This window comes from Eubacterium callanderi (assembly GCF_900142645.1).
GTDB classification, from domain to species: domain Bacteria; phylum Bacillota; class Clostridia; order Eubacteriales; family Eubacteriaceae; genus Eubacterium; species Eubacterium callanderi.
Map to the genome: position 1 here is coordinate 57,672 of NZ_FRBP01000014.1, position 57,671 is coordinate 115,342.

The window sequence follows — 57,671 nt, forward strand, 5'->3', positions numbered from 1 at the left end:
GTTTGATGTTTTCGTACTCCAGCCACTTGGTCTTAAAGCCCACCCAGCCAAAAATGCCCTTTGAGAAACGGTTGTACTCGGTCACGCTGAGGATCGCCTCGACTACCTGCCGGGTCATCATCCGGTAATCCCGGGCGCCGTCCACAATGTCGGCATTGGATATCCGGCGCATGATCCGATAAAACCGTCTGGCCAGAAAGGAGCGGATTCTGGGCTCGCCCCTGCGGCTTACCCGCCGGGCTGCCGCACAGTCATAGCCCTCCTCGGTAATGGCGTCGTACATCCGCTTCAGATAGTCTGGCGGGTCCTGCAGATCGGCGTCCATCAAAGCGACCAGCCCGCCTCTGGCGTGCTTGAGGCCTGCATAGATGGCAGCCTCTTTACCGAAATTGCGCGAGAAAGACAGGTACCGCACACGGCGGTCACGTTCTGCAAACCTCTGGATCACGGCAAGGGTGCTGTCAGCGGAGCCATCGTCCACAAACAGAAACTCGAAGGCTTCGGACTTCTTAAAGGATGCGGCCACCTCACAGACAGCCTCATAAAAGGCTGGAAGCACTGCTTCCTCATTATAACAGGGAACCACAATGGTGATTAAGTCCATAACATTCTTCCTTTCCAAGTTACTTTTCATTCATTATAACATGACCAGGACGGGAATTGGCTTTAATTTTTCTGACAAAACTTTGAAATTTTACAGGTTCGGCCAATACATCAGAATTGTTCTCATAGTGATAAAAATAAACCAGAAGAACAGCGGACTGGAAAACCTGGTATTCTGATTGTGCATAACGCTGGATAATTATAAGTAGTTTGAAAGGAAGAAGTTTAATGGCAAAAAAATACGGAAAAGTCCAAAAATAAGACTTTTCCGCATTCATTGTACTGTCTATTTCAACAAAACACTGCCGCAGTAAGGGCAGATGCTCCGCCGGCAGCTGGCCCGCTCGCCGCACACAATACACACCACCTCTGAATCGCCGGATTTATCATACTTTTCCGGAATCTCATGGCCGTAATGGTGCCGTACCCGGTCACCTTCCTTAAAATAACCGGTCAAATCGATCTCCTTCACACCTTTAAAGACATAGGTCCGGATTTTTGCGCCCTTTTGGATCACAAAGGTATGAAAGCTGTAAAGCCGTTTAGAGTCTGGCGCACGGGGATCACGGGCCACATGGCGCTCAACGCGCATCAGCCTGCCGTCAAAGGTTTTATCCTCGTCAAAAAAGCTTCCCTTTGCATAGTATTTCTTCCCCTTCTGGGAAAACCCCAGGGAGCATTCTTTTTTCATTTTCCTGCACCTCCCATTCTTATATTCCGTTTCCGTGAATAAGCAGACAGCGGAAAAGGCCTGCCTCCCCGCTGTCCTGAGAAAGTCCAAATAAAAAAGCTGTGCAGGGCAGACATCCCCCATACACAGCTAAAAAGATTCTTCTTCTTAAAAATGCTAACACAAACAAAAGCCTACTTAAATAGTTAAACGAATCCCTTGTTTTTGGAACCCAAATCATCTATAATAAGTAATGCGGTACGTGCCTCCTGAGGCCGTTGTGTACGGTGGGTCTACACCTTGCGCAAGCCGGATTAGTGGTGCGAACACTTTTCCGGATGCCGCATTTTTTATTCAGTTTTCTACCCTTTATTATAAACTGCTTTTGCCTTTTGCGCAATCTCTTTATTTAAAATCCTAAATTTTGTTCAATCCTCAAAATCTCCCTGCAAACCTCATCTACTCCGTGCGCCTGCTCTGGAATTTTCCTGACAGGGTCGCTCTCTGCAGCACATGCCCTGCCATTACCTCGAGCAGCTCTGCCCGGTGGCTTTCTGGCGGAAGACTGATCTCACAGTCCAGCACGTAAGCGGTAAAGGTATAGGTATGAACGGCTTTAAACGGCGGTTTCGGACCTTTGTAGGCATGTCTTCCATAGGCCATGCCCTGCACCGCGCCGTCCAGGCTGTCCACGATTTTACCCGGCGGTATACTGCCCGGAATCTCTGCCTGCACGGGCAGGTTCCAGATAACCCAGTGGTTATAATTTTTAAATAAGGGGTGGGAAGCGTCGTCCATCGTGATGGCCAGTGACCTGGCCTCTGGGGCGATTCCTTCCAGTGTCAGAGCTGGTGAACGGTTTTCACCTCTGGCCGAATTTTTCCTGGAAATCCACCCCCCTGCCTCAAAATCTCTGCTGCTCAATTTTAATGCTTCCATCAGTAATCCTCCAATCATCTTACTGACCCCATTATACGCTGTTTTACTTTTTATTTTCTTTTATAAACCTGAAGCCCCTTTTCTTTCCTCCACTTCTGGGGTACACTAATAATAATCCAAAGGAGGCCATCATGAAAAAGAAACCACCCATACCCGATAATTTCACTGAAGAATACATTGCTGTCGGCGGCATTGAGGAGTATACCCTTCACTACACGGCCGCGCCCGAGCTGCCTGTCCTGCTCTTTATCCACGGCGGGCCTGGCTCCTCCGAGGCTTATTTCGCCTATGTGATGGAGGAAATTTTCGCCGACCTGTGCACTGTAGTCTACTACGACCAGCGCGGAACCGGCAAGACCTTTATGCGCAATCCCGGCGCGTCCCCTGATCTTCAAAATCTCATGAGTGACCTGCACGAGACCGTCGAAACGCTGAAGGCGCATTATCAAAAGGACAGGCTCTTTATCCTCGGACATTCCTGGGGAACGGTGCTGGGGGCGCTCTATGCCCTGGAGCATCCTGAAAATGTGGCGGCCTATATCGGCGTGGGCCAGCTGGTGGACGTGGTCGAAAACGAGCAGGCTGGTTATGACGCGCTTAAGCGCGCAGTGATCCGCTCCGGCAACAGCCGTGACATCCAAAAGCTCCGCCATATTGGCCCATACCCAGAGCGTCCCTTTGATGAGGTCATGCTCCGCAAAATGACCAAGATCAACGCCCTGAAGCAGAAATACTTTCCGGATGGCAAAACCGGGGCGATCATTAAATCCGCCCTCAAAAGCCCTATTTTTAAGCCATCGGATGTTCTCGGACTGTTCCAGAGCAATAAGCTCAACGCTGCGCTGCTGGTTTCTGTGAGCAATTTCACCCTTTACGACTACAGCCATGACTACAAGGTGCCCGTCTACTTCATCTCCGGCGACCGTGATATGACCACCCCAGCCAGCGAGGCACAGAAATACCTGAAACGCCTCACGGCCCCGGCCAAAAAAGAATTCCGGATCAAAAATGCGGGCCACACCCCCATGTTCGACGATCCCAAGGCCTTTAAAGAGGCCATGTCCGCCATCCTTAAAAATTAAACAAACGCTGATCTCACATACAAAAAAACCGAAGGACGGAGCCTTTTACCTAAGGAAGTGTCTTATGATACAAAAAATGCCGAAAAGTCAAAACATCCGACTTTTCGGCATTTTTTGTATCCTGCATCACAGCCAGCCTACACTGGCGCAATGACCTTGTTCTTAATGGCGAGCTCACGGCCCAGCACACGCTTGAATTTTTTGCCGCATTCGCTGATAATCATATCCGCAAATACGGAGTGGGTGGTGGTCAGCACCATCATCTCAACCACATCGTCCTTAATGTTACAGTCAATGTCCTTCACGATGCCGTCCATGCTGCGGTCCAGATACTCGGCGATCTGGAGGAAAAGACTGAGCTTGTCGATGAGGCGCTTATCCTCCTCGCACAGCAGCGTCATGTATTCTGCCTCGACCTTGACCTTTTTGTTGGTCCGGTGGTTCAGGGCAATAAAAGCGCTCATGAGCAGTTCCTTTTGCAGCAGCCCCTCAAGTCCGGAGTTCAGAATCAGGTAAAAGCTGTGCTCGTGGTGGTTGCTGTACTGGATTTTGATGCCCACATCGTGAAGCATAGCGCTGGTCTTCATCATCCGGCTCACATCCTCTTTAATGCCGTGCAGCGGCGCAAGCTGTTCAAACAGCTTTACGGACAGCCCGTACACGTGGTAAGCATGGGGAATGTTGACATCGTAGTTGAGCATGGTGTTGACAAGAGAATTGTCAAAAATGTTATGGACAAGATCCTCTGGTCCATTGCCGAAATGCTTGAAAATCAGGCCATCCCGCAGACCGGCGTCTGAGATGATCAGCTCCGGTGAGAAAATGGTCTGCATGACCTTATAAACCGCCTGGCTGGCGCCCACAAAAATATCGGTCCGGCCCTTGGACAGCCCCTTGAGATTTTTGCGTTCCTCCAGGTTCATCTTCGCGGTCATATGACAGATTCTGGCGACCTCGTCCTCGCACATACGGTAATTATGGGCGATTTCCAGAGGATAGTCGACCACCCGGCGATGGATACGCCCGATATTCCGAATGGTGCCGCCCACGCCCAGCACTGGCAGTCCTCTGGCCTTTTCAAACAGATCGACCTTAGAAAAAGCGTCCTCTAAAAAGGCGTGGAGGCTCTTAAGCCTGCCCGGCGTGGCCACATCCTCCAGCTCAAATTTTTCCGTCAGGTCAATGGAGCCAAAGGGCAGGCTCACCGCGTCTGCCATTTTGCGGTCACGGATGAGAACAAACTCGACGCTGCCGCCGCCGATATCCATGAGCAGCGCGTCGCGGATGTCGATGGTGTTCACAGCGCCTAAATAATCCATGGCGGCCTCGGTCTCACCCGGTATAATCTCAATCTCAATGCCGGTTGTTTTCCGGATCAGGTCGACAAAAACCTGGCCGTTCTTCGCCTTGCGCACTGCCGCTGTGGCGACGGCGATCACCTTGTCCAGCCTGTAGGTATCACACATGTTTTTAAACATCATGAGGGTCTGTTCCCCCAGCGCCATGCGGTCCTCCCGCAGGCAGCCGGTTTCAGACAGCCCCTCGCACAGGCGCACGTTTACCTTGACATCGTCAATGATGTGAAAATATTCGTTGTTGTGGTATTCCCCCACCACCAGATGCACACTGTTTGAGCCAATATCAATGACTCCAATACTTTTATCCATAGTAAAGCAATGGAGAATTGAGAATGCAGAATGGAGAATTAAAAGAACAAATTTGCAAAGCAAATTTGATTTAAATCAAACCGGCAAAGCCGGTTTGATCCTTTAATTCTCCATTCTCAATTCTTCATTCTCCATTCTCCCCCTTTCTCTACTTAACTCTTTATATCAAAATTTTAAAGCGCCGCTACTCTGCCTTCAGACGCAATCTGCGCTTCGCTTCCTCAAACTGCTGTTCGGCCTCCTCGCAGAAGTACTGCTGACAGCTTAACAGTTCCTTGCCCCGCTTGTCAACTCGGATATACTCGCCGGTCTCGGTCATCACACGGGTTTTGATGGTATCGCGCAGCGTGATGTCCAGTATATGCTTCAGCTCGGCCTTTAAGTCCGGGTCCTCCACGGGAAACAGGGTCTCGATACGACGGTTCAGGTTCCGCTGCATCCAGTCTGCGCTGGAAAGATAAATATCCTCCTTGCCCTGATTATAAAAATAGTAGATACGGCTGTGTTCCAGGAAGGTGCCCACAATGCTGTGGACCGTGATGTTTTCACTCACGCCCGGTATGCCCGGGATCAGGGAGCACATGCCCCGGACCACGAGGCGTATCTCGACGCCGGCCTGGGAGGCCTCGTACAGCTTTTCCACAATCTGGTCATCAATCAGCGAGTTCATTTTGGCGATAATCCGGCCGCGCACGCCCAGCTTCACGTTCTCGATCTCTCTGTCAATGTGGCGGTTAAAGGCTTCACGCATGGTGGTGGGCGCTACCTCCAGCTTTTTCCAGAGCGTGTAATGGCTGTAGCCGGACAGCACGTTAAACAGAGTGGAGACATCCGAGCCGTAGCTCTCCTTGGCGGTAAACATCCCGATGTCGGTGTAGAGCCGGGCGGTCACGTCATTGTAATTGCCAGTGCCCAGATGCACGTAGCGGCGGATACCATCCTCCTCCTTGCGCACCACCAGAATCATTTTGCAGTGGATCTTGAGCCCCACCAGGCCGTAGATCACATGGCAGCCCGCGCGCTCCAGCTTCTTCGCCCAGACGATGTTATTGGCCTCGTCGAAACGGGCCTTCAGCTCAACCAGCACGGTGACCTGCTTGCCGTTCTGGGCAGCCTCGATGAGGGCCGCGATGATGGGCGAGTCCCCGCTCACGCGGTAAAGGGTCTGCTTGATGGCCAGCACATCCGGGTCCGCAGCGGCCTTTCTCACAAAATCGACCACGGTGTCAAAAGACTGGTAAGGGTGGTGCAGCAGCCGGTCCTTCTCGCGGATCACCTCAAAGATATCCTCCTGCTCGTAAAAATCTCTGGACGGCAGCGGCTTGTAGATAGGCTCGCGCAGCTCGTCAAATTCCGGCCGCCCCTGGAATTTCATAAAGCAGGTCAAATCCAGCTGTCCCTTGAGCTCATAGACATCCGCTTCTGAGATTTCCAGCTCCTCGATGAGCTTCCGCTTGGCTTTTTTGCTCATGGCCTTTGTGATTTCCAGCTTGATACAGGCGCCCCATTTGCGCTGCTGGATGGATTTTTCAATCTCGATCAGCAGATCCTCGGCCTCATCCTCGTCAATGGCGAGGTCCCCGTTTCGGGTGATACGGAACTCGGAGACATGCTTGACGTCATAGCCGGTAAAAAGCTGTCCGGCGTGGTGGATAATGATGTTCTCGATGAAGATATAGCGAAAGGGCGCCTCACGGTCTGCCCTCGGCAGGGCGATGATCCGGTCCAGCACCTTGGGGATTTCCAGGATCGCCATGTATTCCTCATCCTCTTTGCTGTCCTTCTTCTTTTTCTTTTTGTCTTCCTGGGTGTCCAGAAGCTGGACGCAGAGGTATACCTGGTTGTTCTTGACCAGCGGGAATGGGCGGCTGTTGTCAATGGCCTGGGGCGTGAGCACCGGGTAACAGGTTTCCAGAAAATAGTCGTCCGCATATTCCCGTTCCTCGGGGGTCAGCTCGTCATACTCCACAAAAAAGATATGATTCTGGTTCAGCTCAGGTACCAGAGATTTCAGCAGGCAGTTGTACTGCCTTTTCATCATCTCCTGGGTGATGGTGTTGATCTCTGCCAGCTGCTCAGTGGGCGTTTTGCCGTCCAGTCCTTTCTTGTTATAGCCGACATTTACCTGATCCATGAGGCCGGCGATACGCACCATAAAAAACTCATCCAGGTTGGAGGCTGTGATCGCCAGAAATTTCAGCCGGTCCATGATCATATTGGTCTTGTCATAGGCCTCCTCCAGTACCCGGTAATTAAAATCCAGCCAGCTTCGCTCTCGGTTAATGTATAAATTTTCTTTCATATTTTTTCCCTCTTGATTTTTAACACCGGCTTCAGGCCAAAGACCTTTCGCATGGCCAGCTTGCTGGTACTAAAGAAATAGCTCTCCAGCTGTACGTTTTTGCTGGTAACCGCAGTGATAATGAATTCCCGTTCCTCGATCCGGCACTGTATTTTGCTAATCTTCTGCTTGTGGCTTTTATCCAGGGCTGTGGCCAGCTTTAAAATAGCGGTGAGGCAGGACACTGCCAGCTGTTCCTCAGCCGTCATGGATTTGTCCAGCAGGGACTCGTCAAAGGGGATGGTCCGGACACAGTCCGCCACTGTCCCGATGATGAGGCGTTCCTTTGCGCTCACCCCGATAATGTCCGCATTCTCAATGATCATACGGTTCATGGGCTTGCTGTTCTGCCCGCCCACATAACGCCCCACATCCAGAAGCTGGGCGGTGAGCCTAAGCAGGCGGCGCTCATTTTTATCCAGCTGGTAACGCTTTTTCAGAAAATCAAAAAGCTTGAGCGCCAGCTTTTCAACTGTCTCGGCGTGCTTGCCGTCCACGTGGTATTTTTTCCCAAGCATCCGGGCCGAGCTGTAGCTGCTCTCCTCAATCCACTCCCGCAGGCGCTGGTCCTTGGTCAGGTTGAACTTGAAATCCACCAGCGCATCGCAGAGGCTCAGCTGTACCAGGACGATTTCATCCATTTTGGTATCGTCCAGCAGCTTCAGATAAAACATCAGGGTGTGCCGCATGGTCTCCGCCTCAAACAGGTTAAGCTCAGGGTATTTCCTCTGAAGCTGTCCGGAGGTCAGGCCCTTGAGGCTTCCGTGCAGCTCCACAAAGCGCTCCCGGCTGATCCTGTAATAATCGCTCCCGGCTTCCATGCCGCAGAAACGGGCAATGATCTCGGCGTCGTGGGAGGTGACCACCAGATTTTCGATCTTCCGCTTGTGGATATTATCTGTCACAGTATGGAGATTGATGGCGAAAAAATCCGAGAGGAGGTTTTCAAAGTTTTCGGTTTCCTCCTCGATGGCGCGCAGAACCTCGCGGATCTTCAGATACCCCATCTCAAGGGTCTGGTAATAGTCGATGAGGCCGCCGTTCATCAGAGCGAGGGCGATGTTTCCGCTGGAAATGGAGCAGAGCATTGTCTCCTCCTGCACCCGTTCCTCGGTCAGGAAATCTTCGCATTTGAGCAGCATATAGCGGTAGATCAGCTCAATCTCGTCTTCCTTTTCCAGCAGGTGTACCCGGTAGCCGCCAGTGTAAGTTCTTATCTGCTCCAGCAGATAAATCCGGTTTTCTGCCTCGCGCAGCGCGGCGGTGGCTACGATTTCAATCTCTTCGACAGCCGAAGCTCTGGCGATCTCAATATATTCGCCGATAATCCGGCACAGGGCGTAGACCGAGCTGAAGGATATCTTCCCGCTGGCAAAGCTCTGCTCGCCAAAGTCAATGGGATAGACGGCACGGTCCAGGATATTAATGGTTCCTTTGCCGCGCTGGCCTACCACCAGCTCACATTTGCTGGAACCGATATAAATCGCTGCAAATCGTTTAATCAAGGAGGTTTCACCTCTTTCGTTTTTATTTAATATTATAGCATAAGAAGCTTTTTCGAATGTTAAATCTTTGAAAAAATTTCTTTTTTCGCTCCGCCGGTTATGATAGAATTGATGGAACAAACGCTTTAAAGCATTCTCGTAAAGGAGGGCATGTCTGTGCTCGGTACCATCATCAATGTCGCCGCCATCTTAGTGGGCGGTTTTTTAGGACTTATTTTCAGAAAGGGGCTGCCTGAACGCATCAGCACCACCATCACCCACGGGCTCAGCCTTGGCATCATGATGCTGGGGATTTCCATGGGCGTCCAGACGCAGAATTTTCTCATCGTTCTGATTTCACTGGCTCTCGGGGCTGTGATCGGCGAAGCTTTAAATATTGAGGGGCACCTTAACAGCCTTGGCGGACGTCTTGAACGGAAATTTGAGGGCGGCGAGAACAGCAGCTTTGCTCAGGGCTTTGTCACCGCTTCTCTTCTGTACTGTACAGGTTCAATGGCGATCATGGGCGCCATTGAAGGCGGGATTTCCGGCACCTACACCATTCTGGTGACCAAAGCGCTGCTGGACGGCATTTTTGCCATTATCTTTGCTTCCACGATGGGTGTCGGCGTTCTCTTTGCCGCTGTGCCCGTGCTTCTTTATCAGGGCGCCATCACGCTGGCCGCAGGCACAATCAAGGTCTTTTTAACTGATCCGATGATCACAGAGATGAACGCTGTCGGCGGCGTGCTCATCATGGGTATTGGCATCAACCTGCTGGAGATCAAATCACTCCGTCTCGGCAATTTGATCCCTGCTATCTTTATACCCATTTTGCTGCTCTGGCTCATGAGCTGCTTCGGATTTTCTTTATAAAATAAAAAAGCAAAACGGACAGGTCAAATAAGGGGGATTGCCTGTCCGCTTTGCTTTTTAGATATATTTATATGAGGGATGAGGAGTCGCTTTAAGGACTTCTCCTGAGTTTTCACAACTACTTTATTTTCTGTCAGTGTCGCAGCAGAACCCGCAGGGAGCGCCGACACTGTGTTTATTTTCTTTACCAAATACAAACATTATGCTTACCTCCTAATGTCATTTGAAGGAACAGCCGCTGTTATTCAGCTGATTCTTCTAATTCTGAGTATAATTTTCTTAATGGATTGTAGTACATCATTTTAAGTACCTCCCTTTTCTTTTCAAGATTTCGTTATTAAACCGTCTGTCAATTATTTAGCGGATTTTTCTGCTAATTCAATTTCTTCTAATAATTTACGGATTGGATTGTAATACATCATGGTGTTTACCTCTTTCCTGGTCAGTTTATTTTATATAAAGCGAATCGTTCGCCGGTTTATCTTTATTATCTGGATGCTTTTTCTAATAATTTACGGATTGGGTTGTAGTACATCATCTTCGTTACCTCCTTTTTTGTTTACTGTATTTTTTATTCTATTTACTTGGAAGCTTTTGCTCCGCGTTCTAATTTTTCTAGTAATGATTTCATTGGATTATAGTACATCATTGTTTTTACCTCTTTCTTCAATTTTTATTTTTTATATCAATCTAACAAGTTACCAGATACGGATCATTTTGATTCTTCTACAACTTTTTTAAGTTCCAGCAGTGCCGCTCTTCTTGGATTGTAGTACATCATTGTTATGACCTTCTTTCCTGTTTGTCTTGGGTGTTTCCCTTAACTTGGTTATAATTCTAGACCCTAGAGCATACTCTAGGTCAATACCTTTTTGCGGTTTTATTTTTATTTTAGATTTCCCGCGAAACCCTCACAAGTTGTGGTGAATTTAACCAAATCCTGACAGGTCGTTTACATTACCTAAATACAGTGCTTTCCAATGTTCTAATTCCCAAACAATATTTCAAGACTTTAATTTAGAATGATTCTTTTCTATCTAAGAATTTTTTAAGAATTCAGATTGTATTTCCGAAAGGACATTTTTTTAAACGAAAACAATAGAGTCTACTCTAGCTTTTTTTGCCGGAAATGATTGACTTTGATTCCTTTTTGGGGTATACCTATAGAGAGAAAACAGCTGTTTTATGGAAAGGAGAGGCGTCTATGAACATCTACACGATCAAGGAAGTATCTGAAAAGACCGGACTCAGCATCTATACCCTCCGCTATTATGACAAGGAAGGCCTGCTCCCCTTTGTGGAGCGCAGCGAGAGCGGCATCCGCCAGTTTACCGACGCCGACCTGGAATGGCTGTCGACAATCTGCTGTCTGAAGGATACTGGCATGCCGCTGAAGGAAATAAAAGAATACATTGATCTGTTTTTGGAAGGCACCTCCACCCTTGAGACAAGGCGGCAGATTTTTATCGACCACCGGGTCCGCCTGCTTAAAAAGATCGAAGAGCTGGAAAAAAACCTGGAGATGGTTGAGCACCGCATCCAGTTTTACGACGAGGCCTGCGCCATCTACGAGGCGCGGAAGCGCGAAAACGAAACCGATAAAGAGGAAAAGGCCGAAGCTCCTGAGCCTGCGGCAGCCAAAAAAATAAAAAATGCCGGATAACCGGCAAAATTAGTAATCGATATTTGGATTATCGGGCTCTCCAAACAGAGCCCTTTTTCTTTTCCTGCATTCTTCGTATCTACTTTGCCACAGGTTTAAACGCGTCCTTATCCACACCACAGGTGGGACAAAACCAGCCATCCGGCAGATTTTCGAACGGGGTACCCGGAGCAACGCCGTTTTCCGGATCACCTTCCTCCGGATCATAGACATACTCACAAATTTCACATTCATACTTCTGCATGATCGTGCCTCCTTGACGGTCCCTCTTACTTTAACAATCCGTTAACATTCTTAACCAATTATTATATTAATAAGAAGGAAAATTTTAAATTCACTTACCCTATCATAATAAAATACAAAGAATTTTGCAAGCACTTTCTTTAAATGCAGGAAGTTTTCTTAATCGTACAGGTATTCCTTAATGCAGGACGCTCCCACCAGGCCCGCGTCATTCTCAAGCGTCGCCAGAACGATCTCAGGCTTCACCAGGCTCTTATAGGTGATCCTTTCCGCCGTGGACTTCTGTACCGCCTCCAGCAGAAAAGTGCCCGCATGGGCTACTCCGCCGCCCAGAACGCAGATCTCAGGGTCCAGAACGTCCACAAGGTTTGAAATCGCAATGGCCAGATGGTCTGCCATCGACTTAAAGCATTCGAGGCCCACCGCGTCGCCGTTTTTGGCCGCATTGATCACCATCTCAGCGTTGACCGCCTCCAGATCGCCTCCGGCCATAGACAGAATTTCCGTTTCACAGCCCTCCTCAATGCGTTTTTTGGCCAGCCAGATCACAGCCGTAGCTGAGGAATAAGTCTCCAGACAGCCCATTTTACCGCAGTTGCAGCGGTAAAGCCCGTCGCCTACGATCATGTGCCCAAACTCTGAGGCCACGCCGTGCACGCCGTTTACGACCCGGCCGCCCACGATCACACTGCCGCCCACGCCAGTCCCCAGAGTAAACATAACGGCATCCCGGCAGCCCTGGCTGCTGCCAAAACGGTTTTCCGCGAGGCCAGCCACGGTGGCGTCGTTGGCAAGGTAAACCGGGCAGTGAATTTTTCCCTCTAAATCGCGTTTTAAAGGCTTATTTTCCCAGAAAAGGTTCGGGCAGGACACCACGGTTTTCCCGTCCGCTGAGACGATACCAGGCACGCCAATGCCCACGCTTTCAGGGGACTGTCCTCTCATCTCCGCCATCACCTGCTCCACCAGGTCTTCAATTCGTCCAAGGACAGTCTCATAGCCCTCCCTTGCCCTGGTCGGCTGTTTTTTCTTGAAAAACACCTCGCCGCTGTCTCCGATCAGCCCGGCGACCAGATTGGTACCGCCGACATCTATTCCGATATTCATGCTCTGCTGCTCCTCCGTTCTTAATTTTCAATCTTATTATAACATTTTATACCCCTAAGTTCATCATGCTTTACATTCCGCGGTTTCTGCGATATAATTACTTTCGCAATTCATTTATCTTAATGCAACCGGAGGACTTCATGAAGAATCAATTGAATACGAAAACCCTTGTTTTTACCGCGCTGCTGATCGCCTTATCCTATTTAGGCTCCCTTGTTAAAATATTTGGCAGCGTCGCATTGGACGCCCTGCCAGCCTATTTTGGCGCGCTCATGCTCGGCGGCCCCATCGGCGCGCTGATCGGTGCGGTAGGACACCTTTTCTCTGCTGCCCTGTCCGGCTTCCCTATGGGCCTGCCAATGCACATTCTGGTAGCTGCCTGTATGGCCGGCGCCTGCTACGCCTACGCCTGGATCAACAAAAAAACCAACCTGGTCGTCGCTTCAGTCGCCGCCATTCTGATCAATGGCGTCGTCATGACCTTCCTGTCCGGCGTCCTGGCTGTGATCCTGGGTATTTCGCCCTCTGTCATGGGCTTTGTCATCCCCATGCTGGTACCGCTGCTCATCGCTTCCACCGTCAATGTGGTCATCGCTGCGCTTCTGTATCTGGCCTTTGAGAAAGCGCTGAAAGGCAAATTTACACAGGAATAAAAAAATCCCCCAACCGGGGGATTTTTTTATTTCAGCAGAAAGTCTCGGATCACCGCAGCCATTTTCGGGTGGTGCTCCACATAGCTTTCGTGGGTTTCGCCCTCATAAATCTCAAGACTGCTGTCTGGAATGGAATCGGCGATATAACGGGTATGGTCGTCCTCGATCATGTCGTCGCTTCCAGCGGTCACCAGAACCGGGATACGGATACTGGCCAGGTCTGCCTTGGAAATATTGGGCTGCTCCAGCATCATTTTAATGCTGTCTTTTCCGGTGCGTTCGTAGGCCCGGCGGAACTTGTCCAGCCAGATTTCCTTCAGCCCGTCCGGCGTGGTATTGGCGCCGCTGACCACCAGCGCAGAGAGCAGCTCCGGGTATTTGTATGCCAGCATCAGCCCGATGATCCCTCCGTCGCTGAAACCGTAAACCGCTGGCCGCTCAAGCCCCAGGGCTTTGATAAAGCCGCGGACATCCTCAGCCATTTCGCTGTAGTCAAAGGTATCCACCGGCGTGCTGTCCCCGTGGCCTCTGGAATCCAAGGCGTAGACCGTGAAATCCGCGCTCAGTGGCTCCATGATCGCGTCAAAAATCGTGTGATCCTCGCCGTTTCCGTGGATCAGGATCAGGGGCTGCCCCTCTCCCTTTTTTTCATAACAGAGCTCAATCGCCCCAACTTGCTGTTTCATTTTCTACCTCCGGTCATTTTATCCCCTATTTTATCCGATTCCAGGGTAAAAGAAAAGCGCCTGTTCCTTTTTTAAGGAAATCAGGCGCTTTTGCTATTCATCTTCTGTTTTTTCCTGCCCGTAGGGATTGACATGGATCATGCAGTGCTTAAGGGCCGGGTAGGCGGCCTCCAGCACGTCGTGCACATTTTCGGCGATGGCGTGGGCTTCGACCAGCTTCATCTCACCGTCCACAGCGATTTCCAGATCCACATAAAATTTAGACGCGAAGGTCCGGGATTTGAGGTCGTCGATCCGCTTGACGCCTGACTGCTTCATGGTCAGCTCACGGATTTCCTTTTCGGTTTTCTCATCGATGGAGCTGTCCAGCATTTTGCTGATGCTGTCCTTGCCAATGTCATAGGCGGCCTTAATGACCAGCAGCGCAATGACCACAGCCGCGATGGGGTCCAGAATCGGCAGACCCATGCGCGCGCCGGCGATCCCGATCAGGCTGCCGATGGAGGACAGGGCGTCGGAGCGGTGGTGCCAGGCGTCAGCCTTCAGCGCGCTGGAATTGATCTTGTTGGCCGCAGCGCGGGTGAACCAGTACATCCATTCCTTGACTCCAATGGAGACCACAGCCGCTACCAGCGCCAGTATCCCTGGAATTTCCAGAGAATGACTCTCGGCGTCCATGATCTTTTCAATCCCGGTCCAACCGATCCCCACGCCAGTGGCAAACAGGATGACCGCCAGCAGAATGGCCGCCACGCACTCCAGCCGGTCGTGCCCGTACTGATGCTCGTGGTCGGCCTTCTGGCCTGAGATATTGACCCCGATGATGACCACAAAGGTGCTGAGCACATCCGACGCCGAATGCACCGCATCGGAAATCATCGCTCCGGAATTAGCTAAAACCCCGGCGATAAACTTAAAAACCGACAGGGCGATATTGACAAAAATGGATATGATGGACACACGCATGGCGATCTTTTTATTGCTGCTCTCGCTGTACTCTACTTCTTCAATATTTTTCACAGATAACCCTTCTTTCATTTGCATGACAAAGTTAATACCCCTTAACTAATCTAGATTCATTCTATATTACACACTTCCAGTATAAATAAAAAACAGATCTGCGTCAAGGGTGTTTTAAATTTAAGGCAAGAAAAGACCTGAAATACAGGGTTTTGTACTTCAGGACTTTTTTAAGCTTTATACATTCTGGAGCAGTTCAATCTCTTTGGCATAATCGGCAAACTTTTCCTGGGGTGTTTCGAGAAAAAAGGGCTTATCCCGGAGCAGCGGGTGCTTCACAATGGCGATAAAGGTATCCACTCCAATGCTGCCAAAGCCGATTTTTTCATGGCGGTCTTTATGGCTGTTAAAGGGCGTCAGGCTGTCGTTCAGATGCATGGCTCTGAGGTAAGGAAGCCCTACGATCCGGTCAAACTCAGCGATGACGCCGTCCAGGTCATTCACGATATCGTACCCTGCTGAATAAATGTGGCAGGTGTCAATACAGACGCCGATCTTATCCTTGAGCCGGACGCCGTCAATGATGGCACGCAGCTGTTCAAAATCCCGGCCGACCTCACTGCCTTTACCCGACATGGCTTCCAGGAGTACGATGGTTTTCTGGTCTGGCTTCATATTGCGGTTAAGGATATCCAAAATCAGCTCAATGCCTTTTTCCGGTCCCTGGCCGACATGGCTGCCGGGATGAAAATTGTAAAGATGGCAGGGCAGCTGATCCAGCCGCTCCAGATCCTCACGGAACGCCCGCTCCGCGAAATCCCGAGTCGCCTCTGTGGCAGATGCCATGTTGAGCGTATAGGGCGCGTGGGCCAGCAGCGGCCCGAAATCATGGTCCTCCATGATCTGACGCAGACCATCCGCATCCTTGGGATCAATGGCCTTGGCGTTGCCGCCCCTTGGATTTCTGGTAAAGAACTGGAAGGTATTTGCCCCAATGGATACCGCGTCCTTTCCGGCGGCGGTAAAACCCTTGGCAATGGAAATATGTGGTCCTATGTTAATCATATTTGTCCGTCCTTTCTCAGCCCAGCGCTACGTCCATGAGCATCATGACCGCAAAGCCGACCATCACACCAATGGTGGCGATATCGCCCTCGCCGTCATGGCCGAGCTGTGATTCCGGAATCAGCTCTTCTGCCACAACATAGATCATGGCACCGGCGGCAAAAGCCAGCGCGTAAGGCAGAATCGGGTTGATAAAGACAACCGCCGCCGCACCGATGACCGCCGAGATCGGTTCTACCAGCCCAGAAGCCTGGCCGTACATAAACGATTTGACCCGGCTCATATTCTCACGCCGGAGCGGAATGGAGACCGCGGCGCCTTCAGGAAAGTTCTGAAGCCCGATCCCCAGAGCCAGCGAGATGGCGCCGGCCAGCGTCATGTACTCATTGCCTGTGGCCAGCCCGCCAAAGGCGACCCCGACCGCCAGCCCTTCTGGGATATTGTGGAAGGTGATGGCCAGAACCAGCAGCACACTGCGCTGCCACGAGGTATGAATCCCCTCCTCATGGCCTGTTCCCTGATGGATATGCGGCAAAAGCTTATCCACACACCATAAAAACGCGCCGCCGCCCAAAAATCCGACCACAGCCGGCACATACGGCGGTACCGGACCACCCTCCGCCATCTCAATGGACGGCGCCAGAAGCGACCAGAAGCTGGCCGCGATCATAACGCCAGCGGCAAAGCCCAGCATGGCGTTTAATACCTTTTTATTAATCTCTTTAAAGAAAAAGACCATCGCAGCGCCCAGAGCCGTGAGGCCCCAGGTAAAAAGCCCGGCGACCAGAGCCTGGCCCACCGGAGGGATATTGTTTAAAACTTCCATTTTCTCCTCCTGTCTTTCTATTGTTTATAGTCATTATAATTTACTAAATCATAACACATCCCACACACCATTTCAAAGCATTTTAATCATTTATACCCCATTTGCTTTAAATAGCACTGCAAAAAAACAAAAACGGCAGGCAACAACAGCGTTGCCTGCCAATGCAGCGTTTTTTAAATTTACCTTGTCCTGACCCAGACCGATACCGAACCGGGCGCCACGTGAAAAACGCCGTCGCCGTTTTCGTTGACAGTGACCGTGCCCTCCACATTGCCCGTGATGTCATAAAAATCCTTTCCGGCAAACTGATGTCCCATATACATCTGCTTTGAGCCGCCGTCGCCGTTTGTCATCAGTACTGCCAGACCGGATTCCGGCTCTGCCGGGTCACCTTCGCGCACCCATCCGATGATATGGAAATCGTCAAAATAATCCCTCTGGGCGCCGTAGGCCGATTCGCGCCGGGCACAGAGCAGCTTGTCCAAAAGCGCCTGCATGGGCTCGATGTTCTGGGCGGGAATACCATAATAATCGCCGTAAAAAACGCAGGGATAGCCGTCGGCCCGCAGCAAAATAAAAGCGTAGGCCAGCGGCTTAAACCAGGGCTGTACCCAGGATTCCAGCGACTGGCCGGGCTGCGTGTCGTGGTTATCCACAAAGGTGACCGACCCTGTGGGGTCATGGGCTGTCAGGGTATTGCTTAACAGCTGCCGCATATCATAGCCGTCACCGCTGTTCGAGGCGTCAAAAAAATGATAGTGGAGCGGCACATCAAACAGGCACATGGTCCGGCCCGTGGTCTCCATATAGCGCTTGAGATCCTCCAGATCGCCAGACCAGTATTCGCCCACGGCAAACAGCTCCTGGTCCCAGTCACGCCTGACTGCGTCCAGCCACTCATTAAAAAAATTAAAATCAATGTGCTTGACCGCGTCCATACGGAAACCGTTGACCCGGGTTTTATCCAGGTACCATCTGCCCCAGCGGATCAATTCCTCAACCACCTCGCGGTTGTTTAAATCCACGTCCGCGCCCATCAGATAGTCAAAATTGCCATTTTCACGGTCCACGTCACTGGCCCAGCGCTTGCCCTGAAACTGGAAAACCGCGCTGTCCTCTTTCTTCTCATCCCAGTCAATGCCCGCAAAATGCGTCCAGTTCCATTTAAAATCCGAATAGGTATCGCCCCGGCCTGGAAAGTCAAACTGCGTCCACGCCTTAATGGGGCGGATAGGCTCAATCTGCTCATTCCGGTTTTCGTCATTTTCCTTGCAGGCGTAGACATTTTCCGTCCGGTCCGCGCCCAGACGGTGATCCAGCACAATATCCGCGTAAACCTCGATTCCGTTATCCTGAAGGGCGCTGATGGCTTCGCAATATTCACTGACTGTTCCGTATTTTGTGGCGACGCTGCCTTTCTGATCAAATTCACCCAGATCATAAAGGTCATAGGGCGCGTAGCCCACATCGCTTTTACCTGCCGCGCCCTTGTAGGCCGGAGGCAGCCACACCGCCGTGATCCCGAGCGCTTTAAGATGACTGGCATCCTCTGCCACCTGCCGCCACAGGGACTGGTCCTCAGGCAGGTACCATTCAAAATACTGCATCATCGTTCCATTCATAAAAAATCAACTCTTTCTGTTTTAGAATAAGCGTTAATTAAAGCATTACGCCCTTTAATAAATACCCAAAGTTATAAAAAATATCGATTTTCTCTATATTATTTCGCCCAGACTTAAAAAAGCCTGTATCTTTAAAGCGATACAGGCTTTTCATTTATTGTGCCATGGCCTGGTTGACAATGCTTTCCATCATGCTGGACGTCAGCATTCCCGGCACATAGCCTTTCACATAGCCATCTTTGTCAATCATAAAGGTTGTCGGGAAAGAACGGATGCCATAGGCCTGGAACACCGCGCCCGTACGGTCCATGAGTGCCGGATAGGTAAAGCCGTTGTCCGACATGAAATCCGCGATCTTTTCAGGCGACATATCGTTATTGTTCGGCCCTTCCTCTGTATGGGGATTGGCAACGCTCAGCACCACCAGGTCTCCAGAGTTATCGCCGTATTTTTTATAAAGCGTCTCAATATCTGGCATTTCTTTCTGGCATGGGCCGCACCAGGTGGCAAAGAAATTAAGAAAAACCGTCTTTCCACGATATTCCGACAGCGTGTGCGTCACCCCATACTGGTCTGTAAGCGTGAAATCCGGAGCCAGCGTCTTTTTGGCGTTTTCCTCCGGCGTGTTTTCCGGTGTGGGCGACGGCACAGGCTCTGTGGTTACCGTCGGGCTTGGCTGCGGTGCGCTGCTTCCGGCCCCTGCCTGAGAGAGATAGCCTGTGATCCCGTTCATCCATCCTGTAAACATCATGATCCCCATAATGATCATGAGCACACCCCCGGCCTTTACCGTGTAGCGGACCGCCTTCTGGTGCCGCCTGAAAAAATCCAGCAGGGTGCTGGTAAATAACCCCACCGCCATAAACAGCAGGACAAAGCCCAGCGTGTAAACCCCAATGAGGATGAAGCCCGACGCGAAGGATGACGAAGACGACGCCATGAGCAGCACACTGGCTAAAACCGGCCCCACGCAGGGCGTCCAGGCAAAGCTGAAGGTAAAGCCCAACACAAAAGCCAGCAGTGGATTCATAGCCAGCTTGTCCAAATTAAAGGGCAGGCGGTGCTCACGGTTTAAAAAGTCAAAATTAAAGACCCCCAGCTGAACCAGCCCAAATAAAATGATGATGACCCCGCCAATGCGCGCGAACAGCATCCGGTTGCCCGTAAAAAACTGCCCGGCCGCTGTGAAGCCCACGCCCAGAATAAAAAATGTCGCGCTGATGCCAATAACAAAAAAGAGCGTGTTGATGAGAACCGTCCGCTTTTTATAATGAACCGTCCCGTCCGCGTCCACTGTCTTTGTTCCGCCTGCCAGGTAGCCGATGTACAAAGGCACCAGCGGCAGCACACAGGGCGAGAAAAAGCTGAGAATCCCCTGTAAAAATACCATAATGGCCGGAACACCGGCTCCTGTCGCAAATCCCATATGATTACCTCTTTTCTGTCGTGTAATATTTTATTTTCCCACAAAGTGTAATTTTAAACATTACAGTTTCTATTTTGTAATCATAAATGTTACAGATGAATTTGTCAAGAGGTTTAAGGAAAATAATTTAAACTTATTCATCGAAGTATCAGATGGACTGTAAACAAAAAGCCCCGGTCTAAAGATCGGAGTGATATATACCCTCCTTACTGGTTTGTCCAGTAAAGAGGGTATATATCACATGCTGCCGGCATGCAGGGCTTTTATTTTTGTCCGTTACCGCCTTTTGGCTGAATCCCAATGGGCCCTCTTGGTATTCATCCGGCAGCTCCGGCTTCTGTTTTCCCCTTAACAGGCGTTCCAGTATATTTTCAAGCGCGCGCTTTCTTAAAAATACACGGTCTATATTCCAGGGGAGCACAGGTATCCTTTCTTTTAAAGCACAAAAGAAAGGATGGTTTTGAAGATTAATCATTGAAAGATAATGGCTTCAGGCAGCTGCCCTTTCCGGCCTTCTTTTTTCCTTCGTTTCAACGGGTTTGGCTGAAATCAGCGGTTTCGTTTTCGGACTGGATCATAAAGACAGAGCGGTTTTAGGCTGGAATGCCGGATTGATTACTTCTCGTTGATCTGTTTTAATCATACATCGCCTGCGATTTGCCTGCAAGTGCATTAAGAGCGCAATTTTGATGGAAGGCGCGCTGTGGCCGGGCAGGCATTTATTAGAAAAATTCTTAGAAACGGGCAATAAAAAAACGGCCGAAAGCCGTCAAGCGTTTAATTAATGGTGATCCCGATTGGGCTTGAACCAACGACCTCTACCTTTGAAAAAGCAGCATTTTATATATCTTTATTGTTTATTCCGCTGCTTTTTAATCCCTATGATTTTCCCGAAAACCAACTGATTTCAGGGAAAATCACGGGAGAAATCTATGATATTTTATAACTGTGCCTTATTGATATAAATTTTCGCTGATGCTATTTACCCTTGAAAATATCATTTCATTATTTCCAGGGGCTTTAAATTTATCTAACATCTTTAAACAGACCTTGATTTTGTTTAAAAAACAATTTTGGCAGCATTGTATTTTTGAAATTTTCACACTTACGCTGATGAAGGGTGATGAGGCGGTCGAGGTTTCTGAAAAAGCATCCAATTTGGACTTGTTCACTTTTCGTTGGTACTGAAACCATCTTCGCAATAAGTTCGCCTTTTGTAATTCCTTTAATTGATGTTCCTTGAACTGAATTTAATTCCCTTTGCAGTTTTCTATAAAGCAAATAGGCCGTAAACCATATATCAGTTTTAATCCTACTCAAAGACAAAAAATCTTGACTTGTAGTATATGAAAACGGCATAACTGCAAGCTTTCCGACACCTACACGAGTAATTATTGCAATGGAATTTTCGGGAACTAATTTCGTCGCAGAATTCATTAACCCACTTTGAGAAATATGCTTCCGTGGCTTTACTCCAAATATCCGGTGTTCCTTTAAATCAGAAGATTGTATCCAAGGAATTTCACCGTTCCAGTAAGTATCATTTGATGTATTTGGCGTTCCCCCACCATAGGTATTATCAGCCAGTTCCCCCAACTTCCGCTGTTCCCATGCGTTAGTAAACCACACAAAACTTCTTCTCTAGGCAAAGCAATTTCTTGATTTTTCACTAGGTCAGAATTCAAGTTTACTTGGCTTCCAGGCTGTCCGTATTTTTGCCATTTTGGCCTAAACATTTCTAACCATTGGAACATAAACACCCTGTTAAATTTTGGTTCTAAAAAAATTAAAAAGCCATCGTGTACGCCAGTCTTAACGTAGTTCACAACAGGCTTTCCGACCGTTGCGGCGATACTTAGTAACAAGTGTGGTTCAGTAAGTACACGAGTTTTTTCCTGACCTAATTTTGAGATGTGTTGTTCAAGATGATGAATACGTCCATCTTGCTCCGTAACGTCTGCAATACGAAGCCAACCAACATCACTTTCGTCATCAAACCATTTTGGATCTTGGATAGGTCGAGGACTTGCTCCACGTACAATATTAGCTAATTCCCCCAGCTTCCGCTGTTCCCATGCGTTAGTAAATCCTTTGAAGCGAATCTGTGGTTCTTTCGCTTTTTCTTTAGTCATTTTGTTTATTTTCCTCCATATCATTCACTTTTTTTAATGGAATCAGCCATTTCGTAGAAGGCTTGCCGGAAAGCGTTTCGATATTTAATCCACGACAGGGCAGCGACTTCATCGGCGGCAATTTCTTTATAATCTGCTTTCGCGCCGTTCATAATGGCGGTAAGCTCTCCCTGTTTATCCATATCCTGTTCACCAAGGCGGTGAGGACGTATCATGGCTTCCAGGTTTTTGGGATTGGTGCTGTTGTCCAAGCCCCAGGTACGGATAAACTGAGTGACAAGCTTCATATTGCTGTCCTTCTGCGCTCTGTCGATGGCTTCGTTCATCATCTCCACGTTGCGGGGGGCAGGATAGTCATCAAAGACAAAGTCCTTTGCAAATACTTTGTCCACAAAGCTGCGCACCTTGGCTTTTTCCTGATTGTTTTCCGATTTCGCAATTTCCCGTTGGATTTCATCCCGGGTCTTTTCGGCCGCTTCCATTTCATCGGCGTGGACTTCGTCCGCCATCTTGGCGATGAGCTCCACGAGGTAGTCATAATTAATGGTCACATCGTGGATATGCACCATGGCCAGATTGACCTGAGAAATATCAATCTTTTCCCGTTCGGCAAAGAAATCTTTGATTTCACCGGCAATCACCGTGGTCAGTATCACTTCCTGGTCTTCTGTAATGCCGAGTTCTTCATAAAATTTCTCTGGATCCTCATAGGCGGATACCTCGTTGCCTTCATCATCGGTGGTAAATTGCTTCAGCTGGCTCAACAGCTTATTATAGTCTTTGAGTTTTTCAAAGACGGCTTCCCGATCGCTCTCACTAGGCGGCGTGGTCACAAAGTTATCGGTCAAATCGGATAAATCTTTGATGGTGTCCATGAGCTCCCGCTTAACGTCACCATACTTCGGCGCAATGATACCGTCCTCCTGGTTGCCGTCAATAAGGGTCTCTATGTCCACTGTTTGCTGTTCTGCGGCAGAAAGCCGATTGGAGTAAACGGCAAAGGCTTTGTTCATTTCGTATTCGTTTTGCTCTGGCCAACGGTAGTTGACAACATTCCCCCAGGGCTTATGCACCATGTCGTGAAGGCGGTTGGTACGGGAATAGGCTTGAATGAGGTTTCCACCCTTTAAGGTTCGATCAATATATAAGGTGTTCATCTGAGGGGCGTCAAAGCCTGTCAGCAGCTGGTCTACGACAATGGCCAAGTCTAAGAAGTTGCCATCATCGGCGGTTTTATTGAGGCGGCGGGTAAGGTCTTCGGTGTATTGCTTTGTTGTTGTCATGTCGAAGGCAGTGCCAAATTGTTTATTGTACGCTATGATGGCACGGTGCAGGTTTTCATTCGTCGCCAGCTGGTTTTCGCCGTTGGAGTTATCGACCGAAAAGCTGACGGCGACCTTTAGCCTGTCCTCAGGCTCTTTGGCGGCGTTGATTTCGCTAAACTTGTCGAAGTATTCCATGGCTCTCGGTGTGCTGGCACGTCTGCCCCCTACGTGGACGGTAAAGAGGGCGTTGTACTTACGGTCTGCGGAGCGTTTCCGCCAGTTATCAAAGATATCGTTAACCACAAGATCAACGTGCTCGGGGCTGTCATCATAGACGCTGGCTTTGATATTATCGTCAATATCTTCTTCGGTCGGATCTTCTGGCGGCTTGATGGTCTCTTTGAATTCCACATTGAAGCCGAGGACATTTTTATCGGCGATGGCTTCTTTGATGGTGTAGGCGTGGAGAATGCTTCCGAAGATATCTTTTGTTTCCGGGAATTTTGGGGTTCCGGTATAGCCAACCCATGCAGCCGTAGGAATGGCGGTGCGGATGGCTTCAAGCATCCCCTGGTTTTCGGTGCCGTTACCGGTGGAGCGGTGGGCTTCATCCACGATAAAGAGGATGTTCTCGTCAAGGGGTTTAAAACCCTTTCGGGCAACGTAACGGGACATCTTCTGAATACTGGTGACAATAATGTTTTTATCACTTTTCATCGCAAGCTTTTTATGAAGATCTGAAATATTGGCCGTATCACTCACGACTCCGGTCTTCCCTTCAAAGCCTGCCACCGGGTCGTAGGCGCGGTAGGCGTCGGCTGTCTGGTTTGTGAGGGCGATGCGGTCAACAAGAAATACGACTTTGTCCACGTTGGGGAGGCGGCTGGCGAGCCACGCAGTTTTAAAGCTGGTGATGGTCTTGCCGCTGCCCGTGGTGTGCCAGATATAGCCCAACTTGCCATCACTATATTTGAAATCGTGTTTGCGGACTTTTTCAATGACGCGTTTGGTAGCATATACCTGATAAGGCCGCATGACTTTAATGCTTTCTTTATTTTTGGTGCCGTCGAGAATCATATACCGGGTGGCTAAATCGTGAGCCATGGGGATGGAGAGAACCTTATCCGCAAAAACCTTCCACGACCGCACTGGGCGGGCGTCATTTTCATTCTGCCAGCTAAAGGCAAAGGCACGGTTAAAGGATTCCCGGGTGGTGTTGGCCATATAGCGGATATCATACGGAGTCATGGCAATGAGGATCTGAAGGGTTGAGAAGATTCCGCTGTATTGTTTCTCTGCGATGTACTGCTCCATCTGGTTCAGTGCTTCCTGAGTTTCGTGCAGGGCTTTTTTAAGCTCGATTTGGATAATGGGAAGGCCATTGATCAGAAGGGTCACATCAAAGCGGCGATTGGGCTTGCCATCCACGATTTTCGGGCGTTCAATCTGATTGACGACCTGATAAACGGTATTCCCCCCGCCGACCTGCGCCTGGTCGAAAACGGTGAGAAAAACGTGTTTTCCGCAGTCGAGATCAACTTCGATTTCGGAGACCCCATTAACACCATACAGAAATTGTCCTGCGTGATAGGGGCTGTCGATACCTGTAATGATCCGCTTGACCTGATTAAACTCGGTGATGGATAAAGGATTGTCCAGCCGGGCAGCGTTGTTCTGCTCAAGGATGCGCTTGAAGTTGTCCCAGAGCTGTTCAGTGGTTTTAATATCAGCGGCGTATTCCCATTGTTTGACACCACCAATACGGGTTAAGTATTCGATGACTTCCTGTTCAAAAGCAAGTTCTGATTTCTTTTTCATTTCGCTCATTTTATCTTCTCCTTTATGCTTCTCTCCAACACGGCAGTGGTGAATTGTCCAATCTGCTCGGCATATTGATTGATCCGGTTTTGCAATTTGAGTGTTTCACTGTAAATCCTGCCTATTTTCCGTTGCTCTTCGCTAGGAATAATCGGAATTTTTATCTGCTCGAGGGACTTTATCGGAATTCGCTTGATATGGCCTGTCCCTTGAAGCTCCCTTTCCTTCTGACGGGCAACATCGGTATGTGCATTGAATAGATAGATAAAATAACGTTTATCCAGCTCTTCGCTTATAAATTCAGCCTTTGTAAAATTGATCGAGGGGATTTTTCCAATATTTCCTTCCCCAACCATTGCCGCCATTTGTAACGAATTGCTGATGATGATATCCCCCTTGTTCACTGCCAGTGAATTTTGTGCTGGTGTACGGTCGTCTTCTATAATCCCATTATCGTGATTAAAATCCAACTCAAAAGCGGCCTGATCGTAATAGATAAAGTCCTGATGGGGATATTGCTTTTCGGCCCGCGTTGGGTTAATTCCCGGGATAAATTTTATAAACTGCTTTATTATCTGCCTTTCCAAATAATCACCTCCCACTAAATAATATTTTTTGAAATATCTTAATATTTCATTTTATGATTATATTATGCCAACCGTTTTAGCAAATGTCAATAAATTTTTTAGAATATCACGATATTTCAAATCATTATTTTAAAACTATACCAAAATACAAAATAATTTGATATATTTTGCTGTCTATGTTAAAAAGTTTAGAGTATATCAGAAAGTTACCGAAGCGCGGAGGCTGCTTTGACCAACTCATCACCCTTCATCAGTGCGAGTCATATATTGCACCATTACAGGAGATAGATATATGTTAATTTTAAAGAATAAAGACGAATTGTTCCATATTTATTACAAACGCTGGATAACAATATATAAAGAAGGCGCCATCCGTAAAGTTACCATGTCAAAATATTTAATGACCCATCAATGGTTGGTTAAGCTTGTTCCAACCCTTAAGCTGTGTGACCTCTCACGAATCAACTATCAGCAGCTCCTTAACGATTACGCACAGGAGCATGAGCGGCAAACCACCATGGATTTTCACCATCAGCTTAAAGGCGCCATCCTCGACGCCGTAGATGAAGGGTTAATCGACCAGGACCCTACCCGAAAAGCAATCATCAAAGGTAAAACACCCAGAGCAAAAAAACCGAAATACCTCAATCAATTCGAGCTTCATACCATGCTAACAGATTTAAATTTGACTCAGGAGGTTAATTGGGATTGGTTTATCCTGTTGGTCGCCAAAACCGGGATGCGTTTTTCAGAGGCTTTAGCATTGACACCAAAAGACTTTGATTTTGCGCATCAAATGCTCTCTATCAGTAAAACATGGGATTACAAGACCGGAACAGGATTTCAGCCAACGAAAAATCAATCCTCTGTTCGGAAAATACAAATCGATTGGCAAACGGTTATTCAATTTTCAGAACTGCTAAAAGGTCTGCCCGAAGAAAAGCCAATTTTTATTGACGATGGAAAAAAGGTCTATAATTCAACTGTCAACGGCGTATTAGAAAGACATTGTATAAAATCAAACATACCTGTCATTTCCATTCACGGGCTAAGACACACGCATGCATCGCTATTACTCTTCGCCGGGGTATCCATTGCCAGTGTTGCCAGGCGGCTTGGCCATGCCAGCATGACCACCACACAAAAAACATACCTTCATATCATTCAAGAACTTGAAAATAAAGATGTCGACCTCGTTATGCGGTCGCTTTCTGCATTAAATTAATAAGATATGTGACGCGCACTGTTGAAGGGTGATAAGGGCGTCGAAGTAATACCGATCGGTACAGTCGGTCAGTTTTCAAAAACCTTAAAATACTCACAAACGTCTCGAAACTGATCCTGTGCCAGCAAACAGGTATCCCTCAAATATCCTTTTTCTTTTTTATACTCACTCAGCCCACGATAATAAAACAATTTGTATTCATCCAGAATAATAAACGGAAGGATTCCGTTTTTCAGGCACTCTTTAAACAGAATCAGCCGCCCGACTCTGCCATTTCCATCCTGGAACGGGTGGATGGTTTCAAACTGCACGTGGAAGTCAATCAAATCATCTAAGTCTTTTTCGGGAATGGCATCATATTTTTCAAGCAACACTTCCAACGCCGCCTGCACTTTATCCGGCGGCGTTGTCTCTGTGATTCCTCCAATAACGTTGGGATAAATTTTATAGTCACCAGTGGGAAACCCTTCACGCTCGTAGGCGGTGCCGCGCTTTAACAGATAGTGAAGTTTTTTTATGATATCTTCTGTCAGGGGCTCTTTGGCGAGATCAAGGATATAATCGAAGGCCTCGAAATGGTTGGTTGTCTCGACGATGTCATCAATTTTTACAGGGCTGTCCCCTTCTGGTAAAATGGTATTTGTTGAGAAAATACTTCGCGTCTGCTCTTCTGAAAGCATGCTTCCCTCAATTCGGTTGGAATTATAGGCCATTTTAATTTGCGTATAATGATAGATGCCATCAGATAACTTAGCACTTTTTTCTTTCAGTAATCGATCCAATAAAATACCTGTTTTCACTTTATACTCCCTTTTTTACAAGCAGTTAAATTAATCTTCATCGCCGGCGGTATGAATATTATACTCTGGAATTCTCAGCAATAGCTTGATACTCTTAATTGCCTCAAGCTGGCCGGCTGGGGTTAAATCCGAAAAATATCCGAGCATATCTCTTTTATTTTTTTGCAGCTGTTCGTCTTCACTTCTTTGTTTCGGCAAACGGCTTAATCCTGTGGGGTCCATCAAAACATCCATTGTTGTCTCAAGTGCCAACGCTAATTTTTGAATCTCACGATAAGTAGGCTGCGAAATGTCAAGTTCAAACTTTTGAATAGTTTCCAAAGGTAATTCCGTCTCTTTAGCAAGTTCTTCTTGTGTTTTTCCGAGAAGCTGACGATTTGAAATAATCTGATCTCCAGTAGTCGGAAAACGCCACGGTTTGCCCGTCAATTCTTCTGATGTAATTTCCAAAGCATCGGCAATGATATTAGTGGTACTAAGTCCTGGCTCAACAATATCATCTTCGTACATTTGAAGCGCTTCTTCTGGAATTTCAACTTTTTCAGATAATTTTTGAAGTGTAATTTTATCCTGTGTCCTTATCCGTTTTAACCTTTCACCAAACGTTTCGTCCCCTGTCGCCAGTTTTTCTAATGGGACATCAAGTGCCTGGGCCACCTTGCTTAACGTGCCCGTATCCACTCTATCACTATCCCTTTTAATAATTGAGTAAAGTGTATTGTATGAAACGCCAGCTTTTTTAGCTAATTCTTTAAAATTAATTTTCCGTTCTTTGGCAACTTCCCTTATTCGAAAACCAACACCCATAATGAATACCCGCCTTTCAAAAATTATATATGCTACCTTATTATAACACTTTTTCATTCTTAAGTGCAATCGCACTTTTTAAGAATTTTAAAAATAGTTTGACATCAATGCGATAAGATAATATAATTCATTTAAAGGTAGCAATGCACATTATTTATTTTAAGTGCATTACGACCTCTTTAAAAATCGAAAGGAGGTGAAATCCATGACCAAACCCAAATCCACATCTGACCGCCTCGCCAAAGTCGATCAAACCATCGAACGCAATAAAGAGGAACGGAAGCGCTTACTTCAAAAACTGAAGGAAGAAGAAAGCAAAGCCCGGACCCACCGGCTCATCGAATATGGGGCCATTGTCCAGAGCTGCTTTGGCTGGCAGGACCTTGCACTTGATCCGGTTGACTTTCAGTCGGCCATTCAGTCTGTCAAAAATTTTCTGGATGTGACCGGCACAGCTTATGACGTGGAAGCCGGGCAGCTTTCTTATTCGAAAGACTTGCTCTCCCAGTTTGCTGCGTCACTGCCAGATACCAACGCTGTCTGGTAGGGTGTCATTTTTTCTTTTGTACCCACAAACGACGCGCGCGACTTCCTTATAATAAGGCACTACTCCCCGTGCCTTATTCCCGAAGGGCGCACTTACGCGCCACCTGCGGTGTCGCTCCGTGCGCTCTGCGAGGCTTGAATATGAAAAATCACGTTGTGATTTTTCTTTATGGCAGTTACCGCTTTTATGGTTACAAAGAAAAAAGAAAGGAGGTCTGCTTTTGGCAATCTACCATCTCAGTTGTTCGATTGTCCAGAGTTCCAAGGGACAATCGGCAGTTCAGAAGGCTGCTTACTGTTCGGGTGAGCGGCTACAGGCTGTTAAAACTGGACGGTCTTATGATTATTCTAAAAGAAAGGATGTGGTTTTTTCGGAGATCTTACTCTGCAAAAATGCCCCGGGCTTTTTTGCAGACCGCACAACACTTTGGAACAGCGTGGAACTTTTTGAACAGTCTCTGCCTTCCAGAGAAAATGCTCGGCTGGCCCGGCATTTTGATATTGCTTTACCCAAAGAATTGAACCGATCCGCTCAAATTTTTCTGTCGCGTAAATACCTCCAGGAAAATTTTATATCCAAAGGGATGATTGTTGACTGGTCTCTCCACGACAAAGGTGACGGCAACCCGCATCTTCATTGTATGGTGACATTACGGGAGCTGACGCCGTCCGGCGAGTGGAAACGTCACAAAAGCCGCAGTCAATATCTTTGCCGCAATCCGGTTACCGGTGATGAACTCTACCTTTTTCCGGATATTTTAAAGGACTATCCAGCCTATGAGAAGGTCTACCGATTTAAGAATTCATTGGATGAAAAAATAAAAATGACAAAAACGGAGGCCTCGGCTTATCCGGATTTGATTTTATGCAGTAAGACAGCCGTTAAAAACAAGGTTCCAATCAATGACTGGGACGATGTTGAAACATTAAAGGCCTGGCGTAAAGCCTGGGCCAATCTTGCAAACCAGGTATTGATCGAAAATGGATTTTTGGCTGCGGCGACTTTGGATGAACGCACCCTCGAAGCCCAGTCCATCATCCGCATTCCCCAGATTCACGTCGGGGTTTCAGGACAGGACATGACCAATAAGGGACTTTATTCGGAACGCTTTATTCAAAATGAAGGCATTAAGACGGATAATGTCCGGCTCAAAGCGCTCGATCAAACACTTGCCTTGCTGGAACTTGAAAAGAAAAAACTTTTGGATACGGCTATTTTAACACCAATATCCCCCAATACAAATAGAAATGAGGAAAACAATGAACCCAAATTTACCGATTCAAGAACTCAGACAGCGCTGTCAGATGCTGATGGATTTGAATACCTTCTTAGAGAACGACAACGCCGAGCTGACGGACGAAAGAGCGATTTTAATGCACTCACTCAGCGATTCGCTGGAACTGCTCGCGAAATTGAAAGAACACTTAAAAAAAACCGCGAGCGGTAAGCCGGAGATGGAGCGCCTGATCGAACAGACTGGTAACCATCTGGCAAAAACAGCCAAAATGCTTAAGGATTTTAAAATTTCTCAGGAAAAGCGTGACGCAAGGCCGCATTCTATGGAAGCACCGCCCAGCCAGCCGTCTAAAAAGAAAAGGAGCCGTGGTATGGAACGATGAGGTATGCAGAAGAAAAACAAGAAAAAAGAAGCGGCAGCTGCTGATCCACAAACTGCCACTTCCCATAACAACAACACCATTATAAAGGATAGCCCTCCAAAAATCAAGGAGTGGCGGTCCGATACGCTGGACGCCTCCAATTTTGAGCGTCCCGCCTATCTCATTGATCATCTGCTCTTTGACGGCGTCACACTTTTAGTCGGCGGCCCAAAGGTAGGTAAAAGTATTCTGGTGGAACAGATGGCCCACGCCATCGCCACCGGAACCCCTTTGTGGGGCAATTCCGTAAAAACAGGCACTGTACTTTATCTGAACATGGAATCCGACCCTTCAAACGCCAAAAATCGCCGCAGTGCCATGGGACTGGACGCCACAGAAAAACTCTATTATGTCTTTGAAAAAGCCTTGAATTTGACCAATCTGGATGCTTATTTAGGACAGTTCAAAGAGAAGCATCCTGATCTGATACTTGTCATCATTGACACCCTTCACCGCATCCGCGGCATCCACAGCACGACACAGGAATATTCCTATGCTCAGGCTGTCAGCGACATTGATGTACTTCAGAACATCGCCTTAAAACAGGACTTATCCTTTATCGCAGTCCACCATCCCGCTAAAAATTCCAATGATCCTCTGGGTTCTCAGGGAATTTTCGGAACAGTCAGCAGTAAATTGACGCTGACACGCCCGGAAGAATCGGCTTTTGGGCAGCTGACAGTTATCCCACGGTTTCACCCGGAGTGGACCTTACCGCTTAAATTTGTCCAAAATCCTTTAATGTGGGTTATAGATAAAGAAAACGGCGGTAATGAAAACCTGCCTGTCTTTGTGAGCTATATCTTAAAATTTCTGGCAGAATGTGAAGCCCACCAATTTGAAGGCACCTGCAATGCCCTTTGGCTCAAGGCCAATCTGGCAAATCTTTGTAAGAATCCTCAGACCCTCAGCCGTTCCCTCAATGATTATATGGCTGTCTTCCAGGAGAACAATGTGACCATTAAAAAGGGCCGCAGCAATGGCCGCCGGATCATCTGCCTGAAATGGCATGATTTTTAATTCCTTTGTAACCCTAAAAAACTGTTCCTTGCGACCCTGATTCCCTTCTAACCATGATAAACAGGCAATTTTGGCAGAGTCGAATACAGGGTCGCAACAGGGTCACAAAACTAAAATTTAACCAAACATTTAAGAAAGGATTTAATACTATGAAAGAAAAGTCCCCCTCTGTATGGGACATCATTACCCCAATGGAAGCCGCCGAGCTGCTGCATATGAGCCGGAATTCCATCTATAAACTTATTCACTCGGACAATACTTTTCCTGCTGTTCAGGCGGGAAATAAGTGGCTGATCTACAAAGCCAAGATTCCCGATTGGTTTGAACAGAAAATGGCTTGCAAACAGCGGCATGTATAACCTATAATGAATTTATCAATAAGGCATGGTTGGAAAGGTTAAAAACAAACCATGAAAGCACAATATCCCTATCGTACCAAGAATGGAAAAAAGTATTATTACTGGACCTACAAAGATGTTTTTGACAAAACACGCGAAGAAAGCAGCCCTACCGTTTCCGGTCTGGAAGAAAAAATTAAAAAGCGCCAGCAGCTGCTGGCATTGGGCGTCAACAGTCCAGATTCAACCTTTGAAGATTATTTGTATCAATTCTTGACCACCGTCCATTTTCTGAAATTAAAGCCCCGCTCCAAAGAGCGCTACCTCTGCACCTTTAATAAAAAGCTTAAGGGAACGCCTCTGGGGCAGATGAAAATGAAACAGCTCACCGTCGATGCGATTCAAACCTTTTATAATCAGCTGTTTGACGTCAAACAATCTTCGAGCCAAGTCAAGGACATCCATAAAATCATCAGTCCGTGTCTGCGTTACGCCTATAAAAAAGGCGATCTTCTCAGAGATTTTCAGGGAATGCTGGTCATTCCTCTAGATTCCCCTGAAAAACGTCAGGCACAGATCGCCAAGAATTCAGTAAAGCCTTTAACCCGCGAAGAACATATTCGTTTTGTGAACGGCATTCGCGGCCACGAATATGAGGCATTATTCCGAACTGCCATTGATACCGGCGCGCGGCAAGGCGAGCTTTTTGCCCTGACCTGGAACGATATTAATTTCGACACCCAGACCATCATGATCAACAAAAGCTACAGCTACACTAAGGGCGACACCGATACCTACACGGCTCAGACAGGTCCTACCAAATGCAATGAAATCCGGCGCAATAAACTGCCGGTGGTTCTGGTCAATATTCTAAAAGAACACAAAATCAAGCAAAAGCGTGAATTGACGGAATATGGTGTGATTCAAACCGACGAAACCCTTGTCTTTTCTACCTGTATCGGGACACACCTGGATGCTTCCAACGTCTATAAAAAGCTGAAACAGGTCTACCTCGACCTTGGAATCAATGAAGAAGGCAGCGCATATAATAAAAATTTTCATGATCTGCGGCATACTTATGCGACACGAAATTTTGAGGAAGGCGTTGAACCGCTGGTTATTTCAAAATTGCTGGGCCATGCAGATTTCAACACGACATTAAAAACCTACATCCATGTGCTCAACAGTCTTCGCGATGCCACCGCAGGCTTGACCGATTCTTTTTATGACGAAATGGATTTTTCTGAGAATACCACACCGGGTGGCAATATTATTCCGATCAACAAAAGCATCGGCTGAATATTGCTAAAGCTCATATGAACCAACGACCTTAAAAACGGCCTTTTCTCTAGCATTATAAGAAAGGGCCGTAAAGGTCTGAATCTGGCCAAATCCCCATTTTAAGCGAATCCGGGAAAGCCTCGGGAAAGAATTTTTTGCATAAAAAAACACAGGCCGCAGCCTGCGTAAATACTCATAAATGGTGATCCCGATTGGGCTTGAACCAACGACCTCTACCATGTCAAGGTAGCGCTCTTCCAGCTGAGCTACGGGATCACTTTTTGAATGCTTGTCTATTATAACGAATTCCCAGCGGTTTGTAAAGTCTTTTTTTACTCTGCCTCGGAATTTTCCTGCGGGGTTGGTATTTCCGGGGATTCGGGAGTGGGGTCGGCGGGCGTTTCCGGGGCAGGCGCCGGAGCTGGGGTGACGGTGGTTTCCTCGGGTTCGGGGGTATCGGCAGGTTCTGGAATGGCGGCGGGGGCGGGCGCTTCCGGGGCACTCGCGGCCTGGGGGGTGGCTGACGCGGCGGCGGGCTCTGCCGCTGGGGTTGGGGCGGGGTCGGTCGTCCAGACGCCGGTCTGGGCGGTGAAGGTGACTTCGGCGGTCAGGGTATCCCAGGCGCCGTAGGCAGGCTGAACCAGGCTGAAGAAAATCAGCCATGCGATCAAGCTGTTTATGATTTTCCATTTTCTGGTCATGTGAAGCACCACCCTTTTTCAAGTGGAAGGTTGAAGGTGGAAGGTGGAAAGTGATGGTGCAAACTGCGCTTCGCTGGTTTGCCCGATCCTGGCACCTCCTGTTTCAATCTCCAATTTAATCTTATGATAACATCTTTTCCCTTTTTCTGCCTGAATGTGTGTTTTAGCCCTTTATTTCGTCCATGGAGGGGCGTTTAAGCGGCGGGGCGGACGGTGGACGGTGTCTTGGGGTTTCTCCCCGCAGATAGCGTCCCTTCGGCGGTTTGACGTTCTTGGCCTTAACCCGCTGTTTAGGCTTCATGAGATCCTCCTCATCCTCGGGATATTTGTAGGACAGCCATTTTTTGACCATGTGCTCCATCATGAGGATAAAGCCCCAGAGCAAAAACATGGTGAGCGCCGCCGGGCTCTGGAGAAACATGGCCACCCGTCCAAGGTACGGGATATGAAAAGCATATGTACCGACAATGTCCTCCCGGTGGATTTCAAACTCGTCATACTGCCCTTCCTGATAGCCCTCCCCCTGGGTCATGTAGCGGACATAGCCGTCACTGGTATCAATGTAACGGAAATAGTGGGTGACAAAGACCTGCTGACCCTGAAGCTCAGCCTTGAAGGTGATGGGCGTGTTTTCCGGAATGGGGTCATCCTCGTCGATGGCATGGTCGATGACGAGCGAGCCGACGGGCAAGGTTGGGACCATGCTGTTAGTTAAGATGACGTAGGGTTTATAGCCAAAGAATTTTGGGGCATCGGTGGGGTTAAGTTTCATGAAAAACGTATAAAACAAGGTACAAATTAAAAACAGTATCAAAAAACTATTTTTTAAGATTTTACATATAATTTTTGTCTTTTTCATAATTAAATAGTTCTGCTAAAAACAAAGTGAGCGGTGAACTAAGTAGTACACCGCTATTTTAAATTCTTTTATGGATTCTGAGTTTTAGCAACTGCAGAACATTTAACTTCTAAATCAATATTTTTCCCAGCATATTTTGCCACTTTATCAGCATTCCAAGTACTTCCATCATCTGCAAATTTAACTTGGACATAATACGTATTATCTGTTCCACCTGTTAATATACCATTTGTTATCGGAGTAGTACAATTTTCATCTGTATAAATTCCAGATATAAATGTAGAATCTATTGCATCACCTGAAGACCCATTCACCTGAAGCTTAGTAACTTCACCCTTAAGATCATTGGCTGTTGCACCCGCAACTAGTTCTGCTTTGAAACTCCCCACTAAAGATGTTGCCTCTCCAGAAGCAGGGTCTATAGGAACCAACTTATCACTTGGTGTCTTAACCACACTAGTTTTTACCGCAACAGAGTCTCCAGCAGTTACAGAGAATGTTTCTGTACTATCTGTAATTTTCCAAGCCGCAAACGACCCAACAGCCGTAACCAATAATGCCACTGTGGTGATCCCACTAATCCATAACGAAGTCTTCTTTTTCATTTCTAAATTCCTCCTGTATAAATACATCTAAATTTTTAATCATTGCTGCCTCTTGACAATGACTTATTCTTAACGATGAGCCTATTATACAATTGGATACGCTACACTTCCGCTACTCCTTAAACAGGAGGAAGGTGGAAAGTTATTGTGCAAATTTTTCTTTGAAAAATTTGATTGAGGATTGCGGCCTTTGGCCGCAATACGAACTGCAATCATTTAAGAAAATAAAATTAAGGGACGAGCGGAGGGATGTTCTCGCACTTCGGCGCTGTATATGGCGCGGGATCAAATAACTGCCTGAGCTGTCCGAGGATTAAAGAACACCTGGGTCGAGATTAAAATGCACACCGCAGGTGTCGCATTTTACCGAGAGAAGGTGTTTTTAATCCGCGGACAGCGCCAATTCTCCTCCACCTCCCCCTCTAACCATAAGCAACCGCTAATCTTCCCCCCGCTGTTTCTCGACCAGCTCCTGGATTTCCCAGATTTCGGGCACGCGTTCTTCGGCCCAGGAATACTCAAACAGGTACTCGCCGGTGAAGGGGGATTTTGGCAGGATTTCGCCTTCTAACAGCTTGTAGTAGTCGCAGTAGACTTTATCCCGTTCGATATAGCACAGGCCGCGCCGGGTCTGGAAAATGCCCGGCGCGCCCGCCTCCTCAAAAGTGTGAGTGGCGATCATGACCGCTTTGCGGTAAAGCTTTTTGGTCTTTTCATCAAAGAGCCGGTCCTCCCACAGCTTGTCGATGGCCTCCTCCATGGTGACCACGCCGCCCCGGTGGTCCACACACAGGGCCACCAGCTCCTTGGCCTTCTGGCTTTTAAAGATGAGCAGCTCCCCCCTGACAAAAATATCAAACCGGCCAAAGGTGCGGATAACCACATCGTTTTCCGGCTTCCGGGACGCTCTTTTGCCCACCTTGTCGATGACCGCCTGAACCCGCTCGGCCGAGAAGGGCTTGAGAATATAGCCCACTGCCTCCACGTCAAAGGCCTGCTGGGCGTAATTGTTGTAGCCTGTCACAAAAACTGTCTGGATATCCGGTGCAGCCTCCTTCAGGTAACCGGCCAGCTCGATACCTGTAAAGCCTGGCATCTCAATGTCCAGAAAGGCCAGATCAACCTTGTGGTCCCTCACAAAATCCAGCGCCTCCGAGGCGTTCTGGAAGGTGCCTGCCACCTCCACGCCCGCCATGTCCTCCAGGACGTATTCTAAGGCTTCGATGGCAAAGCTCTCGTCGTCTACGATGATCACTTTCATGTCCGTCTCCTATTCTTTCTTGGGAATCTTTATGCGCTGCACCGTGCCCTTGCCGGGCGCGCTTTCAATGGTCAGCACCGCGTCCAGCATGTGCGTGAGCTGAAAGCGGGCGTTATAAATGCCGCCGTCTTTTTTCTCCAACAGCTTATCCGTCTCAAAGCCCACGCCATCATCAGTGATGACGACCTCGTAATAGCCGGGGTGCTCCCGGGTGGACAGCGTGACTGTTCCGCCCTCTGGCTTGCGGCAGACGCCATGTTTGACGGCGTTTTCGACCAAGGGCTGTATGCACAGGGGCGGCACGCTGAAATCAGTGGCCTCGATGTCATATACGGCGTCGAAACGATTTTTAAACCGGATTTTTTCAATGTCCACGTAGCACTGAACCGGCACCAGTGCTTTATCAAAGGGGACTGGCTGGTTAATCTTGACAAAGTCGAGGTTAGCGCGCAGGTAGTTGGAAAAGGTAAAGATCACCTTGTCGGCCAGCCTGGTATCCCGCCGGGCCAGCACCTGGATGGCCTGAAGGGTATTGAACATGAAATGGGGCTGGAGCTGGCTGACCATCATGTCAGCACTTTTCTGCTCGATCTCCTTGTACAGGTTTGCGATACGGATCGCCTCTGCCTGCCGGATCTCGATGACCCGCTGGTAATAGATGTAGATCATGCACATGAGCAGCAGGCACAGGGTGGCCGGATACAGCATATACATGTCGGACGTGGACCAGCCTGACAGGTACATGGTGTCTGCGAACAGGCCCACCGTAATGGACGCGTAGCCCACGAGGGCTGGCCGGATGTGCGGAATTTTCTCCTCCACCAGACGGTACAGCCGGGCGTACATGTAGAGCAGAGGGTAAAACAGCCCAAGGCGGATATGCTGCTCCAGAAACAACGTCCGATTACTCTGAGACACCACAGCGATGGCGAACAGCACAACGGCGTACCAGGCGGCCAGGACAAGCACAGGCCTCAGCCTGATCCTGCCCCTTGTCTGTTCCTCTACGGTAAGGCACAGCAGAATACAGGCGTTGAGGGTGGAACCATAAAAGATGGTGGCCAGAGTGATGTTAAAGGGTGTGTTGAACAACGCCTCGAGAGTGACAGCCATGTCCACGCTGAACATGCGCACGATCAGAAACACTACCGCCCCCAGTATGAGGTTTGAATAATTTTTGACCCGGCTGATCATAAGCACAAGCAGATAAACCAGGCAGAATACCAGCACAGCTGTGCTGAGAACAGAAATGGAAAAAATCTTTAAGGGCGAATAGCTGACGTCGTCCTTGAGATTGGTAAAAACAGAGGTGATATAAACCCCGGAGGGCAGGCTTTCCACACCCCCGTCCCCGATATTCATGGTGAGCTCGCTGTGGGTACGGGCGTTCTCGACCTGGCCGGTGAGCAGGCCGTGCAGGCCCATGCCCGCAATGAAGGCGAGCATGACAACCAGACAGATAAAATAGACGGTTTTTTCGGATGGTTTTGGAATGGGTTTCGCTGACATGTTACCTCCACGCCGTTTTTTTGACAAGGGCTGTGAATGCCGCCTCGGGCAGCGGCCTTGAAAAATAGTAGCCCTGGATATAGTCGCAGCCCAGCTCCCGCAGAATTTCGACCTCCTCGGCCACCTCCACGCCCTCGGCGATAACACGCATGCTCAGGCGGTGAATGAGGCTAATGATGGCCTCCACGGCTATTCTGGTTCTGGGTTCGCCGGTGAGGCGGTCCGTCAGGCTCTTATCCAGCTTGATGAGCTTAAAGGGCAGGTTGAGCATATTGGTGACGCCAGAGTAACCGATGCCGAAATCGTCCAGGGCAAAGGCGCAGCCATAATCGATGAGCCGTTCCATGGTGCTCCGGAGGGTGGACATGGAGGCAGCGGCCACGGTCTCGGTGATTTCGAATTTAAAGCGTCCGGGCGGCAGCTTGTAGTGCTCCATGACAGCGATGAGGTCATCGGCCAGGCTCTCCTGCATGCACTGCACCACAGAGAGGTTGACGCCAATGGTCTCAAAGCCTCCTTCGGTATAGGGATGGGCTGTCATAAACTGGCAGACCTTTTCAAACACAACGAGGCCGATGGAGACAATCATACCGTTTTCCTCGGCCATGGGGATAAACTCATCGGGCGGGATGAGGCCAAACTCAGGGTCGCGCATGCGCACCAGCGCCTCACAGGTGGCGAAGCGGCCCGTGGCAAGGCAGTAGATGGGCTGGTAATGCACCTCAAAGCCATCCTTTTCGAGAGCGTAGGCGAGCATGGCGCGGATATGGTTCTTACGCCTGAATTTCTCGTTGAAGATTTCGCCGCCGCGCACCACGCCATTTTCCCGGTGCTTGGACTCCTGGATGGCAAAGTCGATGGCAGACACGATCTCGTCCACGGTTTCGGTGCCGCCTTTGCCCATTGGCACCACTCCCAGACTGCAGTTCAGGCTGTAGTCGATGCCCTGGAAGTGCCAGGGCTTTTTAAACCGGTCCACGATGAGGTTCACAAGCCTGTCGGTGTTTTCTGCGCCGTTTGGCTCTGCGATGCAGAAAACATCGCCGTCAAAACGATAGACCCGGCCCGTAGGAGCCAGCCCCTTCAGGAATCCGGCGACCTCCTTGAGCAGGCGGTCACAGGTCTTGACACCGAAAACCTCGTTGGCGAACTTGAAATCCCGCAGGGCAAGGGCAATGATATCCCCCTTTTTCCCGTTCTTCAGGTGCATCTCGATCATCTGCAGAAAAACCTGCCGTTTAAAGGTTCCGGTAAGCTCGTCACTGACCATGCTGTTGCTCTGGGTGGAGAGGTGTACCAGCAGGATACAGCAGGTGCAGGCCACGCCGGTGAGGATATAGCCTGTAAACACAAACTGGAGCAGGATGGCCGCCAGCGACAGCACCATAAAGGCGCAGAGGGCAGCAAAGACAGACTTTGATATTTTCTTCCGGTTATAGATGGCGATGACCGCAGCGCACAGGATATAGGAAATGGAGCTCACATGGGTAAAGGGGTTGCCGATGCCCCGGGCATAGCCGTTTTCAAGATCCAGTGTGAAATAAAAATGCGTCAGCGGGTTGGACAGCGCCAGCACAAGGTAAATGAAATACATCGAAAAAGCCAGGATAACCAGGGCTCTCTTGTGCCAGAACTCCTGGTAAATGATGGAGATCACATAGAGCAGCACCATCATAGGCATACTGGGCAAAAAAATCAGGTACAGGTTGTTGAAGAAAACAGCCAGCCCGAAATTGGCGGGCGTCAGGTGCTCTAACAGCAGAGTAGCCACAATGTTCGTAAGAATAAAGGCCATTGAAATGACAAGGGTCGCGCCGTAAATACGGTTCTGCCAGGTGGGAACCCGTGGCCCTCTGAAATAGTAGACCATGATGATCCCGATGATTAACGCTGAATAGATTTCAAATTCCAAATGCCATGTCATTTCTTTTACCTCATAAATTTTCAGATTACCGTTTCAGCGTCGATTGAGAAATAGTCTTTTCGGATATAAAATTCATTGTAGCTGATGGGCATGCCGTCCTCCACGGACAGAATGCACTGGGAGATGAGGAATACGCTCTCCTCCCTCGGGATTTTGAGATACCCCCGCACCTCGTGGGAGGGCTGTACGATCTCGATGTGCAGCTTTTTCTTGAGCTGGAACTGGAGCTTGGACTTTTCCATGATGCCGTGGAAATTGGCAAAATTGATGACATCCTCCACGATGGGATTTCCTTTCTGGTATGGCAGGTAGATGTTACTGTACTGCACCACGTCCCTGCCCATGTAAAAGGCCTTCTGGACACGTATGACCTTGTCGAAGGACCCTACCTTGAGCTCGCGCATGAGCCGGCGCCCCGGCGACACAACGCCCACCTTGATGAGCTTGACCTCGTCGATCTGGCCCTTGAGGCTGTCCACCTCGTCGAAATAAAACTGGTAATGGTTGGAGGTGGGCTCACAGACAAAATTGCCCTTTCCCGGAATGGTGTAGATATAATTTTCATTGACGAGCAGCGCCAGGCTTTTGCGCAGGGTGGTGCGGCTGACGTCATAAAACTCTGACAGCTCATGCTCCGACGGCAGGATGTCTCCGGGCTTCATCTCGCCCTTTTCGATTTTTCCTTTTATGTCATTTACAATATCGAGATATAAAATTTTACGCATGGTTTCTTACTCCTGGGTAAGCCATTCTCTGCAGATGGAGACGCCCTCGATGGCATCGCTGGAAAAACCATCGGCGCCCACATATTTGGCGTATTCCTTGCCCGCGATGGCGCCGCCCAGAATGATTTTGATATGATCCCGGAGGCCGGCCGCTGTGATGGCGTCCACCACCACCCGGATATTTTCCACCACGGAGGTCAGAATCCCGCTGATGCCAAGTATCTGGGGCTTTTCTTTCCGGATGGCCTGGATAAATTCCTCTGTGGGGACATCAGTGCCCAGGTCGATGACCTCAAGCCCCTCGGAGTGCAGCATGCTGACAAAAATGTTTTTGCCCACATCGTGGATATCGTCAAACACAGTGCCCACCACGATCTTGCCCGCTGGGGCCTGCCGGCTTGAGCGCTCCGACTCCATGCCGGATATTTTGAGCAGGCTGGACACCAGCTCGCCGGCCATGATGAGGTCCGCGATGTAATATTCGCCCTTTTCGTAGCGGTTGGCCACGCGCTGAAGGGCAAAGTTGAGGTCGTTGGATATTTCCTTCGGGTTTCTCCCTGATGCGAGCAGGGATTTCACCTGGCGGATGGCCAGGGGCTCGTCGATATTTTCTACCGCTTCGATTAATTTTTTCTCCATGATAACTCCGTCCACAATCAATCTATTTTAGTAAAAATCATACCACAAAAACCAGTCTGTGACAATCGTTTAACCAGCGGATTTACGGCATTTATTTGTTTTTCTTTAGTCAACCTTTCGTTAAAGAATTGTCAAGGAATTCTTCTTTATTCTATTGGAATTTTAATGAAAAAAGCGTATAATGGGTATATACATTGCAAAGGTTCCCAGAAATATTGTGAAAATACAGAGAATTTTAAGGAGCATTCTATGGAAAACTTTACAAAAGCCGAGCTTGAAAAAAACAAAAAATATCTGGAGCTGCTGTCCGGCAGCTTTCCAAACATCACCACCGCTGTGGGCGAGGTGGTAAACCTGACGGCAATTTTAAACCTGCCTAAGAGCACAGAGCACTTCCTGACCGATATCCACGGCGAGCACGAGGCCTTTAACCACGTGATGCAGAACGCCTCGGGCGCCATCCGCCGCAAAGTCATGGACGAGCTGGGCAGCACAGTCAGCCTTGAAGACCTGGAAGAGCTGACTACGCTCATCTATTACCCCAGCGAAAAGCTGGACCTCATTAAAAAGGAAAAGAAAGGCCCTTACCTGGACAACTGGTATGAGCTCACCATTTATCGCCTGGTCAAGGTCTGCCGGGCCGCTGCCTCCAAATACACCCGTTCTAAGGTGCGCAAGGCCCTGCCCAAGGATTTCGCCTATGTGATGGAGGAGCTTTTGCAGGAGGATGAGCACCGTTTCAACAAAAAGGAATACTATAACCAGATTATCGCCAGCCTGGTGGAATACGGCCGGGCCGAACACTTTATCATTGAGATTTCCGGGGTCATCAAGCGCCTGACCACCGACCATCTCCACATCATCGGGGACATCTTTGACCGTGGTCCTGGGCCGGACGTGGTTATGGACACCCTCATGAAGCACCATTCCCTGGATATGCAGTGGGGCAACCACGATATTCTGTGGATGGGCGCTGCCGCGGGCAGCGCGGCCTGTATCGCCAATGTGGTGCGTATCGCTCTGCGCTACGCCAACATGGACGCCCTGGAAACCGGCTACGGCATCAACCTGCTGCCTCTGGCCACCTTTGCAAACCGCGTGTACCGCGAAGACCCGTGCCAGCAGTTCACCCCCAAGGTGAGCCCGGACGACATCGAGACCGACGCGGAAATCCTGCTCATGACCCGCATGCACAAGGCCATCAGCATGATCCAGTTTAAGCTGGAGGACCAGCTGATCTCCCGCCACCCCGAATATGAGATGGACGACCGCCTGCTGCTGCGCAAAATCAGCGAGGACAACAAGACCGTCGAGGTGGACGGCGTGGTCTATGAGCTCAATGACACCAACTTCCCTACCCTTGACCATGAAAAGCCCTGGGAACTGAGCGAGGAAGAACAGATTGTGGTGGATAAGCTGTGCTACACCTTCCGCCACAGCGAAAAGCTCCAGAAGCACATCCGCTTCATGTACGCCAAGGGCAGCATGTACCTGGTGTACAACAACAACCTGCTGTTCCATGCCTGCGTACTGCTGAACGAGGACGGCACCTTTAAGGTTAAGAAGATCAACAACAAATACTATTCTGGCCGCTCCCTCATGGACAAATACGACCAGATGGCCCGCGAGGCCTATTTCGGCGACATTGAGGAATGCCCGAACAAGTCGGACTTCCTGTGGTACCTTTGGTGCAACAAGGACTCCCCGCTTTTCGGAAAGGATAAGATGGCGACCTTTGAGCGGTATTTCATCGACGATAAAACCCCGCATAAGGAGCGCTACACCCCGTTCTACACCAGGATCGACGACAATGAGAGCATTGCGGTTATGATCCTCAAAGAGTTCGGCGTGGACCCGGTGGAAGGCCACCTGATCAACGGCCATGTGCCTGTAAAAGCCGGCTCGGGCGAGAGCCCCATCCGCGCCAACGGCAAGCAGCTGGTCATCGACGGCGGCTTTGCCAAAGCCTACCAGAAAACCACCGGCATCGCCGGCTATACCCTGACCTACAACTCCTACGGCCTCACCCTCATCAGCCACCGGCCCTTTGAATCGGTCGATATGGCCATCCGCGAGGGCGTGGACATCAAATCCACCCGCCAGGTGGTAGAAACTACTCTGGAGCGCAAACGCGTCAAGGACACCGACATCGGCAAGAGCATCCAGGCTCAGGTACACGATCTTGAAATGCTGATCTCGGCTTACCGGAAAGGGATTATTAAGGAGAAATCTTATTAAAAGAAACGGGCTCTGCCCGTTTTTTAATTGGAAGGTGGGAGTTTTAAGCGAAAATGTGCTCCGTACATTTGCTTAGACGCGGCCTGTCGGCTGCAGATTCAATCGTTTTGTATCAGCAAAACGTTCTATAACCTTCCACCTTCCACCTATTGCTAAAACCCTTTCCTTGTGATAAACTAAAACTACTATTAATCACTAATACTTCAATACAATCGGAGGGGAAAACATGAGCTTTGAAATTGTAACAGATTCTTCCTGTAACCTGCCAAAGGACATCATTGACCGCTACGGTCTGCATATCCTGTCCTTACGTTTTTTAGTCGGGGGAAAAGAATACTACAGCTATACCAAAGGTGAGATCACCGATCTGGCCCAGTTCTATACCATGATGCGCAACAAGGAGGAAATCACGACCTCTCAGATCAGCAGCGATACCTGTACCAAGCTTTTTGAAAGCCTGCTCCAGGACGGCAAGGATGTCCTGTACATCGGTTTCTCCTCCGCCCTCAGCGGCACTTACCAGGTCGGTTACCTGGCTTTGGAGGAACTGAAAAAGAAATATCCTGAGCGCAAGATTTACGCGGTGGATACCCTGGGCGCTTCTCTGGGTGAAGGGCTTCTCGTCTACCATGCCGCAAACCTGCGGGAGGCCGGCGAGAGCATTGAAGCGGTCAACGGCTGGCTTCTGGAAAACCGCCTGCACCTCTGCCACTGGTTTACTGTGGACGACCTGTTCTTCCTGCAGCGCGGGGGACGCGTCTCGGGCACCGTGGCTATTTTCGGCACGCTCTTAAACGTCAAACCCGTCATGCACATGGACAACGAAGGCCGCCTGATTTTTGTGACCAAGGTGCGCGGCCGCAAGCGCTCTCTGGACGCTTTGGTGGAACGGCTGGACCAGACGGCCATCAACCCTTCTGAGCAGTCCATTTTCATCACCCACGGCGACTGCCTGGAGGACGCCCAGTACGTGGCCAAAAAGATCGAGGAAAAATACCATCCCAAGGAAATTGTCATCAACTGGGTGGACCCGGTCATCGGCGCACACTCCGGCCCCGGCACGGTGGCCCTGTTCTTTTTGGGGACAGAACGATAAGGTTTTACCCCGCCCGCTGACACAGCCGGGCGGGTTTCTTTTTTACCAAACCTGTCCCCTTTCTACTGAAAACGTTCCTCACCTCTCCCGCTCCTGTGGTATACTTAAATTAAACATTTGTTTCGTTTAAAAATAGAGCCCAGGAGGTTTTTGCTATGGGAAAATTTGTTGTCAAGCCGGTCAAATCTGGTTATACCTTTCATCTGAAAGCCCGAAATGGCGAGGTAATCGCGACGTCTGAGGTGTACGCAAGCCTGACCACGTGCAAGCACGGGGTGGAATCTGTCAAGAAAAATGCAGAGGCTGCGCATCTGGAAGACCAGACCGCCAAGGAGCCTGTGCCCGCCAAAAATCCAAAGTTTGAGCTGTACCTGGATAAGGGCGGTAAATACCGCTTTCACCTGAAGGCCAGCAACGGCGAGATCATCGCTGTGTCTGCCGCTTACAAAGAAAAGGGCAGCTGCCTGAAGGGCATTGATTCCGTCAGACGCAACGCCCCCGAGGCCGAAGTCATCATTGAAGAAGCCTGATCCTTACCTTTCATATATTTTATAAGACACCCCCGGATAAGCCTATCCGGGGGCGTTTTTCTCCCCTCTGCTTATCGCTGAAGAGAACGGGAATTCGTACCTTTTTTCCAAAATTTTTTTCAAAAAAACAAGGGAGGCATGTACTGCTTCCCTTGTTTTTATTTATTTGCTTGCTTGGCTTTCTTACCAGCGTTTTCTTCTCCAGACGACAATGCTGCAGACCAGGAGCGCTGCGACACTGAGCAGTGCCAGTACGCCCCAGAAGGTGGCCGGGCTGACCGAGCCGGCAATGCCGGTGGCTGCACCGTTGTTTGCATCTGGATGATCGGAGGATGATGTCTGCGGCTTATCGGGTACATCTGGTGTCCCGGTTTCAGCCGCTGGCTTATCCTGCATTCGGACAATGTTGCCTTCGCAGGTCTTGCCGCCCACGGCCACAGTGCCGTCGGGCATCAGAGCAAAGGTGATTTCCTCTGCCACCTCATAGCCATCCGGCGCGGTGATTTCCCGTAAGACATAGGTGCCTGCCGGCAATCCCTCGATTTTCTTCATCTCCTTGCCCGATGTCCAGCTCAGGCTTTCACCTGTGATGGTCTTTGCCACGATTTCGTTTCCGTCCTCGTCGCGGGCAATGCTGCCATCCCCGGCAGTCTCGTAGACGGCCAGGACTGCACCTAGCAGCTCGTCGGTGCCGTTGATGGTGGTCTTGCTGATGAAGAAAGAGGTGAGTTCATTTTTTAAAACCACCTGCTCTGTAAGATTTTCTCCTGGACCGACACCCTGTTCTGGCGTCCTGACGGTAAAGTCAACGGGCGCTGCAAGCTTGTAGCCTGAAGGCGCTTCTATCTCTTCGAGCCGGTAGTCTTTTCCTATTTTCATGAGTTTGACAAAGGTTTCTGGCTGTTCGCCGGATACCCATTCGGCAGGCTGTCCATCTGCCTGGGTAAGCGGTATGTAGACACCACTCCCGTCCTTGACGGTAATACGCAGTCTGGCGCCTGCCAGCAAGTTTGCGTTCATATCTGTCTTGGATATTTCTGCCACAATGGATGGTTCCAGCCAGACGATCTCCCCTGTCTCGGGATCCACGGTAGCGGTTGGCGGGCTGTTGGGGTCGCTTGGGTCTGCCAGTCCGAGGTCGATGCTCTCAATGACAGGCTCACCCGCTTCATTAATGCCAAATTTGATGTTTACAGGCTTTTCAGATACATGGCTGCCTTCGGGGGCTTTGAGCTCGCGGATAGAGTATTCCACACCCATGAGCACGCCTTCGAAACGGAGATAGCCGTCCTGGCCGGTTGTCGCCTCAGCGATTTGCTGCCATTCACTCTCGTCTTCTGTTTCCGCAGCGCTTTCTGTGCCGAAGAAGCTGAAAGATCGTGCCTGTGCTGGCAACGCTTTGGCTGCTTTTTTGAATAAACCGTAGGTAGAGCCCGGCAGCACTTCATCTGGTTTCTGCTCATTGACCTTTTTCAGAACAATATCGGTGGTGACAGCCGCGTCCACGACACGGTTATCCGCTACCTTTGTATCGTCCAGATTGGCCAGTCCGTCAAAATGTCCATCGCTGTCCACAACGGCCTTGTAGACCGTCGTATCCAGCATGTAATGCTGTGGTGCTGTTATTTCCTTGACGTACCAGGTTCCCCGGGCAACGCCGGTAAAGACAACCTTGCAGCCATCACCAGGATTGCCGCTGACGGCAGTGTATACCGGTTCCGCGGCACATTCGGGATCTTTGTACAGGCCGTAGACAGCGCCTTCAAGAGGCGCGTGCTGCGGGTCGCCCGCACAGGTTTCGGTGATGATGCCGCGTTTGTGGAATACCACCTGAGACAGGGCATTCACCCGGCTGACGGTCACCTTCTGGCTTGCGCCGCGGCTCAGGGTGACTTTGGTCACGTCTGCCGATACCGCGTAGGGATCAGGAGCCGCTGTCTCCACAATGGTGTAACTGCCCATGGGCACATCGGCAAAGACAAGCTGTCCATTATCGCCGGTGATCTGGGTCTGGATAACCTCGCCCGCTTCGTTTTTCAGTTCAAAAGTCACGCCTGACAGCGGACCGTTGTCATTCCCCTTCTTGTTCAGAGTGATAACACCCGCGTCAGCGTTGACAACCTGGGTGACAGTCTCGTCGTTATTTTTCAGGGTGCAGGTTCCATCATTATCCACCACTGCTTTAAACTCGGTGGAGTTCAGGAGATAGTCATCCCCCGGACGTTTGGTTTCTTTGACGGTATAGGTCCTGCCCTTGTTCAGATACAGGAAGGTGACCATGCCGTCCTTGTCAGAGGCGGCCTTTGCCTTTTCCGTACCGCTGTCGTACAGAGTAAATTCTGCGTCTGGCAGACCCGCGCCGGTGGTGTCAACTTTCTTGAAAGTCAGCTTGGTGGGGTCATTGGTAAAGGCAATGTTTTTGTCTTTTTCGCCTGTTTTTAAGGTTATATTTTGTGTCACCGGACTTAAAACATAACCGCTGAGGGTCTTTGTTTCTCGAACGCCGTATTCGGTATCCATAAGCAGGTTGTCAAACACCAGTTCACCATTTTCATCGGTCACGCCGGTTTTTATCTTGATGTCATTGCCCTTGCTGTCTTTTTTCGTCAGTGTAAATTCGATGCCCTTGATGGGTTTGCTGTTAAAGGAATCGGTTTTGCTGATGGTGATGCTGCCGCGGACGGCTTCATTGGTGATTTCGCTGACCGCTTTATCCGCTTCCTGACTGCCCGTCACGGCGTGCAGCCCGTCGCATTTTCCATCTTTGTCGATCACAGTCTGATAGACCGTGCTGTCCGCTGTATAGTTAGCCGGGGCGGTGATTTCCTTCACGTAGTAAGTACCCACGTAGATGTCATTGAAGGTAACTGTGCCGTTGGGGCCGCTGGCCGCAGTGATGGCCTTGCCGTTGGCGTCTTTGACAGCTGTTTCAGCCTTGGCATCCATATACAGTCCAAAAACTGCGCCGGACAGCTCTGTCTTAGCGTTTAAATCATTTTCGTCATTCGTGCCGTATTTGATAAAGGTGATGTTGCCCTGGTTCAGGGTGTTGGCAAAGGACAGGCTGACCTTGTCACCTGACAGGGCAGCAAAGCCTTTAACCGCGTCTGCGTTGGTGATGGTTACCTTACCATCCGTGTCCACCGTGAAGGTCACCGGCGTTTGCTGAAGCTGGTAAGCTTCCGGCGCGGTGGTTTCTTTCAGGGTGTATTCATTGCCGGCGATGAGCAGGGCGGACAGGTTTTCACTGTCTTTTTCTGTCAAATCGATGGTGTGTTTGTTGTTCCCGTCTGCCAGCTCACCAGTGAGCTCAAATTTTGCGCCTTTAAGCGGTTCATTTTCGTTGTTGGCGTCAGTTTTCTGTAAGCTCAGGGTGATGGGCTGATCTTTGAAGTTCAGCGTCAGGCCATTGTTCACCACCGTTGCCGGAATATCTGATGTGTCATGTGCAATGCTGATGGTGCCAGCGGTGGACATGGTAATCTGCACCTCACGGGTTTCGAGCTTGTAGCCGTCGGCCGGTCGGGTTTCCCTGAGTGTGTAGGTCTGACCTGCGGTCAGCAGGCCTTTGAGGCTGTATGCCTCTTTATCTTTTGTCTGGATTGTCTTTACTTTTTCTCCATCTGCGAAATCGCCGGTCAGGCTGAATTCCGCGCCGCCGCCGATGGCTGTGCCATCCGCGTTGGTTTTCTGGAGGAATACTTCATTCTGTGTGTTTTTCAGGACGATGGTTTCATTGCCATTTTCAAGCGCCGCGTGAGCCGGGGTGTCTGTGAGGGCCACCTTGCCCGCGTCATTGACTGTAAAGACAATGGGTTCAGCCAGTTCGTAGCCTTTTGGCGCGGTGGTTTCTGTCAGGGTGTAGGTTTCGCCGGCGATCAGCTGTCCAGACAGAGTTTCTGTGAGATTTGCTGGTGTGACTTCAATCTCAGTTATCTCTTTATCGGCAAAAGTTCCGGTTACCTTAAATACCGCACCTTCTAATTTCTCCTTACTTTCAGCATCAATTTTCTTAAGGCCGATTTCGATGGGCTGGTCTTTTACAGTGATGGTTGAGTTTTCTGTCACACTTACGTGATCTCCACCTTCTGTTACAGTGATAACGCCCTTTTCATTCATCGTGATCTTAACCGGGGCGGCTTTTTCGTAGCCGTCCGGGGCTTTGGTCTCGGTGAGGGTATAGGTCTTGCCCGCAACAAGTGTTTTGGTAATATTTGACCAGGTGCTGGCAAACGTTGTATTATCCGGTGTTTTCCAGATAACCTTGTTGTCGCTGTCATCCGTCAGTTGGAAGGCCGCGCCGTTGACGAATGTTTCGTCGGTGGCATCTGCTTTCTTGAGTGTGAAGGTGCTCTGAGCGTTGCTGATGGTAGTCGCTGCACTCTGTACTGCACCAAAGTTTACCTGACCTGCTTCAATGGTAAATTCAAGCGGGACGCTGCTGATGATATAACCTGTCGGAGGGGTAATTTCTACCAGCTTGTAGCTACCCCAAGGCAGGTTCGTGATTTTCAGCTCTCCGATGTTTCCTTCTGTTTCAGACTGCATTGGATCAACATCATCATAGACATAGGTCCTCCCGGTTGTTCCAGTCAATATCGGTGTTGTTGCCTCGTCCTTATATAAAGCAAATACCGCATCATTTAATTTCGTATTACTGTCTTTTGCGTCTACCTTGGTGATGGTCATGGAACCTGGGAGACGGTCGTTGGCGATGCCTTTGTTGTTTTCAAAATTCCCACTCAATACATTCCAATTTGTTGTCTCATTAAGTTTTACTGTCTTATTATAATGGGTGTCGTCAATCTCAAAAGTCGCTTTAAACGCGCCGTCTGAACTATAGCCTTCTGCTCTTACTTCTTCCAGCAAGTACTTGCCTTTTTTCAAAAGCTGTGCGGTGACCTCGCCCTTATCATCTGTAACGACGATTCCGCCTCTACCCGCTTCTTCGACGAGTTCTGTATAGGTGCTTCCACCATCTGTTGAGCGTGTGAGTTTAAAGGTAACGCCCTGTATCCCGGATTCATCTGTAGTGTCTGTAGTGTCGTATTTTTTGAACGCTATTTTTGTCATGAATCTAGTGTTCGTCATGGTACTTTTCACAGGTGTACTGGTTTCAGCATAGTGATTTTGATCTGTAATTTCAAATGCCACCAGATTATTGTTATTGGTGTCGTCATAAACCAAGCCGTCAGTTGGCTGTTCTAAGAAATAATACTTGCCTGTCCAAAGGCCTGCGCTTAACGCTTTCTTTGTTTCCTCATTAGTAACGCTGTTAAGCTTGCTAGTGTCGATGACGCCGTCATCGTCGGTTGTCAGGTTTTCGGCGATCAGGGTATCCTTTGTCGGGTTACTCAGATCGGGCGCATCGCCTGTGCATTTGTACAGGCTAAATGGGATACCGGATGCATCTGCTCCCTGTACACCAGTCACCGTTTTAGTCAGCTTGGCCTGACCGTAGACACGGGTGTCAGTCATGGTGAGCTTATTGCTTTCCAACTTATTCTCATCATTGATTTCTGCCCCTTTATAAAGCTGCCCGTTATCAGCCAAAGTAAACTGAATGGGGTCTGCCACTTTATAGCCCTCCGGCGCGGCGGTTTCCACCAGCCAGTAGGTGCCGGCGGGCAAGCCGATTACGGCGTGAGGTTGACCGTCACTTACCCATTTAAAGGTATCTGATACCGCTGATCCGTCTTTATCTTTACGGATTTCCAGGCTTGCGCCGGAAAGTTTATCTGGATTGTCAACCGGTTCATTGCTGACCTTGTCGACTGTAAAGCTGGTTTGATCATTTATGACTTCGACAGTCGCTTTAGTATTGGCCACCGTTAGCTCTGTACCCTTACTCGGCAATTGATAGCCGTCCGGTTGTTTGATCTCACAGATGGTGTAGGTGCCTGCTAGCAGATCGTTGCCTTTGACGTAAGGGATTTTAATATTTTTTCCATCAATAGTGATGATTTTATTTTTTGTAACCGTATCGGTAATTGCGGAATTTAAATCCGTTGTTTTTAAGGTGTTGTAGGTTCCTGAACCCGATGCACTTTCCGTCAGCTCCGCCACAAGGGCATTACCGTCATAGACCGCGAAGACTGCGCCGCTCAGCGCTGCGCCACCTGCGCCGGTCTTTTTCAGCTCAATGGGCTGGCGTTTGGCGGTGTTGATGATGGGTTTCAGGTCGGTGGGTGCAGTTTCACCTGCGCCAGCTTTTGTGTAAATGACGTTATCAGCGTTACTCTCTGGGGAAATCCAGGCGGTACCCTTTTCGCCAGTTGTCGTATCACCAATGGTAAATTTATAAGACTCATCGCTCATTGTAAAAGCATTGTCTACACTGGTTTCTTCCAGTACGTAGTCGCCGTAGGTCAGCAGGCCGACACCGTCTTTTTCCATTTCTGTTTTGTCTAATTTGCCGTTTTCATCTGTTGTCAGAGTCAGGATAGCGTTGCCTGTCTTATTGCCGGCTGCATCTGTTTTGTAAATATCGAATTTTACACCCGGCAGATTTTCGCCATTATCGGTCTGTTTTAACAGGTTGACGTAGCCGTATTTTATGGTGTTGGTGACAATATTGTTATTACCTTTTTTTGTAGTTCCATGTAAGTCTTGTATTTCACCATTTTCGTTCACTGTAAAGGTAATTTCTGGAGCGCTTACATCGCTTGCCGGGTTATCGGGTTTTGTGGTCTCTACAAGCTTATATTTGCCGTAGGCGAGGCCTCTGATGGTTAGCGTACCGTCTGCGGCGCTTGTCGCGGTTAATACTTCAGTCTCATTTTTGTAATAATTGGAGTACTCTGTTCCATTTGGATTTAAGACAAAACTTTTAAATTTATTATCAGCTTCACTACTCGCCTGACGCTTAACGGCAAATTCAACGCCGCCAAGTGGCATACCTGCCTGGTCTTTTTTGGTCAGGGTAATGCTGGCTTTGTTCAGGGTATTGGTGACTTCTGATTCGCTATAATTGAACGTTTCAGTCCCACTGTTTGTAACTGTCAATTTTGATTTTAGAATATCGAATTCTTTTGTGGCGGAACTATCCGCTCCTTTTGTTTCAACCAGTTTATAGTTGGCGTAGGGGATGCCGGCAAATCTGACTGCTCCATTATCTCCAGATGTCGCTTTAAACACCCTGCCTTCACCGGCCGTCTGGGCAACGCCATTGACTACTCGGCGCAGTTCAAATTCAATGCCTTTCAGAATTCTGCCATCTTCATCTTTTTTTGTAAATTCGATAGTACCGGCAACCGGTTCATTGGTAATGCTAATACCGTTATTCTGAACGTTGAAATTTGTTACTTCTATCGTCACGTCATTATTAACGGCAGGTTTTACAAAAACCTTATAAGTTTTTGTAAAATCAGTGGTATAACCATCCGTATCCGCCGTGGTATTTTCCCCGATCTGGGTTTCCGTCAGCGTATAAGCGGTACTGCCATCACTCGCGCCGATCGGGATATCTCTGAAGGTTGCCAAGCCGTCTGTTCCTGTCGTCTGTGACATATTTATATCACGGTTGTAGGCATCTTTCCCAGTTAATGTGAAAGTGACATCCTTCAGCTTATCACCCTTATCATCGGTTTTGGTGATCTTAAATTCATTGGCTTTTTTCAGCTTGTTGACAACTGTATCTGTTCCGTTGTTAGCAGTGAGGACTAACGCATTATTGCTGGTCGTTTCATGGCCGATCAGCTGATCTTTTTTGATGGTCAAGTCCAGATTCTGGTAGATATTGGTAGCTTCATTGTTTGTGGTTTCTGTCAGTTTATAATCACCATAGGGTAAGTTGGTGAGCTGGAATTCACCCTGACCGTTAGTGGTTACTGTTATTTTTCCGCTTTCACGCTTAATGCTGCCTTTGCTGTCTTTTATTTTGACTCCGTTACTCTCATTTTTCCATGTATCATAGTTATCATTATCTGTATAAGTCAGCTCAAAGGATCTTTCAAGCTTATCGGGTGTTGCATTGTCATTGGTCTTTGTCAATGACACATCATAGCGCAGGCGGGTATTTTTAACTGCCTCCGTCACGGTATGGGTGAAATTTGTATTCGGTGTAAAGCCCAAATCATTTGTTTTAATTGTAATCAACTTATTCTCATCTGTGGCTTTGTATCCTGTCGGTGGCACACTCTCAATGATTGTGTATCCTGTGGGTGAATAGGGCACATTGTTAAAGGTCGCTGTGCCATTTCCGTCTGTGGTGGCTTCTCCGATGTAATTTTTGTCAGAGCCATCCTTTTTCAATTCAGCTTTATCGCTGTGTACACCGGAATAAATCTCAAACTTCGCGCCTTGCAGCTTAATCGTGTCTTTTTCGCTGTCGACTTTATTAATTTTGATGGTGCCGCTAACGTATTGATTACTGATTTTATAGCTGGCTGTGGTGTCACCCGTCAGGCCGTCTCCGGCAGCGATGGTGGCCGTGCCGTTTTCATCCACGGTTACTTTGCGATCACTGCCCAGCAGATACTGATCCGGCGCCGCGGTTTCTTTGAGGGTGTAGGTACCCGGGTCCAGCTTGCTAAAGGTGACTTTTCCGCTGGCATCGCTGGTGGCGGTCTGATCTTTTACCTTTTTGTCGTCACGAACTAAGGTGAATTCTACAGCTTGAATGCCTTTATCGTTAGCATCGGTTTTTGTAAACTCCAGCTTGCCGGTCGGGGTGTTTGTCCGGTCAAAGGAGAATCCTTTTAGTGCGGTTCTGTTAATCTCCAGAACCGTTGCATTAGTTGCTGTTCCTTCATTAATCTGAACATTCTTATGCTCAGTCGTGCCAGGGTCAAACGCCCCTTTATTGACAAACCTAAAGTAGTATACTTTGGGTGAATCCTGTGTATCATCAATATCATATCCGCCCGGCGCTTTTGTTTCCTCAAGCTTGTACAGGGCTGCTGTCGGAATGAGGTTGACAAAACTGGCTTGTCCGTCATCGTTGGTAATACGTGTTTTGTCCGCTACACTTGAAGGCTTCCATACCGCATTATCATAATCAGATGATGCCCCATCTGCTACATACTCGGTCAGAGTAAAGGTTGCGCCGCCCAGCTTGATCTGGTTTTTGCCACTGGTGTCTTGGCTGCTGCTTGTTTTTTTAACCTTAATATATGGTCCGACAGAGATGCTGGCATATTCATCAATATCGAAATAATCGAGACCATCCGCGGTAGAACTATCTTCTTCGCCCTTGTTTACACCGCTTAAAGGCTCCAGTTTGATGGTGTTTCTGACATCCGCACCGGAGGCGCTATTGGTAATATAGGTGTCAAACTCAAAGATAAGGATTGTATTTGCGTACTTATCCGGCACGGTAAACTTGAAGCCCTGATCTGCAACATCTGTAAACTCACTTCTGTCCTTAATCACTGGTGTATCATTTGCTTTGACAATTTTCCCGTTTTCCCATTTTCCTTCATAAACCTTAACGGGGTCTGTTAAAAGACCGCCAGTTTTTGGGTCGCGGTGCTTAAGCTCAAGAATGGGGTTTGCACTTAAATCCTCGGTAATCACACGGCCCTTCATAGCGGCCTGACCGCCGTTAAAGGCCGCTGTCCAGGTAATAATCTGTGTACCGCTGTCGTATTGGCCGTGTTTGTTGAGGGCGGTTGTGGCGATGGGCGCGGTGGCGTCATCGGATACTTTGTTGTCTGTTTGGCTAACGTCCTTGCTATCCCGGATCGGCATCCCTTTTACAAAGCCCCGAAGTACGGCTGTATTCACAACATTATTTTCCGCGTTTGTTGTTAAATACTCATTGATGAAAGTCTCTGTCAGCTGTGTGGTGACATCAATCTCATAAATACTCTCGTCATTTGTCTGATCTTTAAAGGTAAAGACAGGATTATCATCCGCAGACCAGACGATTGTTTGGCCATTCTTACTGGCTGTCCTATTATCTTTATCCAGCGTAAAGGCCATGCCGTCTTTTCGGATAGCATCCACATTTAAGAAGGTCATATCCGCTGTGTTAAACACATCGGTGACTGTGCTGCCTGTGATGGGCAGCTTGTTCTGGTTAACGGTAATGGTCCATTTCACCTGATGTGTCGCCTGATCGTAGCCTGTATTGACTTTCTGGATAATGGTATTATCCACATCCTGTTTAGCTTCAGTCGTATGCTCTACGTCTGCTCCATTGTCTTTAGTCAAAACTGTTGCTTTGTTGCTTACCGACGATTTGTCATCTGTTACCTGAGCCATCTGTCCATCCACATTAGTATGAAGACGCAGCTCATAGTATTTATCCGGTGTTAAATTGCCAAAATAAAAGGTTAATTTCTTGTCTGCGTTGTCATACACATAATAAGGTGTTCCCTGGCTCAGGCTGTTGTGGATCGTCACCGTCTTGCCATTTTGGTCTTTGCACGTCCAGTTTTTCGAGGGATCGGCGGGATCGACCAGACTCATATTCTGGGCTTTTAGGTCTTCAACAATCCGTACCTCCTCGGCGTTCTTCTGGTAATGGTTAATTTTAAAAACCCAGTCCATGGTGCCGCTGTCTTTCTGAAAATCAGCGGTTTTCTGAACAATATCATAATTACCCGCAACACCCTTGTCAATGTCAATATTTACGTTAAAATCGCTTTTGCCAATCCCATTACCATACCAGTAGTGGCTCCAGATCATTTTAACCTTGTTGGACAAATTCAAGGATGGTGTCACCTTATCCGGCTCTTTCAGCAATGTCGCATAATTGATTTTTACCTTCGCATTTTCATATTTATCGAAGGGGATGATCATGATTTGAGCGTCACCACTTTCGTAGTAGATGGCTTTACTTCCATTATTGGTCAAAGTTTCCAGCGAATTTAACAATGCTTTATCTGAATTCTGTAAAAGTGCATTGGTTAAATCTGTATATACTTTATCTGTAAGATTTGCATCTGTCGTTTTTTCAAGCGGCATATCAACCGTTGCGGCGCTGCCTTTGGTGATTTTTATTGGCTCGCCATCCACATAGGTGTGCTGGTTCTTACTGATGCTGTCAATGATATACGCGTTGGACAAATGGCTAAACTGGGTATTGACATTGATTTCCCAGTCAAAATATTTACCGTCATAGGCACGCTGTGTCCCGTCTTTTGTCATAAAGGTGGCTTCCATATCAGTCTTGATCTCTTCTGTCTGGGCGATGGGGCCATCTTTATCTGGATCCCGCAAAAAAGCCTGGTTGGTAAAATTCCAAAGCTTGCCAGTTCCGCTCTCCATAAATTCGGTGTACTGTTCAACGGTCAAAATCGCGCGAATGGTCAGACTCGCACGCTGCAATGGCGCTCCACCTGGAAATTGATAGCTGAAACCCGCACGGCCACTTTCAGTGACCGTCTGATAAGTGCCATCACCCGGTGTAGTACCGCTTTCAATCCCACTTTCCGCCGCACCATTTAATCCCACAGTGACAGAGTCAACGGTCAGACCCTCTGGCAGCAGGTCCTCAACAATTTTTCCTCGCAAATCGCCGTCATTTTCTGCCCTTAAATCAAGCTTATAATCCACATACATGGCATCGCCCACACTGTTGGTTTCGCCAACTTTGTTCACAACGCTTTTGTCAATGGTATAATTATCGTCCAAGGTATCTGGAAGACTAGGGTCTCGCCATTCACCCACGTTAAGGCTGCTGGTCACCTGATCCCACTTCACCTCAACAGGATTACCACCTTCAAACAGGCTATCCTGTAGTCCCAAAGTAAAGCTCATTCCCGCCATCGCAGTTGTTACACCATAGACAAAGGGCTCAAATACAAAATGAAGCTTTAACGCACCGGTAGTACTATCCTGTATGAAAGTATACTCTCCCACAGTTACATCTGAACCGTCAATGGTCGTGGTAACCTGGTGTGCGTTTCCTAGAATGATTCCCGGGTTGCTGCTTTCTTTCCAAAGGAAATCAGTGTCAAAGGTATAATCAAAATTAATTTCAGGCAAATTGCCATTAACACCAATATATTGCGATAACGCTTTATATTTAGCATCTTTGTTTTCAGCATCTGCTTCCATTGCATCTTGAAGCAAATTTGCTGCATCTGCTTGCTTATCCGTCGGAATTTTACCCCACTCTTGATGTAAATAGGCTGAATCCGGCTTTAATTTCAGCTTGAATAAAGTATCCGCTCCTTCTGCCGCTGTGTATCCCCCAGCCGGTGTGCTAAAGCTGATATTAACACTTGAAAACGCACCAGCGTTG

General features: G+C 48.7%; 43 protein-coding genes and 1 tRNA gene (2 of these 44 cut by a window edge). 14 read left to right on the forward strand and 30 right to left on the reverse strand.

Annotated features, from left to right (window positions below):
• The 3 genes from BUC22_RS17640 to BUC22_RS17655 form a co-directional block, all read right to left on the reverse strand.
• Nucleotides 1-604: the 5' portion of a glycosyltransferase family 2 protein gene (locus BUC22_RS17640; RefSeq protein WP_013382551.1), read on the reverse strand. It extends 344 nt beyond the left edge of the window; the window shows 604 of its 948 coding nt (coding positions 1-604); the start codon lies at nt 602-604; its stop codon lies beyond the left edge, outside the window.
• Nucleotides 605-889: 285 nt separating this feature from the next.
• Nucleotides 890-1,294: a hypothetical protein gene (locus tag BUC22_RS17650; RefSeq protein WP_013382553.1), complete on the reverse strand. Its 405-nt coding sequence runs from the start codon at nt 1,292-1,294 to the stop codon at nt 890-892.
• A gap of 438 nt (nt 1,295-1,732) precedes the next feature.
• Nucleotides 1,733-2,212 carry a YbhB/YbcL family Raf kinase inhibitor-like protein gene (locus tag BUC22_RS17655; protein WP_013382555.1) on the reverse strand — a complete coding sequence of 160 codons (480 nt, stop codon included), beginning with the start codon at nt 2,210-2,212 and terminating at the stop codon, nt 1,733-1,735.
• 131 nt (nt 2,213-2,343) lie between these two features.
• Between BUC22_RS17655 and BUC22_RS17660 the strand changes: the two genes are divergently transcribed.
• Nucleotides 2,344-3,294: an alpha/beta fold hydrolase gene (locus tag BUC22_RS17660; protein WP_013382557.1), complete on the forward strand. Its 951-nt coding sequence runs from the start codon at nt 2,344-2,346 to the stop codon at nt 3,292-3,294.
• A gap of 137 nt (nt 3,295-3,431) precedes the next feature.
• On the opposite strand, the gene BUC22_RS17665 is transcribed toward BUC22_RS17660, so the two are convergent.
• From BUC22_RS17665 to BUC22_RS17675, 3 genes are all read right to left on the reverse strand, one after another.
• Nucleotides 3,432-4,961 (reverse strand): Ppx/GppA phosphatase family protein, encoded by a 1,530-nt coding sequence (locus tag BUC22_RS17665; protein WP_013382558.1) that lies wholly within the window; start codon nt 4,959-4,961, stop codon nt 3,432-3,434.
• A gap of 184 nt (nt 4,962-5,145) precedes the next feature.
• Nucleotides 5,146-7,263, reverse strand: a complete 2,118-nt coding sequence (locus tag BUC22_RS17670) for an RNA degradosome polyphosphate kinase (protein WP_013382560.1) — start codon at nt 7,261-7,263, stop codon at nt 5,146-5,148.
• Nucleotides 7,260-8,807 (reverse strand): Ppx/GppA phosphatase family protein, encoded by a 1,548-nt coding sequence (locus BUC22_RS17675; protein WP_227162945.1) that lies wholly within the window; start codon nt 8,805-8,807, stop codon nt 7,260-7,262. Before BUC22_RS17675 ends, BUC22_RS17670 begins: the two co-directional genes overlap by 4 nt.
• A 150-nt stretch (nt 8,808-8,957) precedes the next feature.
• Here BUC22_RS17675 and BUC22_RS17680 point away from each other — a divergent pair, with 150 nt between their 5' ends.
• A complete protein-coding gene (locus tag BUC22_RS17680) occupies nt 8,958-9,662 on the forward strand; it encodes a DUF554 domain-containing protein (protein ID WP_013382562.1) in 705 nt (234 codons plus the stop codon).
• Nucleotides 9,663-10,866: 1,204 nt separating this feature from the next.
• The gene (locus BUC22_RS17685; protein WP_050814086.1) at nt 10,867-11,325 is read left to right on the forward strand and encodes a MerR family transcriptional regulator; all 459 of its coding nucleotides are present in this window, start codon (nt 10,867-10,869) and stop codon (nt 11,323-11,325) included.
• 79 nt (nt 11,326-11,404) lie between these two features.
• Here the strand turns inward: BUC22_RS17685 and rd are convergent, their stop codons facing one another.
• A complete protein-coding gene (gene rd, locus BUC22_RS17690; protein ID WP_013382567.1) occupies nt 11,405-11,569 on the reverse strand; it encodes a rubredoxin in 165 nt (54 codons plus the stop codon).
• Nucleotides 11,570-11,727: 158 nt separating this feature from the next.
• Nucleotides 11,728-12,675 (reverse strand): ROK family protein, encoded by a 948-nt coding sequence (locus BUC22_RS17695; RefSeq protein WP_013382568.1) that lies wholly within the window; start codon nt 12,673-12,675, stop codon nt 11,728-11,730.
• 140 nt (nt 12,676-12,815) lie between these two features.
• Here BUC22_RS17695 and BUC22_RS17700 point away from each other — a divergent pair, with 140 nt between their 5' ends.
• Nucleotides 12,816-13,328 carry an ECF transporter S component gene (locus BUC22_RS17700; protein WP_013382569.1) on the forward strand — a complete coding sequence of 171 codons (513 nt, stop codon included), beginning with the start codon at nt 12,816-12,818 and terminating at the stop codon, nt 13,326-13,328.
• Nucleotides 13,329-13,354: 26 nt separating this feature from the next.
• Here BUC22_RS17700 and BUC22_RS17705 read toward each other — a convergent pair whose 3' ends face one another.
• The 10 genes from BUC22_RS17705 to BUC22_RS17755 all read right to left on the reverse strand — a co-directional run bounded on the left by BUC22_RS17705 (nt 13,355) and on the right by BUC22_RS17755 (nt 25,715).
• Complete coding sequence (locus BUC22_RS17705) at nt 13,355-14,014, reverse strand: alpha/beta fold hydrolase (protein WP_013382570.1); 660 nt, start codon at nt 14,012-14,014, stop codon at nt 13,355-13,357.
• A gap of 93 nt (nt 14,015-14,107) precedes the next feature.
• Nucleotides 14,108-15,058, reverse strand: coding sequence for a cation diffusion facilitator family transporter (locus tag BUC22_RS17710; protein WP_013382571.1), 951 nt, complete (start codon nt 15,056-15,058; stop codon nt 14,108-14,110).
• Nucleotides 15,059-15,211: 153 nt separating this feature from the next.
• Nucleotides 15,212-16,039: a deoxyribonuclease IV gene (locus tag BUC22_RS17715; RefSeq protein ID WP_013382572.1), complete on the reverse strand. Its 828-nt coding sequence runs from the start codon at nt 16,037-16,039 to the stop codon at nt 15,212-15,214.
• Between the two features lie 16 nt (nt 16,040-16,055).
• The gene (locus BUC22_RS17720) at nt 16,056-16,865 is read right to left on the reverse strand and encodes a ZIP family metal transporter (protein ID WP_013382573.1); all 810 of its coding nucleotides are present in this window, start codon (nt 16,863-16,865) and stop codon (nt 16,056-16,058) included.
• A gap of 179 nt (nt 16,866-17,044) precedes the next feature.
• Entirely contained in the window at nt 17,045-18,487 is a 1,443-nt protein-coding gene (locus BUC22_RS17725) for an alpha-amylase (protein ID WP_073383298.1), read from the reverse strand.
• 154 nt (nt 18,488-18,641) lie between these two features.
• A complete protein-coding gene (locus BUC22_RS17730; protein WP_013382577.1) occupies nt 18,642-19,913 on the reverse strand; it encodes a redoxin family protein in 1,272 nt (423 codons plus the stop codon).
• A gap of 1,026 nt (nt 19,914-20,939) precedes the next feature.
• A complete protein-coding gene (locus tag BUC22_RS21575; RefSeq protein ID WP_073383301.1) occupies nt 20,940-21,509 on the reverse strand; it encodes a restriction endonuclease subunit S in 570 nt (189 codons plus the stop codon).
• Entirely contained in the window at nt 21,407-22,045 is a 639-nt protein-coding gene (locus tag BUC22_RS21580; protein ID WP_143163948.1) for a restriction endonuclease subunit S, read from the reverse strand. The genes BUC22_RS21575 and BUC22_RS21580 overlap by 103 nt, the downstream gene beginning before the upstream one ends.
• 20 nt (nt 22,046-22,065) lie before the next feature.
• The gene (locus BUC22_RS17750) at nt 22,066-25,137 is read right to left on the reverse strand and encodes a type I restriction endonuclease subunit R (RefSeq protein WP_419020851.1); all 3,072 of its coding nucleotides are present in this window, start codon (nt 25,135-25,137) and stop codon (nt 22,066-22,068) included.
• Entirely contained in the window at nt 25,134-25,715 is a 582-nt protein-coding gene (locus tag BUC22_RS17755) for a restriction endonuclease subunit S (protein ID WP_073383303.1), read from the reverse strand. The genes BUC22_RS17750 and BUC22_RS17755 overlap by 4 nt, the downstream gene beginning before the upstream one ends.
• A 292-nt stretch (nt 25,716-26,007) precedes the next feature.
• On the opposite strand from BUC22_RS17755, the gene BUC22_RS17760 reads away from it, so the two are divergent.
• Nucleotides 26,008-26,940 (forward strand): site-specific integrase, encoded by a 933-nt coding sequence (locus BUC22_RS17760; RefSeq protein WP_073383306.1) that lies wholly within the window; start codon nt 26,008-26,010, stop codon nt 26,938-26,940.
• Nucleotides 26,941-27,008: 68 nt separating this feature from the next.
• Here the strand turns inward: BUC22_RS17760 and BUC22_RS17765 are convergent, their stop codons facing one another.
• Nucleotides 27,009-27,740: a Fic family protein gene (locus BUC22_RS17765; RefSeq protein WP_073383308.1), complete on the reverse strand. Its 732-nt coding sequence runs from the start codon at nt 27,738-27,740 to the stop codon at nt 27,009-27,011.
• Between the two features lie 30 nt (nt 27,741-27,770).
• A complete protein-coding gene (locus BUC22_RS17770; protein ID WP_073383310.1) occupies nt 27,771-28,547 on the reverse strand; it encodes a helix-turn-helix domain-containing protein in 777 nt (258 codons plus the stop codon).
• 205 nt (nt 28,548-28,752) lie between these two features.
• On the opposite strand from BUC22_RS17770, the gene BUC22_RS17775 reads away from it, so the two are divergent.
• The 6 genes from BUC22_RS17775 (at nt 28,753) to BUC22_RS17800 (ending at nt 33,409) form a co-directional block, all read left to right on the forward strand.
• The gene (locus tag BUC22_RS17775; protein ID WP_073383312.1) at nt 28,753-29,094 is read left to right on the forward strand and encodes a hypothetical protein; all 342 of its coding nucleotides are present in this window, start codon (nt 28,753-28,755) and stop codon (nt 29,092-29,094) included.
• A 118-nt stretch (nt 29,095-29,212) separates the two neighbouring features.
• On the forward strand, nt 29,213-30,541 hold the full coding sequence (locus BUC22_RS17780) for a MobA/MobL family protein (RefSeq protein WP_242946571.1): 1,329 nt from the start codon (nt 29,213-29,215) through the stop codon (nt 30,539-30,541).
• Nucleotides 30,507-30,713 (forward strand): hypothetical protein, encoded by a 207-nt coding sequence (locus tag BUC22_RS17785; RefSeq protein ID WP_073383319.1) that lies wholly within the window; start codon nt 30,507-30,509, stop codon nt 30,711-30,713. Before BUC22_RS17780 ends, BUC22_RS17785 begins: the two co-directional genes overlap by 35 nt.
• Before the next feature lie 3 nt (nt 30,714-30,716).
• Nucleotides 30,717-31,772, forward strand: coding sequence for an AAA family ATPase (locus BUC22_RS17790; RefSeq protein ID WP_073383324.1), 1,056 nt, complete (start codon nt 30,717-30,719; stop codon nt 31,770-31,772).
• A 149-nt stretch (nt 31,773-31,921) separates the two neighbouring features.
• Complete coding sequence (locus BUC22_RS17795; protein ID WP_073383326.1) at nt 31,922-32,131, forward strand: helix-turn-helix domain-containing protein; 210 nt, start codon at nt 31,922-31,924, stop codon at nt 32,129-32,131.
• Nucleotides 32,132-32,182: 51 nt separating this feature from the next.
• The gene (locus BUC22_RS17800; protein WP_073383327.1) at nt 32,183-33,409 is read left to right on the forward strand and encodes a tyrosine-type recombinase/integrase; all 1,227 of its coding nucleotides are present in this window, start codon (nt 32,183-32,185) and stop codon (nt 33,407-33,409) included.
• Between the two features lie 182 nt (nt 33,410-33,591).
• Here BUC22_RS17800 and BUC22_RS17805 read toward each other — a convergent pair.
• The 9 genes from BUC22_RS17805 to BUC22_RS17845 all read right to left on the reverse strand — a co-directional run bounded on the left by BUC22_RS17805 (nt 33,592) and on the right by BUC22_RS17845 (nt 41,614).
• A tRNA-Val gene (locus tag BUC22_RS17805) sits at nt 33,592-33,667 on the reverse strand.
• 56 nt (nt 33,668-33,723) lie between these two features.
• On the reverse strand, nt 33,724-34,092 hold the full coding sequence (locus BUC22_RS17810; protein WP_013382581.1) for a hypothetical protein: 369 nt from the start codon (nt 34,090-34,092) through the stop codon (nt 33,724-33,726).
• 163 nt (nt 34,093-34,255) lie between these two features.
• Nucleotides 34,256-34,864: a S24/S26 family peptidase gene (locus BUC22_RS17815; protein ID WP_123876101.1), complete on the reverse strand. Its 609-nt coding sequence runs from the start codon at nt 34,862-34,864 to the stop codon at nt 34,256-34,258.
• Nucleotides 34,865-35,019: 155 nt separating this feature from the next.
• Nucleotides 35,020-35,556, reverse strand: coding sequence for a hypothetical protein (locus BUC22_RS17820; RefSeq protein WP_013382583.1), 537 nt, complete (start codon nt 35,554-35,556; stop codon nt 35,020-35,022).
• A gap of 439 nt (nt 35,557-35,995) precedes the next feature.
• Complete coding sequence (locus BUC22_RS17825; RefSeq protein ID WP_070081207.1) at nt 35,996-36,817, reverse strand: response regulator; 822 nt, start codon at nt 36,815-36,817, stop codon at nt 35,996-35,998.
• Nucleotides 36,818-36,826: 9 nt separating this feature from the next.
• A complete protein-coding gene (locus BUC22_RS17830) occupies nt 36,827-38,326 on the reverse strand; it encodes a sensor histidine kinase (RefSeq protein ID WP_013382586.1) in 1,500 nt (499 codons plus the stop codon).
• Nucleotide 38,327: 1 nt separating this feature from the next.
• Complete coding sequence (locus BUC22_RS17835) at nt 38,328-40,250, reverse strand: EAL domain-containing protein (protein WP_013382587.1); 1,923 nt, start codon at nt 40,248-40,250, stop codon at nt 38,328-38,330.
• A gap of 20 nt (nt 40,251-40,270) precedes the next feature.
• Nucleotides 40,271-40,975, reverse strand: coding sequence for a GntR family transcriptional regulator (locus BUC22_RS17840; protein ID WP_013382588.1), 705 nt, complete (start codon nt 40,973-40,975; stop codon nt 40,271-40,273).
• 6 nt (nt 40,976-40,981) lie between these two features.
• Nucleotides 40,982-41,614: a cobalamin B12-binding domain-containing protein gene (locus BUC22_RS17845; protein ID WP_013382589.1), complete on the reverse strand. Its 633-nt coding sequence runs from the start codon at nt 41,612-41,614 to the stop codon at nt 40,982-40,984.
• A gap of 249 nt (nt 41,615-41,863) precedes the next feature.
• On the opposite strand from BUC22_RS17845, the gene BUC22_RS17850 reads away from it, so the two are divergent.
• From BUC22_RS17850 to BUC22_RS17860, 3 genes are all read left to right on the forward strand, one after another.
• A complete protein-coding gene (locus BUC22_RS17850) occupies nt 41,864-43,852 on the forward strand; it encodes a fructose-bisphosphatase class III (protein WP_041689951.1) in 1,989 nt (662 codons plus the stop codon).
• Between the two features lie 226 nt (nt 43,853-44,078).
• Entirely contained in the window at nt 44,079-44,948 is an 870-nt protein-coding gene (locus tag BUC22_RS17855) for a DegV family protein (RefSeq protein ID WP_013382591.1), read from the forward strand.
• A 155-nt stretch (nt 44,949-45,103) separates the two neighbouring features.
• Entirely contained in the window at nt 45,104-45,478 is a 375-nt protein-coding gene (locus tag BUC22_RS17860; RefSeq protein WP_013382592.1) for a YegP family protein, read from the forward strand.
• A gap of 183 nt (nt 45,479-45,661) precedes the next feature.
• Here the strand turns inward: BUC22_RS17860 and BUC22_RS17865 are convergent, their stop codons facing one another.
• Nucleotides 45,662-57,671, reverse strand: the 3' portion of a protein-coding gene (locus BUC22_RS17865; RefSeq protein WP_073383330.1) for a SpaA isopeptide-forming pilin-related protein. 77 nt of this gene lie beyond the right edge of the window; 12,010 of the gene's 12,087 nt are visible here — the last part of the coding sequence; its start codon lies off the right edge, out of view — the gene reads right to left on this strand; the stop codon is at nt 45,662-45,664.

Coding starts and splice junctions, on each gene's coding strand:
- BUC22_RS17650 (WP_013382553.1), bottom strand. CDS start 1,294: ATGAAAAAAGAATGCTCCCTGGGGTTTTCCCAGAAGGGGAAGAAATAC.
- BUC22_RS17655 (WP_013382555.1), bottom strand. CDS start 2,212: ATGGAAGCATTAAAATTGAGCAGCAGAGATTTTGAGGCAGGGGGGTGG.
- BUC22_RS17660 (WP_013382557.1), top strand. CDS start 2,344: ATGAAAAAGAAACCACCCATACCCGATAATTTCACTGAAGAATACATT.
- BUC22_RS17665 (WP_013382558.1), bottom strand. CDS start 4,961: ATGGATAAAAGTATTGGAGTCATTGATATTGGCTCAAACAGTGTGCAT.
- BUC22_RS17670 (WP_013382560.1), bottom strand. CDS start 7,263: ATGAAAGAAAATTTATACATTAACCGAGAGCGAAGCTGGCTGGATTTT.
- BUC22_RS17680 (WP_013382562.1), top strand. CDS start 8,958: ATGTCTGTGCTCGGTACCATCATCAATGTCGCCGCCATCTTAGTGGGC.
- BUC22_RS17685 (WP_050814086.1), top strand. CDS start 10,867: ATGAACATCTACACGATCAAGGAAGTATCTGAAAAGACCGGACTCAGC.
- rd (WP_013382567.1), bottom strand. CDS start 11,569: ATGCAGAAGTATGAATGTGAAATTTGTGAGTATGTCTATGATCCGGAG.
- BUC22_RS17695 (WP_013382568.1), bottom strand. CDS start 12,675: ATGAATATCGGAATAGATGTCGGCGGTACCAATCTGGTCGCCGGGCTG.
- BUC22_RS17700 (WP_013382569.1), top strand. CDS start 12,816: ATGAAGAATCAATTGAATACGAAAACCCTTGTTTTTACCGCGCTGCTG.
- BUC22_RS17705 (WP_013382570.1), bottom strand. CDS start 14,014: ATGAAACAGCAAGTTGGGGCGATTGAGCTCTGTTATGAAAAAAAGGGA.
- BUC22_RS17710 (WP_013382571.1), bottom strand. CDS start 15,058: ATGCAAATGAAAGAAGGGTTATCTGTGAAAAATATTGAAGAAGTAGAG.
- BUC22_RS17715 (WP_013382572.1), bottom strand. CDS start 16,039: ATGATTAACATAGGACCACATATTTCCATTGCCAAGGGTTTTACCGCC.
- BUC22_RS17720 (WP_013382573.1), bottom strand. CDS start 16,865: ATGGAAGTTTTAAACAATATCCCTCCGGTGGGCCAGGCTCTGGTCGCC.
- BUC22_RS17725 (WP_073383298.1), bottom strand. CDS start 18,487: ATGAATGGAACGATGATGCAGTATTTTGAATGGTACCTGCCTGAGGAC.
- BUC22_RS17730 (WP_013382577.1), bottom strand. CDS start 19,913: ATGGGATTTGCGACAGGAGCCGGTGTTCCGGCCATTATGGTATTTTTA.
- BUC22_RS21580 (WP_143163948.1), bottom strand. CDS start 22,045: ATGACTAAAGAAAAAGCGAAAGAACCACAGATTCGCTTCAAAGGATTT.
- BUC22_RS17750 (WP_419020851.1), bottom strand. CDS start 25,137: ATGAGCGAAATGAAAAAGAAATCAGAACTTGCTTTTGAACAGGAAGTC.
- BUC22_RS17760 (WP_073383306.1), top strand. CDS start 26,008: ATGTTAATTTTAAAGAATAAAGACGAATTGTTCCATATTTATTACAAA.
- BUC22_RS17770 (WP_073383310.1), bottom strand. CDS start 28,547: ATGGGTGTTGGTTTTCGAATAAGGGAAGTTGCCAAAGAACGGAAAATT.
- BUC22_RS17775 (WP_073383312.1), top strand. CDS start 28,753: ATGACCAAACCCAAATCCACATCTGACCGCCTCGCCAAAGTCGATCAA.
- BUC22_RS17790 (WP_073383324.1), top strand. CDS start 30,717: ATGCAGAAGAAAAACAAGAAAAAAGAAGCGGCAGCTGCTGATCCACAA.
- BUC22_RS17795 (WP_073383326.1), top strand. CDS start 31,922: ATGAAAGAAAAGTCCCCCTCTGTATGGGACATCATTACCCCAATGGAA.
- BUC22_RS17800 (WP_073383327.1), top strand. CDS start 32,183: ATGAAAGCACAATATCCCTATCGTACCAAGAATGGAAAAAAGTATTAT.
- BUC22_RS17810 (WP_013382581.1), bottom strand. CDS start 34,092: ATGACCAGAAAATGGAAAATCATAAACAGCTTGATCGCATGGCTGATT.
- BUC22_RS17815 (WP_123876101.1), bottom strand. CDS start 34,864: ATGAAACTTAACCCCACCGATGCCCCAAAATTCTTTGGCTATAAACCC.
- BUC22_RS17820 (WP_013382583.1), bottom strand. CDS start 35,556: ATGAAAAAGAAGACTTCGTTATGGATTAGTGGGATCACCACAGTGGCA.
- BUC22_RS17825 (WP_070081207.1), bottom strand. CDS start 36,817: ATGAAAGTGATCATCGTAGACGACGAGAGCTTTGCCATCGAAGCCTTA.
- BUC22_RS17830 (WP_013382586.1), bottom strand. CDS start 38,326: ATGTCAGCGAAACCCATTCCAAAACCATCCGAAAAAACCGTCTATTTT.
- BUC22_RS17835 (WP_013382587.1), bottom strand. CDS start 40,250: ATGACATGGCATTTGGAATTTGAAATCTATTCAGCGTTAATCATCGGG.
- BUC22_RS17840 (WP_013382588.1), bottom strand. CDS start 40,975: ATGCGTAAAATTTTATATCTCGATATTGTAAATGACATAAAAGGAAAA.
- BUC22_RS17845 (WP_013382589.1), bottom strand. CDS start 41,614: ATGGAGAAAAAATTAATCGAAGCGGTAGAAAATATCGACGAGCCCCTG.
- BUC22_RS17850 (WP_041689951.1), top strand. CDS start 41,864: ATGGAAAACTTTACAAAAGCCGAGCTTGAAAAAAACAAAAAATATCTG.
- BUC22_RS17855 (WP_013382591.1), top strand. CDS start 44,079: ATGAGCTTTGAAATTGTAACAGATTCTTCCTGTAACCTGCCAAAGGAC.
- BUC22_RS17860 (WP_013382592.1), top strand. CDS start 45,104: ATGGGAAAATTTGTTGTCAAGCCGGTCAAATCTGGTTATACCTTTCAT.